At 52.6% G+C, this 56,888-nt stretch carries 60 protein-coding genes and 2 tRNA genes (2 of these 62 cut by a window edge); 34 read left to right on the top strand and 28 right to left on the bottom strand.

Annotation, left to right across the window (positions count from 1 at the left end; genetic code table 11):
• The 3 genes from PMI41_RS21965 to rpsF form a co-directional block, all read right to left on the bottom strand.
• Positions 1-946, bottom strand: partial view of a DUF2232 domain-containing protein gene (locus tag PMI41_RS21965; RefSeq protein WP_008128540.1) — the 5' portion only. It extends 26 nt beyond the left edge of the window; the window shows 946 of its 972 coding nt (coding positions 1-946); its start codon is at positions 944-946; the stop codon falls past the left edge of the window.
• A 155-nt stretch (positions 947-1,101) separates the two neighbouring features.
• Complete coding sequence (rpsR, locus tag PMI41_RS21960; protein ID WP_008128538.1) at positions 1,102-1,350, bottom strand: 30S ribosomal protein S18; 249 nt, start codon at positions 1,348-1,350, stop codon at positions 1,102-1,104.
• Positions 1,350-1,775, bottom strand: coding sequence for a 30S ribosomal protein S6 (gene rpsF / locus PMI41_RS21955; RefSeq protein WP_008128537.1), 426 nt, complete (start codon positions 1,773-1,775; stop codon positions 1,350-1,352). The genes rpsR and rpsF overlap by 1 nt, the downstream gene beginning before the upstream one ends.
• A 393-nt stretch (positions 1,776-2,168) precedes the next feature.
• Here rpsF and fabD point away from each other — a divergent pair, with 393 nt between their 5' ends.
• The 9 genes from fabD to PMI41_RS21910 all read left to right on the top strand — a co-directional run bounded on the left by fabD (position 2,169) and on the right by PMI41_RS21910 (position 12,010).
• Complete coding sequence (gene fabD, locus PMI41_RS21950; protein WP_008128535.1) at positions 2,169-3,113, top strand: ACP S-malonyltransferase; 945 nt, start codon at positions 2,169-2,171, stop codon at positions 3,111-3,113.
• 26 nt (positions 3,114-3,139) lie between these two features.
• On the top strand, positions 3,140-3,877 hold the full coding sequence (gene fabG / locus PMI41_RS21945) for a 3-oxoacyl-[acyl-carrier-protein] reductase (RefSeq protein WP_008128533.1): 738 nt from the start codon (positions 3,140-3,142) through the stop codon (positions 3,875-3,877).
• 289 nt (positions 3,878-4,166) lie between these two features.
• Positions 4,167-4,403: an acyl carrier protein gene (locus tag PMI41_RS21940; RefSeq protein ID WP_008128530.1), complete on the top strand. Its 237-nt coding sequence runs from the start codon at positions 4,167-4,169 to the stop codon at positions 4,401-4,403.
• A 108-nt stretch (positions 4,404-4,511) separates the two neighbouring features.
• Positions 4,512-5,774, top strand: coding sequence for a beta-ketoacyl-ACP synthase II (fabF, locus tag PMI41_RS21935; RefSeq protein ID WP_008128527.1), 1,263 nt, complete (start codon positions 4,512-4,514; stop codon positions 5,772-5,774).
• Positions 5,775-5,953: 179 nt separating this feature from the next.
• A complete protein-coding gene (mltG, locus tag PMI41_RS21930; protein ID WP_008128525.1) occupies positions 5,954-7,159 on the top strand; it encodes an endolytic transglycosylase MltG in 1,206 nt (401 codons plus the stop codon).
• A 31-nt stretch (positions 7,160-7,190) separates the two neighbouring features.
• The gene (locus PMI41_RS21925; RefSeq protein WP_008128523.1) at positions 7,191-8,078 is read left to right on the top strand and encodes a YicC/YloC family endoribonuclease; all 888 of its coding nucleotides are present in this window, start codon (positions 7,191-7,193) and stop codon (positions 8,076-8,078) included.
• 32 nt (positions 8,079-8,110) lie between these two features.
• Positions 8,111-8,725, top strand: a complete 615-nt coding sequence (gene gmk, locus PMI41_RS21920; RefSeq protein ID WP_081497185.1) for a guanylate kinase — start codon at positions 8,111-8,113, stop codon at positions 8,723-8,725.
• Positions 8,726-9,177: 452 nt separating this feature from the next.
• Positions 9,178-10,176 carry a hypothetical protein gene (locus PMI41_RS21915; protein ID WP_008128518.1) on the top strand — a complete coding sequence of 333 codons (999 nt, stop codon included), beginning with the start codon at positions 9,178-9,180 and terminating at the stop codon, positions 10,174-10,176.
• A 7-nt stretch (positions 10,177-10,183) separates the two neighbouring features.
• A complete protein-coding gene (locus PMI41_RS21910) occupies positions 10,184-12,010 on the top strand; it encodes an ABC transporter ATP-binding protein (protein WP_008128516.1) in 1,827 nt (608 codons plus the stop codon).
• Here PMI41_RS21910 and rsmA read toward each other — a convergent pair.
• The 6 genes from rsmA to lptF all read right to left on the bottom strand — a co-directional run bounded on the left by rsmA (position 12,007) and on the right by lptF (position 19,607).
• Entirely contained in the window at positions 12,007-12,828 is an 822-nt protein-coding gene (gene rsmA / locus PMI41_RS21905) for a 16S rRNA (adenine(1518)-N(6)/adenine(1519)-N(6))-dimethyltransferase RsmA (protein WP_008128514.1), read from the bottom strand. The genes PMI41_RS21910 and rsmA overlap by 4 nt on opposite strands.
• Complete coding sequence (gene pdxA / locus PMI41_RS21900) at positions 12,825-13,841, bottom strand: 4-hydroxythreonine-4-phosphate dehydrogenase PdxA (protein WP_008128512.1); 1,017 nt, start codon at positions 13,839-13,841, stop codon at positions 12,825-12,827. The genes rsmA and pdxA overlap by 4 nt, the downstream gene beginning before the upstream one ends.
• Before the next feature lie 46 nt (positions 13,842-13,887).
• Positions 13,888-14,817: a peptidylprolyl isomerase gene (locus PMI41_RS21895; protein ID WP_008128510.1), complete on the bottom strand. Its 930-nt coding sequence runs from the start codon at positions 14,815-14,817 to the stop codon at positions 13,888-13,890.
• A 137-nt stretch (positions 14,818-14,954) separates the two neighbouring features.
• Positions 14,955-17,315 (bottom strand): LPS-assembly protein LptD, encoded by a 2,361-nt coding sequence (locus PMI41_RS21890; protein ID WP_008128508.1) that lies wholly within the window; start codon positions 17,313-17,315, stop codon positions 14,955-14,957.
• 1 nt (position 17,316) lies between these two features.
• Positions 17,317-18,405, bottom strand: coding sequence for an LPS export ABC transporter permease LptG (lptG, locus tag PMI41_RS21885; protein WP_008128507.1), 1,089 nt, complete (start codon positions 18,403-18,405; stop codon positions 17,317-17,319).
• A complete protein-coding gene (gene lptF / locus PMI41_RS21880; protein WP_081497182.1) occupies positions 18,405-19,607 on the bottom strand; it encodes an LPS export ABC transporter permease LptF in 1,203 nt (400 codons plus the stop codon). Before lptF ends, lptG begins: the two co-directional genes overlap by 1 nt.
• A gap of 271 nt (positions 19,608-19,878) precedes the next feature.
• Between lptF and PMI41_RS21875 the strand changes: the two genes are divergently transcribed.
• The 5 genes from PMI41_RS21875 (at position 19,879) to PMI41_RS21855 (ending at position 23,892) form a co-directional block, all read left to right on the top strand.
• A complete protein-coding gene (locus tag PMI41_RS21875; protein WP_008128504.1) occupies positions 19,879-21,369 on the top strand; it encodes a leucyl aminopeptidase in 1,491 nt (496 codons plus the stop codon).
• Positions 21,370-21,588: 219 nt separating this feature from the next.
• Positions 21,589-22,038 carry a DNA polymerase III subunit chi gene (locus tag PMI41_RS21870; RefSeq protein WP_008128502.1) on the top strand — a complete coding sequence of 150 codons (450 nt, stop codon included), beginning with the start codon at positions 21,589-21,591 and terminating at the stop codon, positions 22,036-22,038.
• An 11-nt stretch (positions 22,039-22,049) separates the two neighbouring features.
• Positions 22,050-22,649 (top strand): hypothetical protein, encoded by a 600-nt coding sequence (locus PMI41_RS21865; protein ID WP_008128500.1) that lies wholly within the window; start codon positions 22,050-22,052, stop codon positions 22,647-22,649.
• A complete protein-coding gene (locus PMI41_RS21860; protein ID WP_040856354.1) occupies positions 22,642-23,190 on the top strand; it encodes a GNAT family N-acetyltransferase in 549 nt (182 codons plus the stop codon). Before PMI41_RS21865 ends, PMI41_RS21860 begins: the two co-directional genes overlap by 8 nt.
• A 39-nt stretch (positions 23,191-23,229) precedes the next feature.
• Positions 23,230-23,892: a GNAT family N-acetyltransferase gene (locus tag PMI41_RS21855; protein WP_008128498.1), complete on the top strand. Its 663-nt coding sequence runs from the start codon at positions 23,230-23,232 to the stop codon at positions 23,890-23,892.
• Between the two features lie 15 nt (positions 23,893-23,907).
• On the opposite strand, the gene PMI41_RS21850 is transcribed toward PMI41_RS21855, so the two are convergent.
• Positions 23,908-24,567: a metalloregulator ArsR/SmtB family transcription factor gene (locus tag PMI41_RS21850; RefSeq protein ID WP_008128497.1), complete on the bottom strand. Its 660-nt coding sequence runs from the start codon at positions 24,565-24,567 to the stop codon at positions 23,908-23,910.
• A 93-nt stretch (positions 24,568-24,660) separates the two neighbouring features.
• Between PMI41_RS21850 and PMI41_RS21845 the strand changes: the two genes are divergently transcribed.
• Positions 24,661-26,091, top strand: a complete 1,431-nt coding sequence (locus tag PMI41_RS21845) for an MFS transporter (protein ID WP_008128496.1) — start codon at positions 24,661-24,663, stop codon at positions 26,089-26,091.
• A gap of 110 nt (positions 26,092-26,201) precedes the next feature.
• On the opposite strand, the gene PMI41_RS21840 is transcribed toward PMI41_RS21845, so the two are convergent.
• Positions 26,202-26,663 (bottom strand): Lrp/AsnC family transcriptional regulator, encoded by a 462-nt coding sequence (locus PMI41_RS21840; protein ID WP_008128495.1) that lies wholly within the window; start codon positions 26,661-26,663, stop codon positions 26,202-26,204.
• Between the two features lie 116 nt (positions 26,664-26,779).
• Here PMI41_RS21840 and PMI41_RS21835 point away from each other — a divergent pair, with 116 nt between their 5' ends.
• Positions 26,780-27,331, top strand: a complete 552-nt coding sequence (locus PMI41_RS21835) for an alpha/beta hydrolase (RefSeq protein WP_008128494.1) — start codon at positions 26,780-26,782, stop codon at positions 27,329-27,331.
• Positions 27,332-27,349: 18 nt separating this feature from the next.
• Here PMI41_RS21835 and PMI41_RS21830 read toward each other — a convergent pair whose 3' ends face one another.
• Positions 27,350-29,251: an ABC-F family ATP-binding cassette domain-containing protein gene (locus PMI41_RS21830; RefSeq protein WP_008128491.1), complete on the bottom strand. Its 1,902-nt coding sequence runs from the start codon at positions 29,249-29,251 to the stop codon at positions 27,350-27,352.
• A gap of 215 nt (positions 29,252-29,466) precedes the next feature.
• Positions 29,467-29,979, bottom strand: coding sequence for a DinB family protein (locus PMI41_RS21825; RefSeq protein WP_008128490.1), 513 nt, complete (start codon positions 29,977-29,979; stop codon positions 29,467-29,469).
• A gap of 66 nt (positions 29,980-30,045) precedes the next feature.
• On the opposite strand from PMI41_RS21825, the gene PMI41_RS21820 reads away from it, so the two are divergent.
• From PMI41_RS21820 to ndk, 6 genes are all read left to right on the top strand, one after another.
• Positions 30,046-30,741 (top strand): glutathione S-transferase family protein, encoded by a 696-nt coding sequence (locus PMI41_RS21820; RefSeq protein ID WP_008128489.1) that lies wholly within the window; start codon positions 30,046-30,048, stop codon positions 30,739-30,741.
• 74 nt (positions 30,742-30,815) lie between these two features.
• Complete coding sequence (locus PMI41_RS21815; RefSeq protein ID WP_008128488.1) at positions 30,816-31,181, top strand: PAAR domain-containing protein; 366 nt, start codon at positions 30,816-30,818, stop codon at positions 31,179-31,181.
• A 5-nt stretch (positions 31,182-31,186) separates the two neighbouring features.
• Complete coding sequence (locus PMI41_RS21810) at positions 31,187-32,182, top strand: DUF4123 domain-containing protein (RefSeq protein WP_040856351.1); 996 nt, start codon at positions 31,187-31,189, stop codon at positions 32,180-32,182.
• A gap of 15 nt (positions 32,183-32,197) precedes the next feature.
• The gene (locus PMI41_RS21805) at positions 32,198-32,962 is read left to right on the top strand and encodes a hypothetical protein (RefSeq protein WP_008128486.1); all 765 of its coding nucleotides are present in this window, start codon (positions 32,198-32,200) and stop codon (positions 32,960-32,962) included.
• A gap of 6 nt (positions 32,963-32,968) precedes the next feature.
• Positions 32,969-33,814 (top strand): hypothetical protein, encoded by an 846-nt coding sequence (locus PMI41_RS21800; protein WP_008128485.1) that lies wholly within the window; start codon positions 32,969-32,971, stop codon positions 33,812-33,814.
• 115 nt (positions 33,815-33,929) lie between these two features.
• Positions 33,930-34,352 (top strand): nucleoside-diphosphate kinase, encoded by a 423-nt coding sequence (gene ndk, locus PMI41_RS21795; RefSeq protein ID WP_008128484.1) that lies wholly within the window; start codon positions 33,930-33,932, stop codon positions 34,350-34,352.
• 130 nt (positions 34,353-34,482) lie between these two features.
• Here ndk and PMI41_RS21790 read toward each other — a convergent pair whose 3' ends face one another.
• The 5 genes from PMI41_RS21790 to PMI41_RS21770 form a co-directional block, all read right to left on the bottom strand.
• The gene (locus tag PMI41_RS21790) at positions 34,483-34,953 is read right to left on the bottom strand and encodes a molybdenum cofactor biosynthesis protein MoaE (protein WP_008128483.1); all 471 of its coding nucleotides are present in this window, start codon (positions 34,951-34,953) and stop codon (positions 34,483-34,485) included.
• 1 nt (position 34,954) lies between these two features.
• The gene (gene moaD, locus PMI41_RS21785) at positions 34,955-35,209 is read right to left on the bottom strand and encodes a molybdopterin converting factor subunit 1 (protein ID WP_008128481.1); all 255 of its coding nucleotides are present in this window, start codon (positions 35,207-35,209) and stop codon (positions 34,955-34,957) included.
• A 3-nt stretch (positions 35,210-35,212) separates the two neighbouring features.
• On the bottom strand, positions 35,213-35,797 hold the full coding sequence (pgsA, locus tag PMI41_RS21780) for a CDP-diacylglycerol--glycerol-3-phosphate 3-phosphatidyltransferase (RefSeq protein WP_040856346.1): 585 nt from the start codon (positions 35,795-35,797) through the stop codon (positions 35,213-35,215).
• Between the two features lie 109 nt (positions 35,798-35,906).
• A complete protein-coding gene (gene uvrC, locus PMI41_RS21775; protein WP_086003545.1) occupies positions 35,907-37,925 on the bottom strand; it encodes an excinuclease ABC subunit UvrC in 2,019 nt (672 codons plus the stop codon).
• Positions 37,926-37,978: 53 nt separating this feature from the next.
• On the bottom strand, positions 37,979-38,761 hold the full coding sequence (locus tag PMI41_RS21770; protein ID WP_052025959.1) for an SDR family oxidoreductase: 783 nt from the start codon (positions 38,759-38,761) through the stop codon (positions 37,979-37,981).
• A 474-nt stretch (positions 38,762-39,235) separates the two neighbouring features.
• Here PMI41_RS21770 and PMI41_RS21765 point away from each other — a divergent pair, with 474 nt between their 5' ends.
• Positions 39,236-39,880, top strand: coding sequence for an outer membrane protein (locus PMI41_RS21765; protein WP_008128476.1), 645 nt, complete (start codon positions 39,236-39,238; stop codon positions 39,878-39,880).
• A gap of 94 nt (positions 39,881-39,974) precedes the next feature.
• Here the strand turns inward: PMI41_RS21765 and PMI41_RS21760 are convergent, their stop codons facing one another.
• From PMI41_RS21760 to PMI41_RS21745, 4 genes are all read right to left on the bottom strand, one after another.
• Complete coding sequence (locus PMI41_RS21760) at positions 39,975-40,571, bottom strand: glutathione S-transferase (RefSeq protein WP_008128474.1); 597 nt, start codon at positions 40,569-40,571, stop codon at positions 39,975-39,977.
• A gap of 334 nt (positions 40,572-40,905) precedes the next feature.
• Complete coding sequence (locus PMI41_RS21755) at positions 40,906-41,655, bottom strand: ribonuclease T2 (RefSeq protein WP_008128473.1); 750 nt, start codon at positions 41,653-41,655, stop codon at positions 40,906-40,908.
• Between the two features lie 14 nt (positions 41,656-41,669).
• Positions 41,670-42,116, bottom strand: coding sequence for a hypothetical protein (locus PMI41_RS21750; protein WP_008128471.1), 447 nt, complete (start codon positions 42,114-42,116; stop codon positions 41,670-41,672).
• A gap of 59 nt (positions 42,117-42,175) precedes the next feature.
• A complete protein-coding gene (locus tag PMI41_RS21745; protein ID WP_008128469.1) occupies positions 42,176-43,036 on the bottom strand; it encodes a 23S rRNA (adenine(2030)-N(6))-methyltransferase RlmJ in 861 nt (286 codons plus the stop codon).
• A gap of 200 nt (positions 43,037-43,236) precedes the next feature.
• Here PMI41_RS21745 and PMI41_RS21740 point away from each other — a divergent pair, with 200 nt between their 5' ends.
• The 4 genes from PMI41_RS21740 to PMI41_RS21725 all read left to right on the top strand — a co-directional run bounded on the left by PMI41_RS21740 (position 43,237) and on the right by PMI41_RS21725 (position 46,932).
• Positions 43,237-44,079 carry an EamA family transporter gene (locus PMI41_RS21740; RefSeq protein ID WP_008128468.1) on the top strand — a complete coding sequence of 281 codons (843 nt, stop codon included), beginning with the start codon at positions 43,237-43,239 and terminating at the stop codon, positions 44,077-44,079.
• Between the two features lie 64 nt (positions 44,080-44,143).
• Complete coding sequence (locus tag PMI41_RS21735; RefSeq protein WP_008128467.1) at positions 44,144-46,255, top strand: molybdopterin oxidoreductase family protein; 2,112 nt, start codon at positions 44,144-44,146, stop codon at positions 46,253-46,255.
• A 66-nt stretch (positions 46,256-46,321) separates the two neighbouring features.
• Positions 46,322-46,630 carry a type II toxin-antitoxin system RelE/ParE family toxin gene (locus tag PMI41_RS21730; RefSeq protein ID WP_008128466.1) on the top strand — a complete coding sequence of 103 codons (309 nt, stop codon included), beginning with the start codon at positions 46,322-46,324 and terminating at the stop codon, positions 46,628-46,630.
• Entirely contained in the window at positions 46,627-46,932 is a 306-nt protein-coding gene (locus PMI41_RS21725) for an addiction module antidote protein (RefSeq protein WP_008128465.1), read from the top strand. The genes PMI41_RS21730 and PMI41_RS21725 overlap by 4 nt, the downstream gene beginning before the upstream one ends.
• A 9-nt stretch (positions 46,933-46,941) precedes the next feature.
• Here the strand turns inward: PMI41_RS21725 and purN are convergent, their stop codons facing one another.
• Complete coding sequence (gene purN, locus PMI41_RS21720; protein ID WP_008128464.1) at positions 46,942-47,553, bottom strand: phosphoribosylglycinamide formyltransferase; 612 nt, start codon at positions 47,551-47,553, stop codon at positions 46,942-46,944.
• 11 nt (positions 47,554-47,564) lie between these two features.
• Entirely contained in the window at positions 47,565-48,641 is a 1,077-nt protein-coding gene (purM, locus tag PMI41_RS21715; RefSeq protein WP_008128463.1) for a phosphoribosylformylglycinamidine cyclo-ligase, read from the bottom strand.
• 152 nt (positions 48,642-48,793) lie between these two features.
• Here purM and PMI41_RS21710 point away from each other — a divergent pair, with 152 nt between their 5' ends.
• The 6 genes from PMI41_RS21710 to PMI41_RS21685 all read left to right on the top strand — a co-directional run bounded on the left by PMI41_RS21710 (position 48,794) and on the right by PMI41_RS21685 (position 52,174).
• Positions 48,794-49,990, top strand: a complete 1,197-nt coding sequence (locus PMI41_RS21710; protein WP_008128462.1) for an AI-2E family transporter — start codon at positions 48,794-48,796, stop codon at positions 49,988-49,990.
• A 34-nt stretch (positions 49,991-50,024) separates the two neighbouring features.
• Positions 50,025-50,717, top strand: coding sequence for a DnaA regulatory inactivator HdaA (gene hdaA, locus PMI41_RS21705; RefSeq protein ID WP_008128461.1), 693 nt, complete (start codon positions 50,025-50,027; stop codon positions 50,715-50,717).
• Between the two features lie 123 nt (positions 50,718-50,840).
• Positions 50,841-50,917, top strand: a tRNA-Pro gene (locus PMI41_RS21700).
• Between the two features lie 75 nt (positions 50,918-50,992).
• Complete coding sequence (locus PMI41_RS21695) at positions 50,993-51,298, top strand: ETC complex I subunit (protein WP_008128458.1); 306 nt, start codon at positions 50,993-50,995, stop codon at positions 51,296-51,298.
• Positions 51,299-51,309: 11 nt separating this feature from the next.
• Positions 51,310-51,386: transfer RNA gene (locus tag PMI41_RS21690), tRNA-Arg, on the top strand.
• Between the two features lie 395 nt (positions 51,387-51,781).
• On the top strand, positions 51,782-52,174 hold the full coding sequence (locus PMI41_RS21685; RefSeq protein ID WP_008128457.1) for a hypothetical protein: 393 nt from the start codon (positions 51,782-51,784) through the stop codon (positions 52,172-52,174).
• On the opposite strand, the gene PMI41_RS21680 is transcribed toward PMI41_RS21685, so the two are convergent.
• The 4 genes from PMI41_RS21680 to chrA form a co-directional block, all read right to left on the bottom strand.
• Positions 52,171-53,790 carry a heparinase II/III family protein gene (locus tag PMI41_RS21680; protein WP_008128455.1) on the bottom strand — a complete coding sequence of 540 codons (1,620 nt, stop codon included), beginning with the start codon at positions 53,788-53,790 and terminating at the stop codon, positions 52,171-52,173. The genes PMI41_RS21685 and PMI41_RS21680 overlap by 4 nt on opposite strands.
• 416 nt (positions 53,791-54,206) lie before the next feature.
• On the bottom strand, positions 54,207-54,458 hold the full coding sequence (locus PMI41_RS21675; RefSeq protein ID WP_008128454.1) for a hypothetical protein: 252 nt from the start codon (positions 54,456-54,458) through the stop codon (positions 54,207-54,209).
• A 167-nt stretch (positions 54,459-54,625) separates the two neighbouring features.
• Positions 54,626-54,862, bottom strand: coding sequence for a hypothetical protein (locus tag PMI41_RS21670; RefSeq protein ID WP_157179461.1), 237 nt, complete (start codon positions 54,860-54,862; stop codon positions 54,626-54,628).
• A gap of 41 nt (positions 54,863-54,903) precedes the next feature.
• Positions 54,904-56,097 carry a chromate efflux transporter gene (chrA, locus tag PMI41_RS21665; protein ID WP_008128452.1) on the bottom strand — a complete coding sequence of 398 codons (1,194 nt, stop codon included), beginning with the start codon at positions 56,095-56,097 and terminating at the stop codon, positions 54,904-54,906.
• A 202-nt stretch (positions 56,098-56,299) separates the two neighbouring features.
• Here chrA and PMI41_RS21660 point away from each other — a divergent pair, with 202 nt between their 5' ends.
• On the top strand, positions 56,300-56,888 hold the 5' portion of the coding sequence (locus PMI41_RS21660) for an MlaD family protein (protein ID WP_008128451.1). Its footprint extends 398 nt past the window's final position; the window shows 589 of its 987 coding nt (coding positions 1-589); the start codon lies at positions 56,300-56,302; its stop codon lies off the right edge, out of view.

Raw genomic sequence — 56,888 nt, 5'->3', positions numbered from 1 at the left:
TATTTCCTGCCTTCGAGACCGGGGCGCTACGCGATGTGTCGAACAAACCGGCCACAAGAAAGAAGAAAAGTGTGAATGTGAAAATGATGACCGCGAGGTAGGCCAGCCATAGAGCAACCGGCCGCCAGGGTGCACCGCGAGTCCTGGTATGGAGGATTGCAAAGCCTGAGAGCATGAAGCCCGCACCAAGCGCTCCGGCAATCGCAGTGGCAGCATAGCCAAGACCGCCCGGCAAAAAGCATGCCGCACATGCAATCGCAAAAACAAAAAGACCAGCCCGGGGCATGCGCAATGCACGCGGCCAGTCATCCTTCGGACGGCGCAATTTGCCCGAAGCTGCCGTCAGCCGCAGGGCCATGTACAGATTTGCAACGATCAGAATGACCCATACAGCGGGCTGTATTGCAGGGAGTGCGCGTACAACGAATTCAGCAAGTCCCTGCGCAACTTCTGCATTTGGCGCGAGTTGTGGGTTGGTAGCTGTGAGCTGCTGACCAAGGGATTTGATAAGTGCCGCGGCAAACTCATCGCCATAACCAATCAGCATGCCAATCGCGATGAAAGCGGCTGCTACAATCAGCGCCAGCCGCAAAAGTGTGTCGGCAAGGGGGTACCAGACATAGGCGTCGCTTGGGCCGCCAACTTCAGAGGCAGGGCGCGCAAGGCCTGTAAAATAGGCCGCAGCTGCCGCAGGAAGGGCGATGATCAGAACAAGAACGAGCGCAGCTGTTGGTGCGGCAATAACTGACACGATAACTGCCATTGATAATGCTGCGATAAAACCGCTAGCAGTACCCCAGCCGAGCGCTGCGACAAAAATGGGAAGGGGAGAGAACAGCAGCAATGCCATGGCGAGCGTCGACTGGGCGATAACACCAATCGAGAGCAGCGCGGCTGCAAGCCCCGCCAATACTCCAACGCCAAAATCTTTTGCTGTAGGTAACATTTCGCTCGCTGTCCTGCTTGCATAAGCAGTTAGAGGTGGTTTTTAAACCGTTGCCTCAACTTGGGTTTTGTTTCTCACCACATCCGCGCCCATCGCGGCAGGTGTATTTCAATTGGAGACGAAGGCGGCAATCAGATTGCCGCCTTCAATCAATATTACTTCACAACGTATGGCAGAAGGCCGAGGAAACGTGCACGCTTGATCGCCTGAGCGAGTTCGCGCTGCTTCTTCTGGCTAACAGCTGTAATACGCGAAGGAACGATCTTGCCACGCTCTGAAATGTAGCGCGACAGGAGCTTTACGTCCTTGTAGTCGATCTTCGGAGCATTCGCACCCGAGAACGGGCAGGTCTTGCGACGACGATGGAACGGACGGCGGGTCGGGATCTGATTGATATCAACCATTATTCTGCTCCTTCACCGGCTTCGTCACGTGGACGGCGTGGGCGACGCGGGCGGTCGTCATCACGGCCACCGAACTTGTTGTCGTCACGATCGCGGCGATCGTCACGGCGAGCGAGCATGGCCGACTGGCCTTCCTCGTGCTCTTCAACGCGGATCGTCATGAAACGCAGGACGTCTTCATTGATGCGCTGCTGGCGCTCAAGTTCTGCAACAGCTGCTGCAGGAGCAGTGATGTTCAGAAGCGAGTAATACGCCTTGCGGTTCTTGTTGATGCGATATGTGAGAGCGCGGAGCCCCCAGCTTTCGATACGCCCGACTGTGCCGCCATTGGTCTCGATGATACCCTTGTACTGTTCTACAAGCGCATCGACCTGCTGCTGCGAAATGTCCTGTCGAGCAAGGAACACATGTTCATAAAGAGCCATTTGTCTTTGCCTTTCTTCGTTAGTATTGCCCGGGCCAACGGATGAACCTCTGCGAATCTCTCAGGCCGTTGAACGGCGAAGAAAGGACGCGTATGGAGACGATCGAGAGAGGAGACACGGGAGGCTGAAGCTTTTCGCTCCGACGGATCGAAATCCGGCCCTCCGTTCAGCCCCCAGCTGACGCCGAGCAATGAACGGGCGCTCTATACGGGCAAAAGGCGCAAGAAGCAACCCGGCGGCGCGAGTTTCCTGATATTAGGGCATTTTTCTCGCTTTAGCTAAGTAGAAATGTGGCTTCCAGAGTTTCGGAACCGCATCAAAGCTTGACTTCGCGCTTGCTGATAGGCACACCGCGCGGCACTATTGAGCCAGGTTTCATTTGGAGGCATTTCCATGTCTATAGCATTCACCTTTCCCGGACAGGGAAGTCAGGCAGTCGGTATGGGCAAGGCGCTAGCCGATAATTTCGCGGAAGCGAAGGCTGTCTTCAATGAGGTGGATGAGGCTCTGGGCGAAAAGCTGTCTTCCATTATCTGGGAGGGCCCGGAGGAAACATTGACACTCACCGCCAATGCGCAGCCCGCATTGATGGCCGTGTCCATCGCGGTCATTCGCGTGCTGGAGTCCAAAGGCGTATCCCTTAAAGACAAGGTTTCTTTCGTCGCAGGTCATTCGCTCGGCGAATATTCCGCACTTTGTGCTGCCGGTACATTCTCGCTTGCCGATACAGCAAGGCTTTTGCGTATTCGCGGCAATGCGATGCAGAAGGCTGTTCCTGCAGGTCAGGGCGCTATGGCAGCGATCATCGGGCTTGAACATGCGGATGTCGCAGCGGTGTGCGCCGAGGCATCTGCCCACGGTCCTGTGCAGATTGCCAATGATAATGGCGGCGGCCAGCTGGTCATTTCCGGAGCGAAGGCTTCCGTAGAAGCGGCAGCAGCGCTGACCTCCGCCAAGGGTGCCAAGCGCGCAATCATGCTGCCGGTGTCTGCACCGTTTCACTCGGCTTTGATGGCACCTGCTGCCGATGCGATGCGCGATGCCCTTGCAACCGTTGCAAAGCACGATCCGATCGTTCCGCTGATTGCCAATGTACGGGCTGCGCCTGTGACATCTGCCGAAGAAATTGCCAACTTGCTTGTAGAGCAGGTGACCGGACAGGTTCGCTGGCGTGAAACGGTTGAATGGTTCGGTGCCAATGGTGTAACGACACTTTATGAAATTGGCGCAGGGAAGGTGCTCACCGGGCTTGCACGCCGTATCAATAAAGACATTTCCGGTGTAGCTGTTGGGACGCCGGAAGATATCGATGCGGCTTTAGTCGCTCTGAATGCTTGATAAACACTGGAATAAAGGAATGGGCAATGTTTGACCTTACTGGCCGCAAGGCTCTTATTACGGGCGCAACTGGTGGTATTGGTGAAGCTATTGCACGCGCACTGCACGCCCAAGGCGCAATCGTTGGTTTGCATGGCACGCGCGTTGAAAAGCTGGAGGCACTGGCTACCGAACTTGGCGATCGCGTGAAGATTTTCCCGGCAAATCTTTCCAGCCGCGATGAAGTCAAGGCATTGGGTGAAAAAGCGGAAGCTGATCTGGAAGGCGTTGAAATCCTCGTCAATAATGCCGGTATTACCAAGGATGGTCTGTTTGTCCGCATGAGCGACGCAGATTGGGATAATGTTCTGGAGGTCAATCTGACCGCCGTATTCCGCCTTACTCGTGAGTTGACACACCCGATGATGCGCCGCCGTTTTGGCCGCATTATCAACATTACATCCATTGTCGGTGTTACCGGAAATCCCGGCCAGACAAACTACGTTGCGTCAAAAGCCGGTTTGATCGGCTTCTCCAAGTCGCTTGCGCAGGAAATCGCCAGCCGCAATGTTACTGTGAACTGCGTTGCTCCAGGTTTCATCGAATCAGCCATGACGGACAAGCTCAACGAGAAGCAGAAGGAGGGCATCATGTCAGCCATTCCCATGCGCCGGATGGGCACAGGCGACGAGATCGCATCGTCAGTCGTCTATCTCGCCAGCAACGAAGCTGCCTATGTGACGGGCCAGACAATCCATGTAAATGGTGGCATGGCAATGATCTGACCAGCCAGACTGGGCACCGCTGCGTGGCCAGCTATTGGATGGAGTAACTGTCCCAATCACATTTATGAGATTGAGGCCAAGAATAAAGCGTGATAAGTCGCGCACCAGTTGTGGCATTGAAGCGATTTGCCAAATCGATTAGATGCCCAAGAAATTCCGCAAGGAATAAGCCGCAGGGGTTGGTGTTTTAGCTGTTAAACAGCACTGAATTACCATCTTATTGCTTGATTAGAGTCATCCGTGCCGCTAACCAAGGCATAGGGAAAAACAAACAGGTTGAGGTTTCCACATGAGTGATACTGCAGAACGCGTCAAGAAAATCGTTATTGAACATCTGGGCGTTGATGCCGAGAAAGTCACCGATGGTGCGAGCTTCATCGACGATCTGGGCGCAGACAGCCTTGATACTGTCGAGCTCGTGATGGCTTTTGAAGAAGAATTCGGCGTTGAAATTCCGGATGATGCTGCTGAAACGATTTTGACTGTCGGCGATGCCGTCAAGTTCATCGACAAAGCACAAGCCTGATTTTTGTTATGCCTGGCAGCGCATGAGTGACAGAAACGGCGTAAAGCCTTTCTCATTCATGCGTTCAAGGGATACAACCATGTCGCATATGATAATTAAGGATCGGCCATGAGGCGCGTTGTCATAACCGGCCTTGGGCTGGTTTCTCCTCTCGCATCCGGTGTTGAGCTCACTTGGTCACGGCTTTTGGCCGGCCAGAGCGGCGCCCGTCGCGTTACTGAATTCGATGTCGAAGATTTGCCCTGCAAGATCGCCTGCCGCATTCCGGTCGGTGACGGCACAGATGGCACATTCAATCCTGATGAATGGATGGAGCCAAAGGACCAGCGCAAGGTTGATCCATTTATTATTTATGCTGTTGCAGCTGCCGATCAGGCGCTGGCCGATGCCAAATGGGCACCGGAAAGCGACGAAGATCAAATCCGCACGGGCGTTCTTATCGGTTCGGGTATTGGCGGTCTGGAAGGCATTGTCGAGGCTGGTTATACGCTGCGCGACAAAGGTCCACGCCGTATTTCTCCCTTCTTCATTCCGGGTCGTCTGATCAATCTGGCGTCTGGCCAGGTTTCGATCAAGCACAAGCTACGCGGTCCAAACCATTCTGTGGTTACCGCTTGCTCGACAGGCGCACACGCCATTGGTGATGCGGCTCGTCTGATTGCTTTTGGTGATGCGGACCTGATGGTTGCAGGTGGTACTGAATCACCTGTCAGCCGAATCTCGCTTGCCGGTTTTGCCGCTTGCAAGGCGCTTTCCACTGAACGGAATGATGATCCTACTGCGGCTTCGCGGCCATATGACAGAGACCGTGATGGGTTTGTCATGGGCGAGGGCGCCGGTATTGTTGTGCTCGAGGAACTGGACCACGCGCTGGCTCGCGGTGCCAAGATTTACGCAGAAGTTATTGGCTATGGTCTTTCCGGTGATGCCTATCACATCACCGCGCCTTCCGAGAGCGGTGAGGGTGCACAGCGCTCCATGGAAATGGCTCTCAAGCGCGCAGGCATCACCCCTGCTGACGTCGACTACATCAATTCGCACGGCACATCGACAATGGCCGATACGATTGAGCTGGGTGCAGTAGAACGGGTCGTTGGCGACTCCGCATCGAAAATCTCGATGTCGTCCACAAAATCGTCAATTGGCCATTTGCTTGGCGCTGCCGGTTCAACCGAGGCAATCTTTTGTGCTTTGGCAATCCGCGACAACATTGCGCCACCAACGCTCAATCTGGACAATCCGTCCGTTGAAACGAAAATCGATCTCGTTCCGCACAAGGCGCGCGAACGCAAGATTGATATTGCTCTGTCGAACTCCTTCGGGTTTGGCGGGACTAACGCATCGCTTGTCTTGCGGCGTTATCAACAGTGATTGGAGATATGGCGAAAGCACCTGATGCCTTCGCCATATTACAGTCGATTTTAGCGCATAGTGCCTGAATCATCTTTGATTTGAGCTGGGCTATAGCGCCATTTGCAAAGTTGCCGCTTCTCTAGTGTTCACCGGGGGTGCGCGGCAAAATAACCGATAATATGTCCCGAGGTGCTTGCGTGAGTTCAGATCAGCAATCTGGAGAGACAAACAGTTCCGGTGCACCGGAGCGCAAGCCCATTGTTCCGCAATCGGCATCCGAAGCCTTGCGTCCGGAACCCGGCACGCCACCTCCCGCACCCAAGCGCCGCTCCCGCCGCGCACGCAGCCAGATCGTCGTTTTTGCAAACTTCATGCTGTCACTGGTGGTTTTGGTGGTGCTTGCTGCCGCGGCTGTCGTATATTTTGGCAAGGTGGAGTTTAACGAGGCTGGCCCGACAGACGTTACAACCAATTATGTTGTCAAGAGTGGTTCAGGCATCGTTGAAATTGCCGATGGCCTTGAGCGTCGCGGTATTATCTCGGATGCGCGCGTGTTCAAATATGGCGTGCAGGCTTACGGCTATCAGGGCGATATGAAGGCTGGTGAGTACGAGATAAAGGCGCAGGCATCCATGCGCGAAATCATGGAGCTGCTGCGGAGCGGCAAATCGGTTCTGCATTCCCTTACCGTACCCGAGGGCCTAACTGTCGAGCAGATATTCCAGCGCCTCAGCGAAGATGATGTCCTGACCGGCAATCTTCCGTCCGTTCAGCCAAGTGAGGGTTCGCTTTTCGCCAATACGATGCGCTTCTCGCGCGGTACAACCCGTGAAGAACTCGTAAAGAAAATGCAGGCGGACCAGAAGAAGCTGGTGGAAGATATCTGGGAGCGCCGCGATCCGGCGGTGCCTTTGAAAACGATTGAAGAATTTGTGACGCTTGCATCAATTGTTGAAAAAGAGACAGGCAAAGCCGACGAGCGTCCACGTGTTGCGTCCGTTTTCATCAATCGCCTCAACAAGCGTATGCGGCTGCAATCGGACCCGACGATCCTCTATGGCCTTTTCGGTGGTAAGGGCCGTCCCGCTGACCGTTCAATTCTCAAGTCCGACATTGAGAAGCCGACACCTTACAATACCTATACGATCAATGGTCTCCCGCCTGGTCCTATCGCCAATCCCGGTCGTGACGCTCTTGAAGCCGTAGCGCATCCATCACAGACGAAAGATCTGTATTTTGTCGCCGATGGTACTGGTGGACACGTTTTTGCTGCAACGCTTGAAGAGCATAATGAGAACGTGAAACGCTGGCGCGAAGTCGAAAAAAACAGGCTTGATGAAGCGGCCAAAGCAGCCACTGGCGATAAGAACGCCGTGCCTGTTGAAAATGGTGTCGCAAACTAATCGGCTACCAGCGCCGGCGTAAGGGGGGCATATGTCATTGCAGAGCATGACGGGATTTGCCCGTCACCTCCGAGTGTATTCCGGAGTCCAGATTTCGTGGGAAATCAAGTCCGTAAACGGAAAGGGGCTGGATGTACGGTTCCGGCTCCCATCGGGTTTTGAAGCAATTGATCAGAAGGCGCGTGCGCTTTTTGGCCAACATTTCAAGCGCGGTAATTTTCAGGCTGCTCTGACTGTCGACAAGACCGAAGGCGTGGCAAAGCCTGTTGTGAATCGACCATTGCTGGAGGAGCTGGCATCTATCGCCGGACGCTTGCGTGATGAATTCAATCTCGCTCCGTCGACGCCTGAGGGGTTGATGGCATTGCGGGGGGTGCTTGAGTTGCCGCAGGAAGCCGTGACCGCCGAAGAACAAGCGCAACTTGACGATTTTGCTCTGGCTGTCCTCGAAGAAACGCTGGTGCAGCTTGCAGAAAATCGCCGTGCAGAGGGAAGCGTACTCGGCGAAATACTGAAGTTGCAGGTTTCCACGGTTGAAATACTGGTCGAACAGGCAAAGCTCGATCCTAGCCGGTCCATTGGTGCCGTAAAAAGCAGGCTTTCCGCACAGGTCGCTTTGTTGTTGGATGCCGCACCAGTACTTGATGAATCACGCCTGCATATGGAAGCCGCCTTTCTCGCAACAAAGGCGGATATTCAGGAAGAGCTTGATCGCCTTGAGATGCATGTGGCGTCGGCGAGGGCCTTGTTAGCCGATGGAAATGGCGTCGGACGCAAGCTCGATTTTCTGACACAGGAATTTAACCGGGAAGCGAATACACTTTGCTCAAAGGCAAACGCGGCATCGATCACAACCATAGGGCTTGACCTGAAGGCGGTTGTGGATCAATTGCGCGAGCAGATACAGAATTTGGAGTAGATATGCTCAACGCTATCAAAAGACGCGGACTTATGCTGGTGCTCTCGTCACCATCCGGCGCCGGCAAATCAACCATTGCCCGCTTGCTGTTGAACGACAAAGAAAAGCTTGAACTGGCCTTGTCTGTCAGCGTCACGACGCGCACGCGCCGCCCCAGCGAGATTGAAGGCGTTCACTACCACTTTATATCGGTACGCGAGTTTGAGCGGCTGCGCGACAGCGACGAACTGATCGAATGGGCCGAGGTTCACGGCAATTTCTACGGTACGCCGCGTGAAGCAGCGGAGAACGCGCTTGCCGATGGACAGGACATGCTTTTCGACATCGACTGGCAGGGCGCATTGCAGTTGCAGGAGAAAATGAAGGGCGACGTCGTCAGCATTTTCATCCTGCCACCTTCCATGGCCGATCTGAAGCTGAGGCTGCATCGCCGTGCTGAAGATACTGAAGAGGTCATCGACATGCGGTTGCACAACGCCCGCAATGAGATTGAACGCTGGCGCTCCTATGACTACGTTATCGTCAACAAGGATCTGGATCGGGCCTATAATCAGGTTCAGTCGATTGTCACCGCCGAGCGATTGCGCCGAGATCGTTCACCGGGCCTTTTCGATTTCGTTAACGGGCTTCTGGAAGAGAAGCTGTAGTATAGCTCGAATTTAGAAGATTGGCATTTTGCGAATTCTTGGCGCTTGCGGTGTTATACCAAGGTATGGATTGTATTACCTGCCTAAGCTTTTAAGCTGAATTGCCTTGCATGATTATTACGCTATTTCAACATGTTACGTTTTTAAGCAGGGCAACGTATCCAGTTTTTGAGGGTAAGATGGATTATAACGAAGCTATTGACGAAATTTCTATAGAAAAATTGACAAACGGCCTTTCAATCACGCTTACTCGCCCCGAATGTACAGATTCCAGAGGTGGCGGTACCCATAGTGTGGGCAGTGACCGAGCTGGCTTCGGTGGCAGTAGAGGCGGTCTCGGCGGCCTCGGTGGAGGCAAAGGCGGTAAAGGTGGGCGGCCCTAAGTTTTTTATGCTTGGGTTTTGGGGGCGGATACACGCCCCCATTTATTTTAGACTATTGGAGAATTCATTTTGAATCAGTCAGGGCAATATAAGCTCGCGCCGCTATTCAGCTTAACCGGTATAGCGGCAATGGAATTTTGCGAAAATACGCTTTTTTCTCAGAGTAAGATAATTGGATTGGCCGATCTGCGTGACGCGAACACTGTTGCTGTACTGTCCGAAAGAGCCGGGACAATTTTTTCGGATGCTGTTAAAAAAATTAAAGATGTATTAGCTGATGACATGGTGGGAATTGCTGCTGTCGATATTCCACTTCTTTACCCTAATGACAAAACCGTTGATGCAATAGCTGGGGCACTACTTGCCGTATCCATAGCACAGCACGTCATGCCTAGTCTCCTGGATCGAGAAAACGGCACCCCGTTTTCAATATTCAACGCATCGCAGAAAAATAGCAGAACTTTGGATTCCGTAGGAATAAAGGGGGTATCCCCGACTGATATCTTGGATTTTCATTCGGATGGATCAATACACGACGGTTTGCTTTCAATTCCGAAATATTTGTTTCTTTATAATATTCTTATCAATTATCACAATAAAGGAAATTTCTATTGGGTTCCAACTCAAACGATAACAGGAATTAAAGAGTATATCGATAGTTTCGGTGAGCGTGATGACTATATTTTCGATCTCACGCCAACAGTTTATGAAAGTCAGCCTTCGCAAATAAAAGCAATTTTGGCGCATCGGGCTAGAACTTCGATTTTCCGAAGAGTTGGTGAGAACAGTATTGCGACTTTTATGAACGGTACGTTCCGTGGCAAACATGATGATATCGACGGTGCAGCAATAGAGATTTTGGCTCAGTTCCGAACTGATATTTCGCAAAACGACTGCCGTTATTATGTGCCACAGCAGGCTCGACGAATGATTTTCCTGCGCAATGATTGCGGCTTCCACGCTCGGGATGTTCTTGATAACCCGATTGAAGGCCTTGCCACAACAAGATCGTATCTTCGCAGCGCTTCTGTCGAAGGGCATCCTGTTGGTTATATTGAGGCAGGATAGAGTTGCGATGTTGCGTCAGCTCTTCGGAAAATTCGAAGGTTTAATTGATTTTCGTTCCCACGAATTGCATTTGGACAACAGTTCGAGCGCTCTTCGTATCTTGATTGTCTTGCTAGCACCATTTCGCTGGATCATAGGGCTTTCAGCAATCAGCGGAATGGCTATAACGTTAATTGAGCTTGCACGTGTTTATGCAATTTCTTATCTTGTTGACACGGTATCTGTGTCACCACAAAAGATTATTTCTCCCGACAATTTATTTTTATTTGGAATTATTATTGCTGCCTATGCAATTCTGGATCCGCTGGTATGGCTGACCAATTACATGCTGCGGGCTCAGTCGCTCAGCAGCCAATCAGAGGCATCAGCCCTTTGGCAAGCACATAAAGCAGCGTCCAAACATGATTTGGCATATTTCAACTCCTTACACGCTGGTCAGATCACTGCCAGAATAGGTCATGTTGCGGACGCGGCTCAATCATGTGCTGAACTGGTTGCTGGCAGGTTTCCAATGGGATTCATACGGTTTCTTGGTTCAATTAGCATTATGCTTTATCTGTCCCCGGTTTTCCTTTTCCCTGTAGCGATTTGGCTGGTATTGAACGCATTTTTTGCCGTTTACTTGGCACCAAAGGTAAATGTGCAAGTAGAAAAAATATCGCAAGGCGCTAGTGGAATTTATGGAGTAATAACGGAGTATTTTTCCAACATACGATCAATAAAATCATCATACGTATACGATACTGAAAATAATTTTATCTTGCAAAAGATAGATCAGCAAAACAATAATAACATAGAGATCAACAGGTTGACTACAATAACTGGATTGTACATTCGCTTGATTAATACAGGGTTGTTGTCTGCTGTTATTTTGTTGGGTATTTATGGTTTGAATTATGGGACCGTTTCAGTTGGTGAGTTTGTTGCCGCTGTGACGCTTGCGGGTGGTATGGCAGCAGACGCGGGATGGTTTGTTGCAATATGGGAGGGAATAACCCAAAGCTTAGGGGCAATCCGTGACGCGAGATCTACCATAATCAGTAATCCTCAGATCACGGATTATGGTACAAATTCCTTTAGGGGCTTTAATGAACCTCCTCAAATCAGCTTGAAAAATGTCAGTTTTGGCTATGAAGCTGGAAAGCAGATTCTCAACGATATTAGCTTGGAAATATTGCCCGGTGAGAGGATAGGCATTGTGGGGCTTTCCGGCTCAGGTAAGTCTACTCTGGTAGAGCTTCTTTTGAGACTATATGATGTGACAACCGGTACCATCTTGCTAAACGGCCAAAATATAAAACACATTCCCTTATCAACGCTGCGGGGCGTGTTTGCCTTTGTCTCTCAAAAAGAAAGCCTTTTTCACAGATCAATTAGAGATAACATTGCCTTTGGCACCGGCAACGCATCCATAAACGAGATCCATTGGGCAGCAGAGCGAGCTGGCGCTGCTTCATTTATTGAATCGCTGGGTGGGGGCGACGGACCGAGCGGTTATGACATTGTGATCGGTGAGCGGGGTACGAAGCTTTCAGGTGGCCAGCAACAAAGGATAATGTTGGCCAGGGCACTGCTACAGAAGCGCCACATTCTGGTGTTGGACGAGGCAACATCGGCGCTTGATTCGAAGACGGAGAGTTTTATTCAAGCTTCTATTAACGAGAACGCTGAAAATAAAACTGTGATCGCAATTGCTCATCGGATATCGACGGTGAAGAATTTCGATCGAATCGTTTTGCTAGATAAGGGTTTTATTGCGGCTGTTGGAGTCCATGAAGATTTGTTAAATTCAAATGATCTTTATCGGGAGTTGTGGGACAAGCAGCGACGCTAAAGCGCATTAGCGAGCATTACAAACTCGTCAATCGACAGCGTTTCAGCCCGCCGCGTCGGATCAATGCCTGCATTTGCCAATAAGGCCTCGCCGCCAAGCGATTTGACGCTTTGGCGCAGCATTTTGCGGCGTTGGCCGAATGCGGCCTGTGTAACTTTGCCCAAGATTGCAGCGTCGCACGCCAATGGTGCCTCCCGTGGCACCAGATGGACCACAGAAGAAGTAACCTTCGGTGGAGGAGTGAATGCCTGCGGCGGCACATCAAACGTTATTCTGGCGTCTGTACGCCAGCCTGCAAGCACGCCCAATCTCCCATAAGAGTCCGATCCGGGCCGGGCGACGATGCGCTCTGCCACTTCACGCTGAAACATCAGAGTGAGAGAAGAATAAAATGGCGGCCAAGGTTCGGCCAATAGCCAGCCAACCAGCAAGGGTGTTCCGACATTATAGGGAAGGTTTGCGATGATCTTGATTTTCTGATCGCCCGCCAACGCTGCGAAATCAGTTTCCATCGCGTCACCCGGAATAACGCGTAGCCGTCCCGGATAATGGTCCGAAATTTCCTGCAAGGCGGCGAGGCAGCGTTCATCCCGTTCAATTGCTATAACATTGGCGCCCTGTGCCAGTAGAGCCCGTGTTAGTCCGCCCGGTCCCGGCCCAACCTCAATTACTGTTTGTCCTTCAAGCTCGCCAGCTTGTCGGGCGATCTTTGCCGTCAGGTTAAGATCAAACAGAAAATTTTGGCCAAGCGACTTTCTCGCCATCAACTCATGACGTTCGATAACTTCGCGCAGGGGTGGGAGATCGTCGATACTCATACGGCAAGCGTTTCTTTTCTGTTTGATGCAAGTTGATCGGCAAGCCGGAGTGCTGCTATCAAACTGTCAGGTTTGGCTATTCCACTACCCGCAATATCAAATGCAGTGCCGTGATCGGGCGAAGTTCTTATAAAGGGCAGTCCCAGCGTTACATTTACGCTGTCGTCAAATCCCAGCGTCTTGGCCGGTATTAGTGCCTGATCGTGATACATGCAAATTGCAACATCGTAAGTGGCACGGGCCGCAGCGTGAAACATCGTATCGGCAGGCAAGGGCCCGCGCGCGTCAATACCCTCACTAAGAAGTATATCTACTGCGGGCCGGACGATAGTTTCATCCTCAGTGCCCATACTGCCATTTTCGCCCGCATGGGGGTTAAGCCCAGCTATGGCCAACCTTGGTTTAGCTATGCCGAATTGGCTCTTCAGCGCTTCCGCAGTGATGCGGGATATGGTCACAATCATCTGCGTGGTCAAAACGATCGGTACCTGAGAAATGCCAATGTGTATTGTAACCGGAATTGCTCTGAGGAGTGGCCCGGCGAGCATCATCACAGGGGTGACTTCACGACCTAAATGCACGGCAGTAAGATGCGCAAGAAACTCCGTATGACCGGGAAACTTGAAACCAGCGTCATAGAGGGGTTTCTTTGCAATAGGGCAGGTGACAACGGCGCGCGCCTCACCTGAAAGGCACAATGCAACGGCACGTTCGATTGCTTCGATCGTTCCTGCAGCATTTTCCGCCAGCGGCGTTCCGGGGTGGTCGGTTTGCAGGTTTTCGAGCGGCACTATCGGCAGCGCCTCTTCGAAGATCGCTGCAGCCTTTGCCGGAGTGGAAATTGCAATCGGGCAATGTTGTCCGACAAGCTTTGCGCGTGTCTCAATCAGCTCTGGATCGGCAAGCAGGAAAAAAGGGGAAAGGCCCAGTTCCTTGCGCTTTAACCAGCTGGCAATAGCAATTTCAGGACCGATACCCGATGGGTCGCCGCAGCTTACAGCGATGGCAGTCATGACAGGCCCCGTATTCAATCAAGTAGGCATGCCGTGGCGAGCCTAATTATTCGTTGGTGATTTTCGCTTTGGCGCGCAGTTCATCAAGATATTTCTTGTCGACAGCGGCCGCCGTTGCATCAGCCTTATCGCTATTTTGCTCTTGGGCAAATACCATGCGGGCTACGCGGTCGTCCGAGACCTGACGTGTCGCACAAACACCGAGATATTCTACGCCTTTATCCGTATCCAGTGTCGCCGTTGCGTGGCCGACGGATGTGGATTTAACTTGCGCAGCCCATTCAGGCGGCAGTTCCTGCTCGATAAATTTTCCAAGATCACGAACGGTCACATCAAGTGTGCCTTTCGCGATATCGCGCGTACCATCACATCCATTGAATTTGGCGCGCATTGCATTGGCTTCGCCGCGACGCTTGGCGATAATATCGCGCTTGTTGGCGGGTACGACAAAAATGACCTGCTGAAGCTGATACTCGGTGGAGACGGGTTTCTTGCCGCCATCCTTGAGCATGCGCTGAACCGCATCCTGCTCGGTGAATTTCGCACCGCCCTGCGAACGATTGCGTGTTGCCAATGCTCGGCCCCAGCTCATCTGGATGCGGATGTATTCTTTGAAATGCTGTGCGGTCACACCAGCCTTGTCCAGAACAGAATTAAGCTGGGGCAAGGTCATTTTATTGTTGGTGGCAAAGCGGGCGAAAGCTTCATTTACTTCGACATCGTTGACGAGAAGGTTGAGGCGGCGCAGTTCCTGGCGCTTCAATGCTTCTTCGGTCAGTTCCTCTTTGGCATCACCCTTTTTGCGCTGCAGCTTGATAAATGCCGCGCGACGGGAAATATCGTAATCGGTAATAGGGGCGCCATTCACAACAACTTTGATTTCGCTTGCGGCTGCAGGCAGTACAGTTCCTGCCGTGAAACTTGAGCCGATTACGGCAAACAAAGCCGCTGCAACAATATGGTTCCTCGCCATCATTCCCAACTATCCAATCATTGTCCGCTCATATTGAGCAGGCTGTAGCCTTAGTACTCTGGTGTTCGTATTTATCTTTACTGTCGCTTTACTAAGGCAAAAGCATGACTGACCGCAAGAGCGGCCGTCAGACGTAATGGTCAGATACCACCAATATCGACCGGCTCACCAACGCCCCACAGCGTTCTGAATGAAATATTGAACCCGAACGACGTTGTTTTATCGCGTTCGACGCCGTTTATAGCAACCGGCTGTTCTTGCTGATAATACATGCTGTATGTGAAGCATTCGTCGTCATAGGCAATAGCTGCCTTGCGCTTAACCAATGTTTCGGACACGAGGTCGTACGTACCAGACCCAAGAACGCGCCAGTTAGGTGTTACCTTGGCTGATCCGCCCACAGTAACTTCGTGGCGATCCTGTTCGAAACCATAGGTCTCCTGTTTGTCAATGAACGCGTATTTGACAAACGCTGTGCCGAACTTGCCTTCTGTCGTGCTGGCAACTTCGGCCCGGCGAACATCAAATGTCTCCTTGTCGAAACGTCCGCCTGTCGTCACGTTGAACCGGCCGTAATTGGCGCCGATCATGGCAACGTAGTCTGAGCGGTCATCTTCAAGACCGGATTCCGCACCAACATTGACGAAGTCGTCCGTGTCAAATGAGTTCAATCCAGCAATGTGGAAGGACTGGCCGGCAATACCGTTCAGCGACCAGCCATTGTTGAATGTACCGGAATATCTGACGCCGAGATTGACGCGTGTGCCGCCTTCAACCCGGTCGTAACCGGAGAATTTATCTCGTTCGAACAGGCTTGAAGCATCGAAAACAAAGCTCTGCGCATCTTCGTTCGGCATGTCGCCCGCATAGGGTTCATTATTGCGAACAAAAAGCTGAGCAGTTGGTTCAAGCACATGTGTTGAACTGGTCGCTGAGAACAGGATAGGCCACCGTGCTTCGAGGCCGGCAGTCGCCATGCCGCGGAATGCCTCAGAACGCACCACACCAACAGTGTCAGAATCCACATACATTCCATCGCCTCGCAGGGCGAGAAGAGGGGTAATGACGAGTCCATTCGGCGCGATGAAGGTACGTTTCCATTCCACCTCGGCAGTCAGACGGCCATCATTGCCTTCTATGCCGGAAATATAACCTGCGCGGTCTGTCAGGCTGAAGCCGTTGCTTCCGCTGCGTTTTTCACGATGAAGTGCCTGAAGATTAACGTCAAAATTCAACTCCCCGCCCCACACGGACTGTGTTGGAGTGTAAGCATAGTCCAGACTTGGCATGACCCAAGGCTGACGTCCCTCATATGAATTGGGACTGGAATTCTCAATCGCTTCCTGAACCAGGAAGTTGTAGAAACGAAGATCAAAATAATTACGGTCGTTGATGCCCGTCAGATAAATCTGATTGGTTATGTTGTAATTATCGTAGTCATCAATGCCATAGCGATACGCAAACGACTTGTCCGTCTGCGCCATCACGTTCCAGCCTACAGTCCAGCGTGGATTGATATTGATTGCGCCTTTCGACGCGATCAAGCCTCGTCCCGTGTTCTGCCGGTCAACGTTTTGATCATCTGGAATGTTGGTATAATGGAAAGCATTTGGGTCTTGCTGGCTGATACCGGCGACCTTGATCGAGTATTCGCCATTTGTCAGGCGATGGCGCCATTCAGCTTCACCCAGAAAACCTTGCTTGCTGTAGTAAGTGCCAGTCAGCGTCAGGTCATAATTTGGTGCGAGTGCCCAAAAATAGGGGACACTGACGCCCGAACCGAGATCATCTTCTGACTTATAGCTGGGAATGAGAAAGCCGCTTTTGCGCTTGACCGTTGGATCAGCAATTTCAAAAGCCGGAAGGAAAGCCAGCGGCATACCGAACATCTCAAAGCGGCCGCGTTCAAAACGAATGGTCTTCTTCTTGCCGTTCCACACGATCTTTTGTGCGCGGACCTGCCAGAGCGGCGCTTTGTCCGGCTGTGCACGGCAAGGCTCGCAGGCAGTATAAATGCCGTTGTTAAAGGTTGTGATTTCGCCACCGATGCGCTCTGCGCTTTCGGCTGCAAATCTCGTATTGTCAGCGGATTCAACGCGCAAGGCATTAACGAAGCCTTCGCGGAAATCGTCGGTGACATCAAGATTTTCGGCATAAATGCGATTGCCGTCTTTTTCGACGATCTCGACCTTACCCATAGCCTTCAGGCGGCCCGTCTTCTGATCGTAGGTGACCTGACGCGCTACAAGACGGTTTCCATCATAGTCAATCTGCACGCCACCAACTGCCGAAATGGTCTTGGCGTTGATATCGTAAACGAGCTCATCTGATTCCAGCAGCAATTGTGCATTTGGATTCGTCTGAACATTACCAATAAGTGCATCATTCGTTTGGGCATAGGCTGGGAGCGAAATCCCGCCCGCAAGGCATAGCACTGCCGTCCCGCACAACAGACGTGCGAGCCACGACGGTAACACCGAGCGCGTTACATTCAATCCCACTCTAACCATCCTCCTTGTGCAACAGAAAGGAGACCCCAAAAAATGTTGCAATCAACACGGGTGTCCATGCGGCAATGAAAGGCGGAACGAATCCCGCATTACCAAATGCCTTGACCACAACAGTGACGACATAAAGCACGAAGCCCGCGAGGACGCCACCCAGAATCATCGTTCCGGATTGTCCAAAGCGAACAAATTTCAACGAAACTGTCGCGGCGATCAAAGTCATCGCCATCAACAATGCCGGTAAAGCCAGCAAAGACTGGAAATGCATGTCAAAACTGTTGGCCGAATAGCCGAAAGAACGGGCTGCGGCAATTTTGTTACGCAGCTCGAAAAAAGGAATTGTTTCTGGCTTGGCGAGGCTTTCTTCAACAAATTCAGGGCGAAGATGCGTCGGAATGCGTACTGAAGGTTGCGGAACAGGTGTTTCACCAAGGACGAATTTCGTCACATTGTTGAGTTCCCAATAGCCGTCTTTCAGGTCAGCAGTGCGTGCATCAAGACGTTCCTGAATGTCCTGATTCTTGTCCAGCCGGATAAAAGTTGCATCAACCAATCGTAAACCACGATTGACGATAGATTTTGCACCGATGATGGTTTCGCCATCTTCGGTCTTCTGCCGGAGCCATGGCACACGGTCCGTGCCCACATCATTTGCCTTGCCGGAACGCCAGTTTGCAGTGATCTGCTCGCTCTTCTCATAGCCGTGTGCGGCGAGGGGATTGACCAGCAGAATGGCGATGAGGCCGAAAAGCAGCGCTCCCGCGCATGCCGGCAGCAGGAACTGCCATGCCGAAACACCCACAGAGCGTGCAACCACAAGCTCATATTTGCGGTTAAGCGAGATCAGTGTTGCCATCGCAGAGAACAGGGCGATGAACGGGAATACCTGCTGCATGATGAAAGGGATACGCATCGCCGATATGCCGAAGGCGGCGAGCGGCGAATAATCCGGCAGTGACGATAATTTACCGGACAATTCGGTAAAATCCAGAATCAGCGCCAATGCGAAACTGCCCAGCAGAAAATATGCCGTGATCGTCACGTAGCGCAGAAAGAAATATCGTCCGAGCGTCCAGCCTATCATTAGCGATGGCCTCCACGCCTGCGTTTGAACAGCCGGTTACTTGCGCCTGCGAAGGCTTCCTGCCGTGCTGCCAGATTCGATTTCAACCATCTTGTCCAGCTGTCAGGCAGACCAACTTGTCGGTTTGTCACCAGAGCATAGGTCGCTGCCAGAGCGGCAAAGAGTGGTATGGCTATAAGGAGAGGCAACAAATCCGCATTTTTGCTGGTATTTTGCCCTGTGGAATAGGCAAGCCAGAATACGATCAGGCTGAGTGTTATCGCGGTAAACGACGCCGAAATGCGTGCTTCACGATGGGAGCGCGAGTCGGCTGCTGCCGCCAGTGCGATCAGCGCGAAAACGAAAGCATAGCTCCATTCGGTGAAACGCTTGTAAATCTCGGATGTGAACCGCAACGGATTACTCTGATATTGCTTGTCATTCGGATCCGGATTCAGCAACTCATCCAGAGGGCGGTCTTTCGCAAAAATGGTCGGTTCTTTCTCGTCTGCTGCCAGAAATGCTGCCAGATCAAGTGCATATGTATTGAACTTGATGATGGAAACATTACCGGTCTTGACGTCGCGGCGATCAATTTCACCATCTTTCATCACCAGCAGGCTCTGGTTTCCCGTTTCGACGACCAGACCTTCCTTTGCGTAGTAGATCAGATCAGTCGTTGGATCGCGTGAATCCGATACAAATAACCCTTTGATGGAGCCGTTGGAGTCACGTGCTTCAATCTGGATATAGAGATTGTCTGCCAGTTCCTGAAAAGCGCCCTGTTGCACCACAAGATTGACGACGTCTGCATTGGCGTCGGCAATCATCTGGCGCATGTTAAGGCTTGAGTAGGGGGCAATGAAATTGGCAATGACAAAGGAGGAGATAGAAACCACCGCTGCAAAAACCAGAACAGGGCGAATCACGGCAGAACGTGGTGCACCGGCGGCATTGATAACCACCAGCTCCGAGTCCTGATTCATGGTCGAAAGTGTTTGTGTAACGGCAATCACGAGCGCGAAGGGCATGACCAGTGGGAAGGCCGATGGCAGCAGGTTGGAGCTGAACTTGAGAATATAGAAAAAGCTCTGCCCGCTTGTCGTCAGGAAGTTGATACGTCCCAATACCTGGACAATCCACGTCACGCCGACCGCCGAAAGCAGGACAGCAAAGAACATGACGACGATCCGTCGCAAGATATATATCTCAATCAGGCGCATGTCATGTTTCGCAAGAAGAGTTCCGCCACCTTGTTTAACTACCGGACCGGAAAGTCCGGCTGTTCAGTTTATTCCATGAACCCCATGGAATTTTGGGACGAACCCGTTACGTCTTCTATATATAGACTTTAGTTTCAATCTAGTCAGGCTTGGCTAAAAATAGGCGAAGAAAGCTGGTTAACAAGGTATTAGTCCACATACTTCGTCGAGTCCCTTATTTCATCACCTTTGACGAATAAGAAAATCACGTTTTGTTCAATCCGGAGATATCATGTCCAAACGCCCATCCATCAGTTTTGCAAAGCACGCGCCAGTTGAAGGTAACACCGCCGTTCTGCTCGTAAATGCTGAAGGCAAGATCGCCGCAGCCGCCGAATCCATCATTGGTGCCGCTACGTTGTCGCGTATCATCAATGTCTCGGATTTCAAGGGAAAACTGGCTTCTGGTATTTCCACAATCGCTCCTGCCGATGTTCAACTTGATCGTCTGGTGCTGATAGGAGCGGGTGATCCGGACAAACTTAAGGCCGATGATTGGCTGAAACTGGGCGGCGCAGCACTTTCAAAAGTTGCCGGTGTGAAAAATATATCGGTCATTCTGGCGCTTCCCGATATGGAAGTTACAGCTGAAAGCGCTGCAGAATTTGCACTCGGCATGCTGCTGCGGTCCTATAGTTTCAACAAATACAAGACCAAGAAGAACAAGGACGGCGAGAAAGACTACCACTCCGCACGGATAACAATCCATGTTGCGGACCCTCAGGCAGCGAAAAAAGCCTTCGCACAGACCGAGGCCGTTGCGGAGGGCGTCATTCTGGCCCGAGATCTGGTCAACGAACCTGCAAATATTCTTGGCCCCATTGAATTTGCCGAACGTATTGAAGAACTAAAAAAGCTTGATGTGAAAGTCGAAATCCTTTCAGAAAAGGATATGAAGAAGCTCGGCATGGGCTCACTTCTCGGCGTTGCACAAGGTTCTTCGCGTCCGGCTCGTCTGGCGGTCATGCAGTGGAATGGCGGCAAGGGCAAAGATCAGCCCGTTGCATTTGTCGGAAAGGGTGTCACCTTCGACAGCGGCGGTCTCTCCATCAAGACTGCTGGTGGCATGGAGGAAATGAAGGGTGACATGGGCGGCGCTGCAGCAGTAACCGGGCTGATGCACACTCTCGCCACCCGCAAAGCGAAGGTAAATGTCGTTGGCATTGTCGGTATCGTCGAAAACATGATCAATGGCGAGGCGCAGCGTCCCGGCGACATTGTGACGTCAATGTCGGGTCAGACCATCGAAGTGCTCAATACCGATGCGGAAGGACGCCTCGTTCTTGCGGATGCACTTTATTATTGCAATGACCGCTTCAACCCCAAATTTGTTATCAACCTTGCCACGCTGACTGGTGCGATCATGATCGCGCTTGGCCTTCACTATGCAGGTCTTTTCTCCAATGACGATGCACTGGCCGACCAGCTTTTGGAAGCCGGGCAGGGTACGGGTGAAAAACTTTGGCGCATGCCGCTTGGACCGGAATATGACAAGCTTCTGGATACAAAAAATGCCGATATGAAGAATATTGGTGGACGCTATGGCGGAGCAATCATTGCAGCACAATTTCTGAAACGGTTTGTCGGCGATACGCCCTGGGCTCATCTTGATATTGCTGCGACGGCGATGGGAGCGCCTGCCAACGAGTATAGTCAATCATGGGCCTCCGGTTTCGGCGTGCGGCTTCTTGACAGGCTGGTCCGGGATAATTTCGAAAGCTGACGCCTGTCGCTGATTGAATTTTGCGATAGGATTGGCATCAGTGTTATGCGTGGTTCGACAAGCTCACCATGATGAATGGGGTGGCTGGCATGACGGTCATGGAGTTGCGGCAATGTCATCTGCATTCTCCAGCATCCCTCATGGTGAGCTTGTCGAACCACGCATGACGTTGCTGCCGTCACATTGACTGTCGACGCTCCAACTTGAATGGCCGCATGAATGACTGAAATTCTCTTCTATCATCTGACTGAATCCACGCTCGAAAATGCATTGCCGGGTCTGGTCGAGCGTTCTTTGGACCGGAAGTGGAAGGTTGTCATTCAGACCGGCTCGGAAGAGCGCCGCGACAGTCTGGATAATCACCTTTGGACGTGGTCCGATTCGTCATTTCTTGCTCACGGCACTGATCAAGAGGCCAATCCGGAAGAACAGCCGGTTATTCTGACAACCAGCGATACGAACCCCAATGCTGCAACAGTGCGCTTTCTTGTGGACGGCGCGATTCCAAGTGATGCTGAAAATTACGAGCGGCTCATTCTCATGTTTGACGGCCATGACCAGCAGCAGCTTGAGCAGGCGCGCGCGCAATGGAAACTGTTGAAGGATCAAGGCCACGCACTGACCTATTGGCAGCAGAACGATGAAGGGCGCTGGGAGAAAAAGGCTTGAGGGGGGCGTTAATGCGTTTTGTTTTTCTGTTTTTGCTTATTGTCGGTGTTGTTTTTGGTATTGGCGGGCCATGGGTCGCGCTGAATTTTTCGGGTGAGGAAATCGGAAGCTGGCGCGTTTATGACCGGCCCGGACCTTACAAGCCGGTTTCGATTGTCCTCAAAGCGGAGGACGCGCCAATACGTGCCTTTGTCGATATGCAGACAATCCGCAATTTTATTCCGACGACAAGCCGGACAGCGCTGACTGCTGTCGTAACGCACAATGGCAAGGATGTCCTTGTTGAAACGCTGAATTACACGGGATCGAAAGCCACGAACAAAGGTTCGCCGCAAGGGCAGCAAGTCTATCGCGACGATATTGGCGATATCGATCCGACTGAAGATGGGGAATATCTCTTCACCATCGGGCCCGGCGATTTTGATGGTTTGGAAGTGGCGCATGTCGATCTGGTACTGCGCAAAAATGCGGTAATGGTTGACTGGCGTATCCTGCCGGCAGGTCTTGCCCTGATCGTGATCGGCATTGCGGGACTTTTGTTTTTGCGCCGCCGCAGCAAAGCATCAGCCCCCGTCGCTCCTCCTGCACCCAAATGGGGTCGCAATGGCTGAACCTGCCACGAAATTCCCGACGATGATAACACCGAGACTGCGATTGCGGCAGTTTGAGTCAAAGGACGACAAAGGTCTCCATGCCTGTCTCGGCAATCATGATCTCGTGCGGTACTGGGATTTTGCTCCGTGCAAAAACATTCAGGAGACGCGGGGCTGGGTTCGCGCTCTCGCAAAAACCATACAGCCTTATTCAGCCATCGCCTGGGCTGTCGCAGATATTCAGAATGATGAATGTATCGGGATGATCAATTATCATCATCGCGAAGCTCATAGCCGCAGGCTTGAGATTGGCTATATACTTCAGGCTGACTACCATGGCAGGGGCTTGATGACCGAAGCCGTGCAGCAAATGATGACGCACTGCGTCGATCAGCTGAAGACCCGGCGTATTGCCGCGATAATCCATCCCGATAATGATCCCTCGATCCGTCTGGCAACCAGACTAGGCTTCAAGCTGGAGGGTGGACCATTACGCGATTATTGGCGGGTAGGGGATCGGTTTATGAGTCCCATGCTCTATAGTTTTATTGCAGTTTGACAAAAACTGCGGCGATGCATCGAACCGGTAAAGATCATTATGGCCATTGCTGAGACTGACTTGAAAGCCGACCCTGCAATTGTCAAAAACTGGGTGAAAGGCTGGGCGCTCACCCGCCAAGTGCCGCCGCCTGTTTTCGAGAATGGAGCCTATCGCGTGGAAGTCGGCCTTCCGGATCAGACGCGACGTTATGTTTTTTCTGAATACTCCGATAATGTGCGTCAGCATGCAGAGGCGATTACCGAGCCTTTGGTTTTCCTGAAAATCTGCGCCCCGCCAAAGCTTGTCCGGCCGAAACTGCCTTCGCGCTGGCAAATCCAGTCGCCCGGTTTCATGATGTTGCTGGATGGCAGAATGCGAGGAGACATTGCGGAGTTGCCTGCCGGATATTCGTATCAGCATCAGGTTCATGAGCACATGACATTGCTTAACATTGTGGATAGCGCCGGCGAAATGGCAGCTACCGGGAGAATAGCTTTCCCGGGCGGGCTGGCCGTGTATGACCGGATAAGCACGCATGAAAGTCATCGCCGCAAGGGGCTTGGCCGGTTGATCATGAAGCAGCTGGAGCTGATTTCACACGGCAAGAACGTTTACAATGCTGCGCTGGTCGCTACTCCGGATGGCAGGGCGCTTTACGAGACGCTCGGCTGGCAATTGCATTCGCTCTACACGACCGCCGTTATTCCCAAGCCGGAATGATAAACGTCAGGAAAACTACAGTTTCATCGCGAGCTGGTCATTTTGTTTTGTTCTTGGGGTAATTGTATAGGCGCAACGGCGTGCGCCTTTGAGAATGTGCTCAAAGCGCTTGACTTCAACATCGGGCCCAAGTGCTGCCTGAAACACGTCAAGTTCAGAGCGGCAGAGCTTTTGGCATGCTTTGGCGGCAACGCAAATGGGACAATGGTTCTCAACGAGAACAAGATTGCCTTCGGCATCCCGGGTGCTGGCGGCCATATAACCTTCCGCTGATCGAATGGCCGCAAGCTGTTCGACCTTGGCTTCAAGACTTTCAATTGGCTCTAGTGCCAGCTGGTACTGATTAAGAGTGGCCTGCTCGCGGTGCGAAATCAGCTGATCGAGACCAGCCTCGCCAAAAACCGCAGAAATCGATGCAATAAGATCTCTGGTCAGTCCGGCATGATTATCGGGAAACTGCCCGTTTCCCGCCTCCGTCAAATGCCAGAAACGCTTCGGTCTGCCAACGCTTTCGCGGCTGTCTTCGTAATCCACGAGACCGGTTTCATGTAACCTGCCCAGCATCTGCCGAACCGCAACAGCCGTAATATCGAGACGCTGCGCCAATGCCGCAGCGGTCTGGGCTCCTGTCACTTTCAGCGAATAAAGCATACGGTTGGTCGTGCGATCCTGCATGCCGGCAATATAGGGATAAAAATTAAAAAAGCTATTGCTTGTTTTATAAACAGGAATATAAAAACAAAAAACTTATTAAATTGAGGAAATGCCATGAGTGACCATGCTCCAACCGGCGATGCACGCTGGGCCGAACTGTTGACTGCGAAATATTCGGCAGCCACGACAACCCTATGTCTGGGTGTTGCCCTCTTTGCATTCAATGGATTTCTGGTTTCAACGTCACTCCCCACCGCCGTTGGTGAGATTGGTGGCATTGAGCTGATATCCTGGGCATTCACGCTTTATCTGGTGTTTTCCATTGTTGGCGGTGCCAGCGGTGCTTTGCTGAAGGCTCGCTTTGGCTCGCGTACCGCACTTGTTGGCTCGGCTTTGGTCTTCCTTGCCGGTACGCTTATTGCAGCCTTTGCCTCGTCCATGACTGAAGTCCTGATAGGCCGGGCGTTGCAGGGTATCGGCGAAGGTATTATCGCCGCAACCTGTTATGCGCTGATCCCTGAATTGTTTCCGTCCCGGCTTGTGGCAAAAGTATTTGGTGCTGAAGCGGTTGTGTGGGCTGTCGCTGCATTCGGCGGTCCGCTCGTGTCCGGCATGCTCACCGAACACCTTTCATGGCGTGCTGCATTTCTAGTCAACGTTCCTCTCGGCCTGATCTTCATTGCGCTGACATTTCGCATTGTGCCGCGTTTTTCCGGCGAAGTTCAGCGTTTAAGCGTTCCGTTTCTGCGCCTGTCTGCCATCGGAGCAGGTATCATGCTCGTTGCACTGGCCAGCATCATGCAAACTGTATCGATGGAAGTGTTGTTCGTTGCGGGCGCGGCAATTGTTCTGGCGTCAGTCGTTGCAATCGATCGTCGCAGTGAAACGCCTCTGTTTCCATCCGATGCCTTTGCCCTTAATTCAACTGTTGGCATTGGCCTTTGGGTTGTCCTGCTAATGCCCATCGCACAGGCCGTGACATCAGTTTATCTGGTGATGACCTTGCAGAACCTATGGGGTTACGGCCCGACAAAGGCAGGTGCTTTCAGCGCAACTTTCGCTATCGCTTGGAGCCTCTTTGCAATTCTGGTCGCCAATATTCAGGACCCGCGCCGCCGTGCATGGATGATCCGCCTTGGACCCACGCTGCTTGTCAGTGGTCTGGCGATCATCGTTTTCGGCTTTTCCCTCGATAAGCCGCTGGTTGTCATGCTCGGTCAGATATTGATTGGCACAGGTTTCGGCATAAGCTGGGGCTTCCTCAGCCAGACAGTCATGGAAGCTGCCAAAAGTGGCGAACGGGACCGCGCCTCAGCCTTGCTGCCAACGTTGCAATCTGCTGGTTATGCCATCGGGGCTGCTGTATCCGGTCTTGCCGCCAATGCGGTCGGTTATCCGTTGGCAACAACGCCGGATGCATTGCGGGAAGCCTCGATCATGATTTTCGCGGTATCGACGATCATCGGATTGGGTGCGTTGATTGCGGGCTACGCGCTACCACTGCGTAAGAAGACAATGCTTGCTATCGATTTGCCCAAGCTTTGACAGACTTTCAAGGGTTTAGCTCATGCGGAGCCCTTGGAAAATCCAGGAGAGGGGGTTATCCCGACCTGCAAGCCTCCTCTCTTGGACCAATTTGAACGCTGTGGACCAAGCTAATCAGAAATCCGCTTGAGAATATCCCGACCGATGGGTTTTACGGGTCCGCTGCGCAGTACAAGCGATGTCGTGACAGCGCCATAACGCGCAATGGAATCGACGATGGTTTCAAGCTCTCCCGGTGTGGGCACAAGTGCCTTCAAAAGGAAGCAGTCTTCGCCGGTGAGCCTCAGTATCTCAATGATATGCGGCATCGCGGCAAACGCCTTGAGGCACGGCGCAATATTCTCATGTGTTGTGCGCAAACGAATAATTGCCATCATGCCAAGCCCGAGTTTTGCTGCGTCCACCTTTGCACAATAGCCCGTTATGATACCGCGCTCTTCCAGCCGCTGTAGGCGTTCGGATGTAGCTGGCTGCGATAAGCCGATACGGCGCCCCAGCTCGGAAACAGATATCCGCCCGTCCTCCTGCATGATCTCGATAATTGCCAAGTCGGTCGGGTCCAGCTGTTTCAAGATTAAAAACCTTTAGTTCATCGGTTTAGGCATGCTTTCTCCGATGGATCATCATGTCAATCAGCTCCTTCGCACGCCAGAATATTCAACTTCATTATTGAATTCAGGAGTTATGAATGGACGATATAATTATGCTCCCCGGTAGTGGTGGATCAGGCCCAAAACACTGGCAGACGCTTTGGCAGGAAAAGAACGAGGGGATTAACCGATTTACACCGAACTCCTGGGATCAGGTGGAACTTGCTGACTGGATCAGAGCGCTTGATCGCGCTGTCGAGGCGACTGCCCGACCACCGGTACTCGTGGCGCATAGTCTTTCATGTCTGCTGGTTTCATACTGGGCGGCAAGAACAAATCACACCGTTGCCGGGGCCTTTCTGGTTGCAGTACCCGATCCGCAGTCAGCCGCCTATCAGGCCGAAGATGCCTCATTGGCAGGTTTTACTAATCCGCCAATTGCTCCGTTGCCTTTCCCCGCATTGATCCTTGCAAGCGACAATGATCCGTTTGGCAGCATGGAATACGCCAACATGCGCAGTCAGCAGTGGCATGCGCCAATGATCAATGTCGGGTCGGTCGGTCATATCAATAGCGCCAGCAATCTTGGAGCTTGGCCGCAAGGTTGGGCATTGCTGACTGCTTTCAGAGCAGGGATCGCCCATCATTGAAGGAAATCTGATCTGGCGTTATTGCGCCAGATCAGCCATCGCCTCTTCATATTCGCCCGAAAGTGCCAGCCACTCTTCTTCGGCACGCTCTAGAGAGGACTTGGCATAGCCAATCTCCTTGCCGATCTGCGTGGCTTTTGCCGGCTCGCGGGAATAGATGATCGGATCTGCCAGTTGGATTTGCAGAGAGTCGATCTTCTTTTGGAAACGTTGGACCTGTGCTTCTGCTTCCTGAATCTTTTTCTGCAGCGGCTTCAGAGCTTCGCGCTTTTGCGCTGCCAGCTTGCGTTGCTCGGCTTTGCTCAGCTTCTGGCCTTCTTCAACCACGATCTTGTTGCCTGAGCGCTCGGCTTTGGCATCGGCCAGAACCAGTGAACGGTAAGCATCAAGATCGCCGTCATAGGGTGCAACACCGCCATCGCGCACCAGCCACAGCCGGTCCATCGTGGCTTCGATCAGATGACGATCATGGGCAATCAGGATGACGGCGCCATCAAAATCATTCAATGCGAGCATCAATGCTTCGCGGCTATCGATATCGAGATGGTTGGTCGGCTCATCGAGGATCAGCAGGTTTGGACCCTCAAATGTTGCAAGGCCCATCAGTAATCGGGCTTTTTCACCACCGGAAAGATCCTTTGCAGCAGTGTTCATCTTGACCGTTGCAAGACCCATGCGTGAAACGCGGGAGCGCACCTTGGCTTCTGGCGCATCGGGCATTAATTTGCGCACATGCTCGATGGCATTGTCTTCCGGAACAAGATCATCAAGCTGATGCTGGGCAAAGAATGAGATTTTTAGATTTGGCGCGACGGTGATCTTGCCCTTTTGCAAGGGTAGGCGACCACTGATCAGCTTGGCCAGTGTAGACTTACCATTGCCGTTCGATCCAAGCAGCGCGATACGGTCGTCCGCATCAATGCGCAGATTGAGATGCTTGAGAATGGGCTTGCCGGGCGTATAGCCGACTTCCCCGCTTTCAATCGCAATGATCGGGGAGGCCACGACCTTTTCCGGCTCAGGAAAATGAAACGGCATCACATGATCTTCAATGTGAGCGGAAATAGGCTTCAGCTTCTGCAAGGCCTTCAAACGTGACTGCGCCTGCTTTGCCTTGGATGCCTTGGCGCGGAACCGCTCCACAAACGATTCCATGTGTTTGCGGTGCGCTTCCTGTTTGACGCGGGCCTTTTGCTGCAGTTCCAGCGCTTCGGAGCGGAGGCGTTCGAATTGATCGTAATTACCCTGCCAAAGCGTCAGCTTCGTCTGATCCAGATGGATGATGGAATTGACGGCGGAATTCAGAAGATCGCGATCATGGCTGATCAGGATAACCGTGTGCGGGTAACGACGCACATAATCTTCCAGCCATAGCGTTCCTTCCAGATCGAGATAGTTGGTCGGCTCGTCGAGCAGCAGCAGATCAGGCTCGGCAAACAGCACCGCCGCCAGCGCTACGCGCATGCGCCAGCCACCGGAGAAGGACGAAGCCGGACGTTTTTGCGCTTCCGCATCGAAACCAAGTCCGGAAAGGATCGCACCGGCGCGTGCCTCTGCCGAGTGAGCGTCGATATCGGCCAGCCGGATATGAATGTCGGCAATGCGATGCGGGTCAGTCGCTGTTTCTGCCTCTGCGAGCAGGGAGGTACGTTCCTTGTCTGCGGCCAGCACGATCTCGATCAGCGAATCTTCAGTTCCCGGCGCCTCCTGCGCAACCTGACCGATGCGGATGTTCTTCGGCAGGAAGAAATCCCCGGTTTCCGAATGAAGTTCACCGGTAATGACTTTGAACAGGGTAGATTTGCCCGCACCATTGCGGCCAACCAGCCCGGCTTTTGTGCCCGCTGGCAGGTTAAGACTGGCGTGATCAATCAGCAAACGGCCGGCCATCCGCACGGATATATCGTCGAGAATAAGCATGGCCGCGCTTTTGCACTGGAAATCGCTTTTCCGCAAGGTATTCGTGCTGCATTGATGTGCGTGGTTCGACGCGGCTCACCATGAGGGAGGTCGGCTCACTGCAGAGAAGCCAGTATTTGCAATGTATCTACAACGCTAATGATTAGCGTGCGGCCCGCTCATCTTTCTCATGGTAAGCTTGTCGAACCACGCACGGCCATATTGCATCCATGTACTCAAGAATATGGCCTGCCTTCTTCAGTTCTTTGAAATTGGATAAGATCAAACGAAGGTGCTGTTTTCCCAAGCGTTGTCAGAATGCCATGCGCCTGACCGCGATGATGGGTCTGATGGTTGAACAAATGCGCCAGCGCGGGTGCAAGCCTCTGGCTGATGGTGCGCATGTCACTGACAGTCGTATAGGTGAAACGGCCAGCTATTGCCGCGCTGTCCAGTCCACGCACCCACGTTAGAATTCGGGCGTCTTCTTTTTCCCGCGCTGCTTTCAATGCGTCAAATGTATCGTGCAATATGGCGTCAAGTGTCTTGGGCGCATCACCTTCGCCAGTGAAGCGAAACATCCAGATGCGATCAGTCACCAGCAGGTGGTTCAGTGTGCGGTGCAGTGAGCCGAAAAACGCGCCCGTATCACGGCGGTATTCTTCATCGTCAAGCTCTGCCGCTGCCAGATAAAGCCGTTCATTTACCCAGCGATTATAGGCCGCCAGCATTTGAAAGTGCTGTTCCATCCCGTTGACTTTCCAAAGGCAAGAGTCAGTAATGCTGACATATTATAGTGAGCGAGGTAATTTGCCATGGGAATTGTTCTGCACGAGCTTGTCGGAGCCGATGAAAGTCGCCCATTCAGCCCGCATTGCTGGAAGGCGGTAATGTCGCTCGCTCACAAAGGCATGCCATTCGACCGGAACATGGTATCATTTACCGATATTCCAAAACTGGAAAACGGCTATTCAGCCAAGCTTCCAATGGTTCGGGATGGTGAGAATGTAATCGCGGACTCATTTCAGATCGCGCTTTATCTGGAAGAGCAGTATCCGGACCTGCCATCATTGTTTAAAGGCGAGGGAGGACGCGCCATGGCCCGCTTTGTCGAGGGCTACTCGCAGATGCTGCTGCATCCGTTCCTCAATCTCGTCGTGCTCATCCCCGTCTATGATCTGCTCGACGCGCCCAACAAAGCCTACTACATCAAGAGCCGCGAGCAGATATTCGGGCGAAAGTTGGAAGATGTGGCGGCTGATCGCGATGAAAAGCGCGATACGTTCACCAAAAACCTCGCACCCATACGCAAGATGCTTCTCTCACAGCCCTTCATTGGCGGGGAAACGCCACTGTTCAGCGATTATATTGTCTTTGGCGCATTCCAATGGGTACGGGTTCTTACCCCTTACAAGCTTTTTGATGATGGAGATCCGGTCGCCGATTGGTTTGAACGCTGTCTCGATCTGCACGGCGGAATTGCGCGCAAGGTACAACCTGCATTGGTTTAGTGAACCACCACTGGTTGATCTTATCCGCTATTAATGACAAGAACCGGAGGCATCAAGTTTTCAAAGGACTTCCAATGCCTCCAGCTCACCGACGCGATGACATCGGCTCCGGGCATGCCTGCCACTTCCCGCCGTCAGCTGCCAACAGTGGCAGTCCTGATGTCTATGTGAATGGAAAGCCCTTGATGAGGGTTGGCGACAGCTATGTTCCGCATGCTTGCGAGGTTGGCCACGCTGGACCGCATGGGAGGGCACTGGCTGAAGGTTCGGCAACGGTTTTCGTCAATGGAAAGCCCGCAGGGCGCATCGGTGACGCAATCGATTGCGGCGGCGCTGCCCAGACGGGTTCATCAAACGTCTATATTGGCGACAAGGGTGGCAAGCCCACTTCGTGTCAGGCCAGCATGTCGGGAGCTTCGGCCCCTTCGATGCGGGGGTAGACAGCTTGGCCGCAGGCAACATTGAAGCAGGCAGTGTAAAGCCTGAAGCCCGCAAACGTTTGATGGACAGCATTGCTGCACAGTTTGCGCGTGGCAATTGCGTTTACGCCGTTCTGGAAGGCGCGTTGTTTGATGATTTGCCAGCGCAGCTGGGCGCAGCAGGCATCGCGCATCGTTCGCTTTACCGTGGCGGTGATCGCAGTCTTGTTGTCGGGGGACCGTGGCTGGTCGATCTGAGCCACTTTCATCCGACCGACGATGACCTCTATGAGGCGCTTGGTGATGACTCCATCAAGCTAAAGGATGAGATTGTTGCACGCCCAGCCGATCCGCGCATTCAGACCGAAGCTTTATGGCAGATTGTTACGGATTCGCGTGCAGCGGTTTTCTGGATTGGCAACCCTTCATTGACGGAAGGTACGCTTCATACTCATCTGCGCACGATCAACGAGATACTGGTTCCCGGCACGGCGACTCAGGTACAGGAGCGGGTTACGTTTCGGCATGCGGATGCCAATGTCATGGCGCAGGTTTTACCTGCACTTGATGAAGAGCAATTCGTTCGCTTACTTGGTCCCGCAAACTCGATCCTGTTTACGCCCCACGAAGATTGGGGAGGTGGGCTGAAGCGCGCCGATCGGCCCGATACAACAATCGCGGCGCCTGCAGGGCCGTTGGCATTCTCTGCTGAACAGATTGAATTTATGAAAGAGACCCGTCTCAAGAAATTTGATGGCGAACTTGCCCTTGCTCTGCAGCAGAAATATCCGGACCACCAGATTGGTGATGATGATGCACTATTGGACTGGGTGAGCGTTCATCGCAGGCAGGCGCAATCACTCGGCATCGAGAATGAGCAGCATTTCATGGACTATCTGGACATAGTAATTGCACGAGGCGATGTCAGAGGCGACGAACAGTTTCAGGCAACGATGAATCGCCGAGGCTGGTTGATGGAAGAAAAATGTCGGCATTTGCGCAGCATATATCTGCCCGCATAAATCGAGGAATTACTTTTGGCGGAACTTAGTACATCAAAATCCGCGGGGGCACCGGTCGGTTCTTGCCCCGCCGATTGCAAGGAAGCCATGCGCATGGTGCAGGACGAGGTCAATAAAGTCTCGCGTCTGCCAGGTCCCATTGAACGAAACGCAGCTATCACCAGTGCCTATGACAAACTGGCCCGGGATATGCCGGAAAATGACTGGGTACGGCTTGCGTCCTATGTTTCTGTGCAAGGTGGGTGTGCCATGCAGGTTACACAGGGGCGTAATCTGCCCTATGTCCCGGGATGGGCAGAGGGCGCTGTCCCAAGAACGCTCAGCCGCGTGTTGGTGAATCCCGAAAAATCCCTTGATGCACTCGGCGATGCGAACCTTACAATTTTCTCCAGCATTTATCCTGCCAACCGGATGGTGGCGAATTGTGGCTACAAGAAATTTAAAGAATGCGTCGCCAGCGGCGAAATAACTGTGAACGACAAGATTGTTAAAGCGTTGGACAAAATGGAGAAGGGTGACAAAAGAGGTGCCGCGAACCTGATTGCCGAGCATGAGCAGCGCGAAATTGTCCAGCCCGTCTACGATAGATGGAAAGATACATTTGCTGACATGAAAAACGCAGAAGGGTGGATTCCCGGCGACCAGACCAGCATCCCTGTTGCGAAGACCTGTACCAGAGATAATCTTGTCCCGCTCAGCGGAGACATCAGTAACCCGCAAGACCGGGTAAACTACTACGGAAAACTTATCGATGAGATGTACCGCATTGAAGGAAAATAGAAAGGCATGACCAAATGGAGAGGTCTTTTTCTTCTGTCATTGCTGATTGGACTAATCGCAATCCTGCTTGTCTATCATATGAATCGTGAGGTACCGGTCGTGGCCCGCCCAACAGTAACACTCGAAACACATCTGGCGGACAGTGCCAAAGATTTCTTTGCCCGTAATAATATCGATCCAGAGCCCAGGACAAAAACGGATTCCGGTGAGCTTTATGAAGATTGGGGCATCCTTGCATTTACCGCCTTTGCCGGCAGGCCTGAAGACCCGGAAGGATATATACTCAAGTACAAGGCCGGAGACTGCACCGCGACATTGCCTGCTGGCCGATATGTTCAGGTCGATCATGAAGCCGGTTTTTTCACAACAATCTCCTCGACGCTTCCCCTTGATCCAGTTTCATTCGAGGATGTCATGGTATTGTCGCGTCAGATTGGCGATGGTTTTGATAAGGCCGGGTGGAAGCGAACCCAGTATAAACCTGACATCAAACAGGAGACATTCGGCGAATCCAGTCTTGGCAGCAAGTTTGAGTATTTTGGGAAATGGATGCTGTGCAACGACCCAAATTTACGCGTCTCCATTCAGATAAAATACTACAATACGTTGCCGTCGGGTCCATCAATCCCTCCAGTTCCCGGCAGTCCTTTACCCAAGGATTATCCGGATCGTTACGTCATTGAAGTCATGTTCGATTCCCCCGGCTCGGATATCGAAGATGAAGCTACTGAGCTTCGCGATGCCCGTCGTGTTGCTGTCGGTGGCGACAAGGACAAGCCATCAACGCTCAAGTCGTGGATCGATGATCCGGCTTGGCGTCCAGAAGGTTGGCAAGGCAAAATCATCAAATGATGATGGTATCCTGAATTGATGAGACAGAGAGAAGTTAAAGGTCTCTTGGCAAACGCGTCTCCTGCCGCTATAGACCCGCCATCCAATCTCCCCAAAATGACAAGGTTTCATTTCCATGGCAATTGAACGCACTTTCTCGATGATCAAGCCCGACGCCACCCGCCGCAACCTCACTGGCGCTATCACCGCCAAGCTTGAGGAAGCTGGTCTTCGCGTTATCGCTTCCAAGCGCGTCTGGATGAGCCGCCGTGAAGCTGAAGGCTTCTACGCCGTGCACAAGGAACGTCCTTTCTTCGGTGAACTGGTAGAATTCATGTCTTCTGCGCCGACCATCGTTCAGGTTCTTGAAGGTGAAAACGCTATCCTGCGCAACCGCGAAGTGATGGGAGCCACCAATCCAGCCAATGCTGACGAAGGCACGATCCGCAAGACTTTCGCTCTTTCGATCGGTGAAAACTCGGTACACGGTTCCGATGCACCTGAAACAGCTGCAGAAGAAATCGCTTACTGGTTCTCCGGTACAGAAATCGTCGGTTGATCTTCAGCCATTGATGAATGAAAAGCCGGGTTCGCCCGGCTTTTTTATTGGCCTCATGCCACAAGCGAAAGCACGATCAACACAAATAGGGCGACAAATCCGATAATCAGCGATCCAACTGCAAGCCTGTTCACAGGCTGTGCCAGCGTTTGAATGCTTCCTGATCTTTCGACTTTGCTTCCACCCAGCCGCGCTCCTCACCGGTTATAAGGTGCTCTTTTTTCCAGAAGGGAGCCGTATTTTTCAGATAGTCCATCAGGAAAGACGCTGCGTTGAACGCTGCTTCACGATGAATCGATGCGGCCAGCACAAGCACGATATTTTCGCCGGGTTTGATCAACCCAAATCGGTGGATGATCGTAAGGCCGGTCAATGTCCAGCGTTCCAGCACATCCGTTGCAACGCGGGCGATTTCCGCCTCAGCCATGCCGGGGTAATGTTCGATTTCCAGCGCAGCCAGTGTTCCAGCCTCATCGCGGCAAAGGCCGCTGAATGTGACAACAGCGCCGATATTCCGGCAGTTTGCGGTGATGTGCTCCATCTCTGCAGCAATATTGAAATCGCTCTGCTGAACTACGATCCGTGGTGCCACCGCGCCCATATCATCCCCCGGTCATCGGTGGAAACAGGGCAATCTCGGTTGCGCCTGCGATTGAGGCGTCGTGTTCCACGTGCTCCTGATTAATGGCGACGCGGATCACGTTCTCATATTCAAGCGCTGCTTCGTATTCTTCGCCGCGTGTCTTCAAGTATGCCAGAAGATCACTGACTGTGACAATCGCCGGATCGAGTTCAATGATTTCCTCGCCTTTGCCGATCCGCTCGCGCACCCATGCAAAATAGACGAGTCTTGTCATTGATCAGTCCACCACATGTTTCAAACCAGCGCGGAAATAGTCCCAGCCGGTGTAAAGGGTTATCAAGGCTGCACTCCACAAAAGCACAATACCGAGAATCGTGATGATCGGTATGATCTTGTCTCCGGCTGGTCCTGCCAGAAGAAATGCCACGGCGACCATCTGGATTGTGGTTTTCCATTTTGCCAGACGGCTCACCGGTACGCTGACCTTCAGCTCTGCCAGATATTCGCGAAGGCCGGAAACCAGAATTTCACGGCAAAGAATGATTATCGCCGCCCAAAGTGTCCAACCGGCAATTGTGCCGTCAGCTGCAAGAAGCAGCAGGCAAGCAGAAACCAGCAGCTTGTCCGCAATAGGATCAAGCATGCGCCCGATGGTCGAAGTCTGCTTCCAGATACGTGCCAGATAGCCGTCGAAAAAATCAGTAATGCTCGCAATGATGAAGATAGCCAATGCGCCCCAGCGGGCGGCGTCGGTCGACTGCAGTCGCCCTTCGAGGAAGAAACACAACACAACCAGCGGCACGGCAATAATGCGGGCATAGGTCAGGATATTCGGTAGTGAGTAGGCGTTGTTTTTGGGCATATTTCCAACCATTCAAATCAATACCGATCAAAGGGACTTAAGCACCTTACGTCAAGCTCATCCTTGCGAAGTCAGGCGCAATTATGTCTGAAAGAAATCAGCCCCGTCTCTATGTACGGAAATGATCGCGAATTGTAATAGCCATGGCTTCAGATATACCGTCGACCTTCATCAAATCTTCGACAGCAGCCCGAGAAACCGCCTTCGCCGTGCCAAACTGGTGCAGCAGCGCGCGTTTGCGCGACGGCCCGATACCTGCGATCTCATCCAACGGGTTCTTCACCATCTCCTTCTTACGCTTCGCCCTGTGTGTACCGATAGCGAATCGGTGCGCTTCATCGCGTAGTCGTTGAAGGAAATATAAAACAGGATCGCGCGGGGGCAGGGTGAACGCGGGTTTGCCTTCCATAAAGAAGCGCTCACGCCCCGCATCGCGGTCTACGCCCTTTGCAACGCCAATGGCGGTGACTTTGTCTGCAATGCCCATCTCATTGAGAATGCCGCGCACTGCACTCATCTGACCCTGACCGCCGTCGATCAGGATAATATCGGGCCAGGCTGGAAATGCGTCGGAATCATCATCGAAATCGTCGATTTCCACTTCTTCCGCGGGCATATCCTTGTTTTCCGGCGTGCCATGTTCCTTGACCAAACGACTGAAACGCCGTTCGATCACCTCACGCATCATGCCGAAATCGTCGCCCGGAGTAATCTCCGTCGAACGGATGTTGAATTTCCGGTATTGATTTTTGACGAAGCCCTCCGGTCCCGCTACGATCATGCCGCCGATGGCATTGGTGCCCATGATATGGGAGTTATCGTAAACCTCGATACGCCGCGGGGTCTTGTCCAGTCCAAACGTCTCTGCCACACCCTTGAGCAGCCTCGATTGCGATGAGGTTTCCGCCAATTGCCGTCCCAGCGCTTCACGTGCATTGCTCAATGCATGTTCGACAAGGTCTTTTTTCTCACCGCGTTGCGGGACAAGAATGTTCACTTTGCGCTCGGACTTTGCAGTTAGCGCAACGCCCAGCAGTTCCTGGTCCTCGACGGTCTCGGAAAGCAGGATCATCGAAGGGCAGGGCTTGTCATCATAGAACTGCGACAGGAACGCCCCCAGCACCTCCGCTCCCGAAAGTGAGGAGTCGGCCTTGGGATAGTAGGCGCGATTGCCCCAGTTTTGCCCGGTCCGGAAAAAGAACACCTGAATGCAGGTGACGCCACCATCCTGATATATGGCAAAAACATCGGCCTCTTCAACGCCCTGCGGGTTGATTCCGGAATGCGATTGCACATGAGACAGCGCCGACAGTCTGTCGCGATAAATGGCGGCCCGCTCGAAATCGAGATCAGCAGAAGCATCGCGCATTGCGTTGGAAAGATGAGTCTTTACTGCCTGACTCTTGCCGGAAAGAAACGCCTTTGTTTCCACAACCAGCTCATCATAATCGCGCTCGTCTATTTCCCCGGTACAAGGGCCGGAGCAGCGTTTGATCTGATAGAGCAGGCATGGACGCGAGCGATTTTCATAGAACGAGTCGGTGCAGGTTCGTAGCAGGAAAGCTCTCTGCAAGGCCGTGATAGTCCTGCCGACCGCACCAGCTGAGGCGAACGGGCCGAAATAATCGCCTTTGCTTGATCGTGCACCACGATGCTTGAAAATGCCCGGTGCAATGCGTCGCGCGCCCGACTTCGGCGCGGTCAACAATATATAGGGAAACGATTTGTCGTCCCGCATCAACACATTAAAACGCGGCCGCAAGCGCTTGATCAGATTCGCTTCCAGGAGCAGAGCTTCGGTTTCAGTGCGGGTGACTACGAATTCCATTTTCATGGTTTCGCGGATCATCCGTGCAATACGGTTATTGTGACCCTGACCACGTGCATAGTTCGAAACACGTTTCTTCAGACTATGCGCCTTGCCGACATAGAGCACATCGCCAGCTTCGTTGAACATGCGATAGACGCCCGGCTTGTTGGGCAGGCGTTTGACGAGTTCAGCGATGACATCCGCGCCGCTATTGCCATCGCTGACAATTGTCGAATCCCATTCGATGGCGCTTATCAGCGCTGCAACGTCACGGATAGGTTCGCTGGTATCGACAACCTCATCGATTTCGTCGGCCATGTCGAAATCGGGATCGATCCGCTCCGGGCTTTCAGGTTGTTTCGACGGTCCGTTCATTCTGCAATTCCTGTTGCATCGGCGGTTTCCCATGCCAGATGCTGTCCGCCATCAAGAGCTATCATCTGCCCTGTAATAGAGCGTGTTTCCCAAAGATAACGGATTGTACGGCCAAATTCCGAAAGGTCCGGACCACGTTCGAGCAGAAGACTACTGACCTGCTGATTGAAATCCTGCTGGTTCTGGCGGTCACTTGGCATTGTTGGCCCCGGGCCGATGGCATTGACGCGAATGCGCGGAGCCAGTGCCTGGGCAAGCGTTTGTGTAGCGGTCCAAAGCGCACTCTTCGACAATGTATATGACAGGAATTTCGGCGTCAGCTTCCATACGCGCTGGTCAATCAGATTGATAATAAGGCCTTCCTTGCCATCAGGCAGGAGCGAAGCAACGGCATTGGCCAAAAGCACCGGCGCTTTGACATGGACTGCAAAATGATTGTTCCAAATCTTGTCATCGGTCAGATTGCCGATACCATCATCCTGAAAAACCGAAGCATTGTTGATGAGCAACTGCACCGGTCCCAACTGCCCCTGCGCCTGAGAAACAAGCTGCCTGACTGCATCGCTGTCTGTGAGATCCGCTTCAACAACGCAGCCCTTGCCACCCTTGTTCTCAATTGATTTGAGCAGCGCCTCGCTGTCAGCGCGCGAATGGTTGGTGTGGATTGCAACCGCAAAGCCATGCGCCGCCAGATCTTCAACAATCGCCTTGCCGATGCGCTTTGCACCACCAGTTACAAGGGCAATCGGTCGATCAAGCGTCACAGTTCTCTCCTTCATGGGGTGATTCAACGCTAAATATAGGCATGAGGTCGATAAAGCGCGAGGGGCTAACGTCAGCAATGAACAGTTCTAGTTAAACGTTGCAATGCCTCAAAGATTGGGTGAGATGGTCACGTAGATCGTTGGTTTATCGGGGTTCCAGCCAAGAGCAATGTAAATGTTAAGAACTCGTTAAGTATACTATATTGCAATGCAATATTGTATGACTTTGAAGAGAATTTTACTCAAATAGTTCGCGATATCTATTTTGTAGGCTTATTTATAAATAACTGAATTCATTCACTAATTCTAATTGTTGCTCAAAAACCACATCGCATTTTGGCCATTTTCTCGACAGTTTGTTTTCACAGTCCGGCACGAGTCCCGCCACATTGAAGAGCGAATGTCATTCTCGTCAAGCGGACGTAATTCTTGGTTTCCCCCCGACCAGAAGCCCGCTGCGTGTAAATAGAGTTTAAAAAGGAGATTGCGATGCGCACTCTTAAAACAATGATCCTCGCTTCGGCGGCTGTGCTTACGCTCTCCGCCCCGGTTCTTGCTGCCGATGCTATTGTAGAACAGGCTCCAGCTCCGGAAGCTGTACCGTTTGAACAGCCAGTTGGTGGCTGGGATGGTGCTTATATCGGTGCTTATGGCGGTTACGGCTGGAATAAGAACAAGACATCTGAAGGCAAGCTTGATGCCGATGGTATCAAGGGCGGCGCTTACGGCGGTTACAACCTTCAGAATGGTCAGTTCGTATACGGTGTTGAAGGCGACGTTGGTTACTCCGGTGCCAAGGAACGCAGCTTCGGATACCGTGCGAAACAAGGCGTAGAAGGTTCAGTACGTGCCCGTGCCGGTGTTGCTCTTGATCCGGTTCTGATCTACGGCACAGGCGGTGTTGCGATTACTGAAGGAAAGCTCAGCGGTCCTGATGGTAGCGACTCCAAGACCCACGTCGGCTGGACAGCCGGTGTTGGCGCGGAAGCCAAGATTACTGAAAACATCGTTGGTCGTGCTGAATATCGCTATACCGATTTCGGTAAGAAGAATTACGATCTCGGTGGTCTCGACGATGTGTCGAACAAGATCACAACGAACGAAATTCGTCTCGGCGTTGGCTACAAGTTCTAAGCCAGTCTGATTTGAGAAAAAGCCGGACAGGAAACTGTCCGGCTTTTTTGTATTCAACTGGGTGTCAGCCGATAAGCTGACAGAGCAGTTCAGCTCATTTTGGGAGCAATGCCGCCAGTTCCGGGTGCAATTCTTCAAACCGCTTTTGCCAGCGTTTCAGCTTGGAACGTCCTTTTTCCCATTTGCCCGCAAACCGCATGTCCGCGTAAGCCAAAGCCGCGGCCAGTGCGATGTGCCCGCCATGGATCTTTTTGCCCAAGCGGGGCGGGGCTGCATTCAATACATCCAGAACACGCACAGCTTTCGTCCACTGACGTTCCAGCCATGGCTCGTGGACTTTCTCTTCCGGATGGAAGCGGCGCTCATAGACATGCGCGAGCAGAACGTCACAAAGCCCGTCGGCAATGGATTCAAGCTGTTCAGCCTCAAGGCGCTTTTCAGCGTTGCGCGGGAAAAGCTTGTTGCCGGAAATTCGGTTGAGATATTGCGTAATGACGCGGCTGTCGAAGATCGCCCTGCCATCATCAAGAACAAGTGTCGGAATTTTCCCTAGGGGATTAGCGTTAACCAGTTCCGGTGGCTGGACATTGCTATCCACCAAGACGGATTCAAGTGGAATGCCCGCATACAACGCCGCCATCCGAACCTTCGTGCTGTATGGGGAGGAGGGGGAGTAAAGAACTTTGGTCACGATGAACTCCGGTATTTCGATTCGATGCCAGACGGTAAACTTGAGCCACGATTATGAAAAGCGTTGATGGTGTTACGATTGTTCTGTCTCTGTTCGATATGCCCATTAGCATATGCTTGCAGCATTGTTGGTGCGTGGTTCGACGGGGCTCACCATGAGGAAGTTTGTTAATTGCAGGGATTCTATCTCCCTCTGCCATATGGTTGCTGCGGTAGCCACTGTAAATGCAATCAACCCACCTTTCTCATGGTGAGCCCCGTCGAACCACGCACTAACAATACTGCAAGCGTGTTTTATCCTGAAAGACAGCTTGTCAAAGCGCGAACTACGCAAGCTACAATGCTCCGGGCATTTCCACTGATCTTTTGCGGCATGATGATCGATCAACCTCGGGGCAGGTACGGAAATCAAGATCTTTCGTCAGGCAGATGCGCACTTCGCGCAAATAGTCCCGGTCGCAAGTCACCGCAATGCCATCTTTCTGCAAGCCAGGATTGGCGGCGGTGAAAGCCTGCTCCAGCACTTGCGGGTTCACCGCTCCGCGCTGGCTCGGTTGGCGATAGGCGGAAGGGATGATGACCCGCGCTGCCGCCTTGCGCATCACCGAAAAATATTCCCGCTGCGTCAGACCGCTGCAGGAGCCATGCTTGCGCCACTGATAGGTGACCAGCCCCGTGGAAGGCATGATGTCGGCAAGTTGCTTGGCTTGAGCAAAGGGCACATCGCGCGGTTGAGAGGTATCACAGTCTTGCGGATATCCCTGCTCATATTGCGGCCAAAGGCCATGGACGAGAAAGCCATAGGGCCTGCCGGCATCGCATTGCTGGCGATTGGCCCGGGAGCCTTCAGCTGCGCAATAGCTGGGCGACCAGGATAATGAGAGCACATAGAAATCAAAACCCGACCCTGTGGGAAGATTATCGCCCGACAATTCGCGTTGCGGATTTTCGGCAGTAATCCTTTCGGGCAGTTTGATGGTGCCTGTTTCGGGAGGCAGCCCATCATTCTCACGCAGATAAGTGAGAATGCTGATGCCTATAAGCGCCGCAAACAACAGGTAGCGGGCAAGTTTACCGATGGGCATCAGCTGGATTTCAACTAGCGGAGTGTGCGGCAGCTTCCGCTATAGACATGCCAGCGATCAAAGCCCGCAAGGCAAAACTCTACATTGTTGCCGATGCCGACGAAGCCTTGGCCGTGCTCGACGAGATACCAGACGGGCTGTTGGCTGCCATCTGAAAGATGCGCTGTGGCGCGGCAATAATGACGTTCAACCGCATCCATTTCCGGATCGCGGCTTGGCTCGTAACGTGTTTGCTGCACATCGCTGAAATTATCGATACCAACCTGCGGCAGGTTTGGGACGTGCCTTACCTGATAGGAAAATTTATTGACGATGCGGTTCAGTACACGTGCCTGTCCACAGGTCTCGTCATAGCTCTGGGCCGGACCCTCGACGTAATCCGCAGCCATGACAGGAGCTGCAGAGGAAAGGGCAACACCAACGGCGAAGCTTGCGGCAATGAATGACGAAAGGCGTGACATGGATCTATTCTCCGGGACATCTTTTATGCGTTGCAATTTCAACCACCCATTGCGTCAGGTCAAGCGTCAACTTGCTCGCCCCTGACCCAATCGACCCTGAAGCGTGCATTCGGCTGATCACTGAGGATTTTCGACAACGCTGGGAGGATCGTGCGAAGCTCTGCCTCAAGCGTAAATGGCGGATTGACGATAATCATCCCGGTTCCATCGAGTCTTGGCTCGGGTGACGGAGTTCGAATCATCAACTCTGTCTGTAAAATTTTGGGAATGCCGGTGTCTGCAAGCATATTGGTGAAGCGTTTTACCTGTTGCAGGTCTTTAACCGGATACCACAGCGCAAATGTTCCACCCGAAAAGCGTTTATGCGCCCGCACGAGACCATCGACCATTCGGTCGAACTCGCCGCCGATTTCAAATGGTGGATCGATCAGCACCAGCCCGCGCTTTTCCTTTGGTGGCAGATGAGCACCGAGAGCAAGCCAACCGTCCAGCGGGGTGACGCGCGTCTGAAAATCACCTTCAAAAACCTCCGCCAGCAGCTTTGCATCGTGCGGGTGCAACTCCAGAGCTGAAAGTCTGTCCTGTTTACGCAGAAGGTGGCGGATAATGAGAGGGCTGCCAGGGTAATGGCGCATCTGGCCATCGGCATTTTCAGTACGGACAATATCGAGATAGGGAGCCAGAAGTTCCGCCACAGGCGCGTCAAATTTTGTGTCAATCACGCGTCCGATGCCAGTAACCCACTCACCGGTCTTGCCGGCTTCGGTCCCCATCAGATCGTATCGGCCAATACCCGCATGTGTGTCCATCACGCGAAACGCCTGTTCCTTGCGTTGCAGATAGAGGACAATACGCGTCAGGATGATGTGTTTGACCACATCGGCGAAATTGCCGGCATGATAGGCGTGACGATAGTTCATGCGCCGCTTGTTTCATGATGTTCGTCTACTCGCAAGCCGGTTGGTGTCATCCTTGCCGCTTTTAACAACTGCTTCCCGGGCCGGAACCGCAGGAACGTTGATGTTAAAGATAAGATTATACAACTTGCTGGCGTTCATGATTCTGTCATAGAGCAGGGCGGCATGTTCCATCAGGTGGCATGCGCCAGGTAAATATAGAAATGTCCGGAACCGTAGTCCTCGTCGTATTGTTTGCAGCGCTCATGCATGCAAGCTGGAACGCTGTCGTCAAATCCGAGGGCGACAAGTTTCTCAACACAGTTGTGGTTGTCACTTCAGCTGGATTGATTGCTGCTGTCTGTCTGCCATTCCTGCCTGCACCGGCGCGCGAAAGCTGGCCTTTTCTGGCTGCATCAGGCGTTGCGCAGGTTATTTATCTCGCCCTTGTCGCGGCTGCCTATCGCAGCGGAGACATGAGCCAAGCCTATCCCATTATGCGCGGCACAGCGCCTTTGATCGTCGCTATCGCCAGCGGTCCCTTGATCGGAGAGGTGCTTTCCTTGCAGAAATGGGCAGGTATTGCCCTTATCTGCAGCGGCGTCCTTGCGCTTGCGTTGGAGTCACGCCGCCGCGCCGGGGCAAATCGGGCCGCGACAATGTTTGCGCTGATCAATGCGCTGGTCATTGCGTCTTACACCTTGATTGATGGACTTGGCGTACGCCATTCGGGCGCACCGGCTGCCTATACGATGTGGGTTTTTGTTTTGAATGCCATACCACTGCTCTTATGGACGCTTGTCATGCGCCGCGGCGAGTTATGGCCGCATTTTGTCAAACGAACCCGTCTGGCAACGATCGGCGGTGTCGGTACTCTCGGTTCCTATGGCCTCGCTCTATGGGCGATGACCATGGCACCTGTTGCTGCCGTGGCTGCACTGCGGGAAACTTCAATCCTGTTCGCAGTCGCCATTTCAGCTTTTATCCTGAAAGAAAGCGTCGGACCGAAACGACTTGCCGCAGTTGCACTTATAGCTGCTGGTGCTGCGGTAATGCGTTTGGCCTAGAATCCTTGTCACCAAGACAAAAAGCTGCATTTCTGTCGTAAAGTTTTTGCGCTATGCCTAGCTGATGAACAAACCTGTCCTTCTCCGCACCGGGCATTCGGCTTGCCCTCATGATTGTCCTTCGACGTGTGCGCTCGATATCGAGATACTCGATTCCGGCATGATAGGGCGTGTGAGAGGTGCCAAGGACAACAGCTATACCGCCGGGGTGATCTGCGCCAAAGTCGCGCGCTATGCGGAGCGCATCCATCATCCTGATCGCTTGCTAAAGCCCTTAGTTCGAAGTGGCGCAAAGGGCGAGGGCATCTGGAAGGAAGCGAGCTGGGAAGCAGCGCTTGATCTGATCGCGGAGCGTTTCCTCAAGGCTGAGGCCGAATTTGGCTCTGAAAGTATCTGGCCTTACATCTATGCTGGAACGATGGGTCTGGTGCAGCGGGATAGCGTGCACAGGCTTCGTCATGCCAAGAAATATACCAATACATTCGATAGCATCTGCACCAATCTGGCGACGACCGGCTTTTATGCTGGCACGGGCAAGCTTGCCGGTGTCGATCCACGCGAAATGGCGAAATCCGATTGCGTTGTAATCTGGGGCACCAATGCCGCCGCGACGCAGGTCAACGTCATGACTCACGCCGTGCGGGCCCGTAAGGATCGCGGTGCGAAGATAGTCGCTATTGATATTTATGAAACTGCGACCGTCCGTCAGGCCGATCTCGGCCTCGTTCTGAAGCCCGGTACTGATGGTGCTCTGGCTTGCGCGGTCATGCATGTCTTGTTCCGCGATGGGTTGGCTGATTGGGACTATCTGACTGCCTATACGGATGATCCCAAAGGCTTGGAGCAGCATCTGCAAAGTCGTAGCCCTGAATGGGCCGCAGCTATCACCGGCCTTTCGGTGGCGGAGATTGAGGAGTTTGCAAAGCTCGTCGGAACAACAAAGAAGACCTTTTTCCGCCTCGGATTTGGCTTTACCCGTCAACGCAACGGCTCGGTAAACATGCACGCGGCATTATCAATTCCCGCGGTCACAGGCGCTTGGAAGTATGAAGGCGGCGGAGCATTCTATTCCAATTCCGGCATATACAGCATGGACAAGCGCGAGATTGAAGGACGAGCCTTTGCTGACCCGTCTATCCGCCACATCGACCAGAGCCGTATCGGCGCTGCGCTCACAGGCGATCCAAGCGCGCTTTATGGTGGTCCGCCTGTAAAGGCGATGCTTGTGCAGAATACCAATCCAGCCAATGTCGCACCGGAACAGCGCCTCGTGCGGCAGGGTATGTTGCGCGATGATTTCTTCATGGCAGTGCACGAACAATTCATGACCGATACGGCAAAGCTTGCCGATGTCGTGCTGCCCGCCACTATGTTTATGGAGCATGATGATATTTATCGCGGCGGCGGTCAGCAACATATTGTGCTGGGCCCGAAGCTGATTGACGGACCCGGTGAAACACGTCCGAATGTTTTTGTGATCAATGAATTGGCCAACCGGCTGGGTGTCGGCGATCTGCCCGGTTTCAATCTCGACGAGAAGACCCTCATCGACAACATGATGCATTCCAGCAATTTGCCGGGCTTTGACATGCTCAAGCAGTTGCGCTGGCTTGATATGCAGCCCGATTTTGAAACAGCTCATTATCAGAAGGGTTTCAGCTGGCCCGACGGAAAGTTCCGGTTCAAGCCCGATTGGCTCGGTACTCTGTCGCCCAACCGGCCACCACAATCCATGGGGCCGCAAGGGCCGTTTGAAACATTACCGGAATGGCCAGATTATTTCCGTTCCATCGAACTAGCTGACGACAAGCATCCGTTCCGTCTGGCAACATCGCCGGCGCATAACTTCCTGAATTCCACCTTTGCTGAAACCCCGACATCGGGTCAGAAAGAGCGCAGGCCGGAACTGCTGATCCATCCGGAAGACGCAGAAATGCTTGGCATCGAAGAAGGGGCACGCGTTGAGGTCGGCAATGATCGCGGTGAAGTTGTTGTGCATGCCCGCGTACAGCCTTTGACCAAGCGGGGAGTGGTAATATCAGAGGGCATTTTCGCCAATTCATCCTTCGAACGCGGCGAGGGCATCAATGTGCTGACCGGCGCTGACGCACCTGCACCCTATGGCGGCGCAGCTTTCCACGACAACAAGGTCTGGGTGAGATTGGCTTTGAACTGAGTTTGAACGATACGGTGTTTTAGGTTTTAGAATCTTTGTATTTTTATAATATTGGCTGCATATTTTATGGCGATAACCATTCAGGAAACTGATAGTTTCTACAATTGGGTCAACGATTTACGTGACCTGCGTGCTAGGATTAAAATATATGAGCGCATTGATCGCTTGGCTGGAGGAAATCCGGGTGACTCCAAATCAGTTGGAGAAGGGATCATCGAGCTGCGGATCAATTATGGTCCTGGATATAGAGTTTATTTTTTACAGCGGGGCCATGTTTTGATTATTTTGCTGTGCGGCGGTGACAAAAACACGCAAGATCGTGATATTAAGAAAGCAAAAGTCTTGGCAAATAGTCTTAAAGGCAAAAGCGAATGACTAAATTACGTAACTACGACACTGTACGGCATCTCGACTCCGAAGAAATGATTTTTGAGTACTATTTAGCTGTTTCCGAAGAAGGTACATCAGCGGAGGTCGATCGTGCCCTAACTGTAATCGCTCGAGCAAAAGTAATTAGTGATCTCGCAACGAAAACAGGCCGCACCTATCGGGAGATTTACGAACTTATGAATGGTGACGGTGAACCAAATCTTTCGACGGTTCTGGCCATTTTTAAAACCCTTGGTGTTTCACACCCACCAGCACGTCGTTCAAAAAACAATCAAGACGCCGCTTAACGTTGTTTCTTAATCGCTGAAAACAGTCCGGCCCTCTTTCATGATAGCCTTGCCAGTCGCGACCAGAGCTAGTGCGCGCGCATAGGTTTCATGTTCCACACTTAGTACCCGCTGAGCCAGTATATCTGGCGTATCCCCCGTTTTCACGGGAACAGCGGTCTGGGCAATGATCGGGCCATCATCCATACCGGCGGTTACGAAATGCACGGTGCAGCCGTGTACACGTACCCCGGCTTCCAGCGCCTGCTCATGAGTATGCAGACCCTTGAACAGTGGTAGCAGCGAAGGATGGATGTTGAGCATCTTCCCTTCCCACTCCGCAACAAATTCCGGTGAGATGATCCGCATGTAGCCTGCAAGGCAAACCAGATCGGCCTTCGCTTCAGCCAGCGCTGCGGAAACCGCTGCTTCGTGCTCCCGCTTTGAAGCATAGTCGCGATGGGGAATGGCAATCGCCGTGATACCTTCGGCGCGTGCTGTCTCCAACCCGCCGGCGTCCGCCTTGTTGGCAATGACGGCGACGATTTCGGCAGGGTAGTCGTGCTGTTTCGCCGCTTCTACAAGCGCGCTCATATTGGAGCCGCGCCCGGAAATCAGCACTGCAACGCGTTTTTTGCTCACAGCGCCCTGGCTCACAATGCCAAAGTGCCCTGATAGACGACGCCGCTGTCAGCACGTGCAACCATTGTACCGAGGCGGACAGCTTCTTCGCCCTGAGTTTGCAACGCAGCCAGAACAGCATCAGCATTTTCAGGCGCTACAACGACAATCATGCCGATGCCGCAATTGAATGTCCGCAGCATTTCATCGCGCTCGACACCACCAGTCTTCGCCAGCCATGAGAATACGTCAGGAACGTTGATTGCAGAAAGGTCGATGCTCGCGGTCAGGTTTTTCGGCAGTACACGGGGAATATTATCGGGAAACCCACCACCGGTAATATGTGCGAGCGCCTTGATCGCATTGGTTTCGCGGATGGCTGCAAGCAAGGATTTCACATAGATGCGTGTTGGCGTCAGCAGGGCTTGACCCAGCGTTGTATCTGTCTTGAATGGCGCGTCAGCATCCCAGCCAAGGCCGGAAAGCTCGACGATACGCCGTACGAGCGAGAAACCATTGGAGTGAACACCGGAGGAGGCCAGACCGAGGATGACATCGCCTTCGACGATATCGCCGGTCGGCAGAAGCTGGTTGCGCTCGGCCGCACCAACGGCAAAGCCGGCAAGATCGTAATCGCCATCGCGGTACATGCCTGGCATTTCTGCCGTTTCGCCGCCAATCAGCGCACAACCTGCCTGCAGACAGCCTTCAGCAATGCCGCCGACAATTGCAGCGCCCTGATCGGGATCAAGCTTGCCGGTCGCGAAATAGTCGAGGAAGAACAGCGGCTCAGCGCCCTGTACCACCAGATCATTGACGCACATGGCGACAAGATCGATTCCAACCGTGTCATGAACGCCCGCATCAATGGCAATCTTCAGCTTTGTGCCTACGCCATCATTGGCCGCGACCAGTACGGGATCTTTGAAACCCGCTGCTTTCAGGTCGAAAAGACCACCAAACCCGCCGATTTCGCCATCAGCGCCCGGGCGGCGTGTGGAGCGTACCAGCGGCTTGATCTTCTCGACAAGCAGATTGCCTGCATCAATATCGACACCCGCCTGCGCATAGGTGAGGCCATTCTTGCCGGGCTGTTTTTCGGTGCTCATGGTCAACTCCAGATTATTGCCCGCGAAATGACACGACTCCGGCCAAGCTGCAAGGTCTGAGTGTCGCCAGCACTGATAAAATTGCTCTGGAACCTTGACCGCGGCGGTAACGACTGCCTATCTCCCAGACTGAACAATGAGAATGGCAGGTTATGAGCAAAACTCCGGGCAAGGCTGTAGCGACAAAGAAACCTCCTGTTCCGGTCGAGATTCCGGATCAGGATATCCATGTCGAGGTGCAGCTTAATACGCTCACCAGCAATTTCCGGCGTCAGGCCGTATTCTGGACGGCGGCAATGGTCGTATTTGCGCTGTTCCTGTTCATCTTCTCATCAATATTGCTGCCGTTCGTGGCCGGTATGGTGCTTGCCTATTTCCTTGATCCCGTTGCCGACAGGCTTCAGCGTCTTGGGCTGTCGCGTTTGCTCGCGACCATTGTCATCCTTGTGCTCTTCGTTGTGACCTTCACAGTCCTGCTCATAATTCTTGTGCCTGTGCTTGCGTCGCAGATGAGTGATTTCATCGCCAGATTGCCGAGCTACGTCTCGCGCTTGCAGGAGCTCATCGCCAGCAGGGATTCGCAGTGGCTGAAGGATTTCATCGGCGTTGATGCTTCTGTCATTCGCAACAGTCTGGATTCGCTGTTGCAGCAGGGTGCAGGCTTTCTCACCACCTTGCTGCAGTCGATCTGGAGTTCGGGAAAAACGCTGATCGACGTGGTCGCTCTGTTCGTTGTGACGCCAGTCGTTGCGTTCTATATGCTGCTCGATTGGGACCGTATGGTTTCAAAAATTGACCAACTGGTGCCGCGCGATCACCTTTATACGGTGCGGGGCATCGCCACTGATATGAACAAGGCGATTGCCGGTTTTGTGCGCGGGCAGGGCACTGTCTGTCTGCTTCTCGGCATGATCTATGCCGTTGGCCTGACAGTTGTGGGTCTCAATTTCGGTCTGTTGATCGGCTTGTTTGCCGGTCTCATCAGCTTCATTCCCTATGTCGGCTCGCTGGTGGGGCTTGTCCTTGCGCTCTGTGTGGCGCTGGTGCAGTTCTGGCCCGAATGGGGCGGCATCGTCGGCGTGGCTATCGCATTCGGTATTGGCCAGTTTATTGAAGGCAATATCCTGCAACCAAAGCTTGTAGGTCAGTCTGTCGGCCTGCATCCGGTCTGGCTGATGTTCGCTCTGTTTGCTTTCGGTTCGCTCATGGGCTTCACCGGCATGCTCATTGCCGTACCTACCGCCGCTGCAATTGGCGTGCTGGTGCGTTTTGTCATTAATCGTTATCAGCAATCCCCGCTCTACACAGGCGATTTTCGCAAAACTGACGAGACCAAACAAATCAGGTGACAGTATCGCGGCCTAGGCTGTATTTGTTCGCGCCATGAATGACACGACAAAGCCCCGCCAACTGCCGCTGGACCTTGGCCACGAGCCTGGTTACTCGCGTGACGATCTGATTGTCTCCGGCACCAACATGGCTGCCGTGGACATTGTTGATCGTTGGCCCAACTGGATTTCGCCTGTTGTGATACTCGCAGGACCCATCGGCTCGGGCAAAACTCATCTTGCCGCCGTCTGGAAGGCAGAGTCGAACGCAACCATAGTTGACCCTCGAAACATTGCCGCGGCTGCGGGACAGTCCGGCCCTTTTCTGATTGATGATATTGGAACAGGCCCGATTGACGAAGCAGGGCTGTTTCATCTGATCAACAATGTGCGCCAAAGCGGCAGCAGTCTCCTGATGACCTCGCGCAACTGGCCAGTCAATTGGCCTGTAACCTTGCCGGATCTAGCGTCGCGCCTGAAGGCGGCAACAACCGTGGAGATTGGCGAGCCGGACGATATGCTGCTTTCCGGCGTGCTCTACAAGCTTTTCGCAGATCGCCAGATTGCCGTGGAGCCAAATGTCATTGGTTTCCTTGTCAGCCACATCGAGCGTTCGCTTTCTACGGCAAACCGGGTGGTGGAACGACTCGATCGTGCGGCACTGGAAAAGAAGTCGAGGATCACCCGCGCTTTGGCGGCAAGTGTCGTAACGGCGCTGGACGAGGGACAGGTGGCTTTCGACCTTTAATCGCTGCAAAAACAGCGCCAAACCTGCGACCTTCTCGCGCGCTGCTGTTTTTTATTGGATTTGTTCAATTTATAGCTTGCTTCTCGTCTCGGGAAACTCTAGTCAGGCAACCGTTGAAGAACACGGAGCGTAGCGCAGCCTGGTAGCGCATCTGGTTTGGGACCAGAGGGTCGGGAGTTCGAATCTCTCCGCTCCGACCACTTCACCCTCGATTGCTGCTGGAACTGAAGCAAAGCCTGTAATATATCGGAATTGCAGACAAAAGGATTTCTTCAATGGCCGCACGCATTTATCGCCCAGCAAAAACAGCAATGCAGTCAGGCAAGGCCAAGACCGAAGCCTGGATGCTTGAGTTTGAGCCCGAGCAGCCCCGCAAGGTTGAGCCGCTGATGGGTTATACGTCTTCGCGCGATATGAAGAGCCAGATTCGCCTTTCGTTCGATACAAAAGAAGATGCGATCGCTTACGCCCAGAAAAACGGCATTGCCTATTCCGTTCAGGAGCCGAAGGAAACGCGCCGCCGCGTTGTATCCTATTCGGAGAACTTCAAGTTCGACCGTAAACAGCCTTGGACGCATTGATTATACAGATTGGTCCCGTAGCTCAGCTGGATAGAGCACCGGCCTTCTAAGCCGACGGTCACTGGTTCGAATCCAGTCGGGATCGCCACCTCTTCAAAACACTGTCAGATTTCGGGATATCAGTTCCGGCCGTTCATACTGCCACTCTTGCAGTTCCAGTATCCGGAAGCGCAGGATCGTGTAGATGGGTCAAGGCTGACTTTGCGAGGTGTCCATGAGTTGTATGAGCCGCAACCAGCGGCGAACAATGCTCCAGAAATGACGATAATTGTACAGAGCTTTCTCATTTCCCCTCCTCAAGCGACACTGCGCCAGATAACAATACATTGGGCTTTGATAGAGTCCAGTCTCTGCGGTGGTGGATCGAAACGAAAGGCAATTGCCAGTCTTTCTAATGCCCGTTCAAAGGTTTAACCCGGATATGGGAATTAATTAATTAAGACTGCTATGGCTTTGTTTTGATCGAACGAGCGGGAGTGAAGTTTGAAAACCACTTTTATTATTGATGGCCAGAATGTCAGCGATATCCCGTCATTTTACTCGGAGATTAATCGGGTGTTTATGGCAGATGAGGATTGGAAGCTGGGCCCAAGTCTGGATGCCCTGAACGATATGTTCCATGGCGGCGTCGGCGCAATCAAAGGAGATGAACCAGTTACATTGATCTGGAAGGACATGGAAAAGAACAGGGGTGACCTCGGGCTGGAGGTTACCCGAAAGTTCTATCAGGAAAAGCTGAAACACCCTGGAATATATGATGTACCCGGGATCAAGCAGTCCCTTATTGAGTTGGAAAACGGCACTGGTCCAACTTACTTTGATATCGTGCTGCAAATCATCGCCGACCACGCCAATATTGAACTGCTTGCCCGTTAGCTTTCGCTGACAGTGATGCGGGTGAAGATTTTTACGTGACTGGAAACTCCCGTAAAATACACCATCTGCGTGGGCTCGACCTGCATGAATTTCTCGGAATATTTAGTTTCGCCAAGTTCGACGATGTAAGCGCTGTCGGCAACCGACTCAATTCGGCATTGAACCCCATCGTGCTCTATTAAAACAACCTTACCATCTATCGTCATTTTGCACCGGGGATGAACGACGAATTGCTGTCTCCATCGCACGGTGGTATCGGCGATAACCTGATCTTCAATGGAGATCGCCTCGCCATGAACGCAAACTATTCGGCGTATTGAGGCATTGTCGGCCAGGTTGCTGCGCATGAGCACACCATTTTGCCCTTCAATAGCTGTCATGGAGCCTGTTGCGTGAGGATCTGCCGGATTTGGCCATGCGTTTCGGTCGCAATCATTCGTGAAAATACCGCTATGCGAACGAAATGAGCGGATACTTCTGAATATCGGATCGCGACTATCGTAATTATAGTGACCAGGATCAACGATAAGATCGCGGTTTTTGTAGCTGACGGTAATGCTCGTATCGTCAAAATGTCGATGGCTGAATGTCGAGCCTCCGCATTTTGCAGTCACATAAAGGTCAGCGCCCTTTGAGATGAAAAAGCCCGCTCCAGGAAAGGTCTTTGTACCTGTCTTGGATGCCAATAGCTGATTGTCTACCCAGTGCGTGGGGCGTATCCCCGAGTCGCCAATCATGGCCAAGGATCCGTCAGTTCGAACGAAATAAGGCGACACTGATTCCGCTTTGGCGACGATCTGTTCGAGCGCCGGATCAGCATAAAGACTGTGACTCCTCATGAAGTCCAATATGCTCGCGAACAGATAAACATTCAGCAGGTGATAAGCCGAGCTATTCTCAGTGCAGGCTCCATCGCTATCGAAGGTCAGGCGGGCCATCATCGATATTCTGGCAAGCGCTCTCAATATCCAGATGCGGGAGCGTTCTGTCGTCAGAAAGCCTGGCGAAAGGGCAATCTGCAATAGCGCTTTGTCTGCCATCGTTCCATGGTTGTTCTGGACGTAATGGCTGTCATCAAACAGCCACTCTGCATTTTGATTCAACGACTGCGATATTGCCGAAACCAAGGCTGCCGGAAGGGCAATTGCTCCCTCGTCGTGTTTCTTCAAAAGGTGAACGAGCACACAGCTGCGATTGGTGATTGCATGTTCATCCTTCCACGCAACGACAGACGCCACAGGATTATTCAGCCAGTCGAGATAATCTGAAAGCAGAAAAATGGCTTGTGCCAGATAAGGTCCGTGCGTTGTGTTGGCGTAAGCCACCACAAGATCCTGGATAAAGGGCAGGGAGTGTAGCCATAATTGCCATGAATTATTGGCTGATTCAAAATTTATGGACCAGTCGAGACCCTTCGAAAAATCCACCAGTCCGCCTTGCGGCAGTCTGAAGATTTTCTCCAAGGCACTGTCAGCATTTGCAATGATGTCGGGCGATGCAAAAGGCAGCGAGACTGTCTTCAAAGCCATAGGCTCAAAGGCGGCGTCCAGTTGTTCGTAGTCAAGGATGCGAGGTTTCTTTCTCGCAGACCGGATGCCGTCAAGCCACTGAAACAATTGCACCTTCCCCGCATCAAGCTTTATAAAAATTGTACTCGGGAGAATAAAGCTGGCTGCTTCGGTTCTTCTGCCGCATCCTGTTTTGTATTTGGGAGTTTGCGCCAAACATATACCTAGGCTTCACTAAGCGGTGGCCAATAATGCGGATGATGACAGCAGCATTTTCGAAGTTTGAAATCTAAAAAAGATCACCGAGCAGGAACTTTTGTAATTTTCAAAAGTTAAATGTGGCATGGGGAATCAAGATTTTTTTGGGCTGCCAGAGCCAATCGTGTGTGAAGAATGCCAATCGTCCATTTCGGAAGTTCTTATAGAAACAGATCCGAAATCTCCGGTTCATTGTCCGGAATGCGGCTCATTCATTTGCTTGTGGGATGAAATTCTGAAAATGGGATATCAGTAAAATGAATGCTTTAAAGGTGTTCCTGTTTTTTGGTTTCGGCATCATGACCGGTTTTAAGGTCGTGGCGGGAAATCACTTCTCTCAAATGATGCGATAGCCGACGATAATGATCTGCTGTCTGCAGCGAAATATCTTCCTTTTGCCCGTCACGATCTGACCGAAAGACTTTTTCATCACCGTTTTCCAATCGGACAATGCGTTCTTCATGCTCCTGAACGGCCTGTCTTAGTCTTTCGACAAACTCGCTGTGCATTACTCCCATATTATGGCTCCGAAATAAATCCTTTATCCAGCATAGTCGATTCTGTGCTTGGCATGTTTTTTATGCCGCTTGCCCTGACATATTTTCAGAGGCGGCAATTATATTGCATGAATCTTCAACGACTATGAGATTAATCGGTTCCGGCCTTTGTCCTGTACAGGCAATTACTATCCCGGAATATAAAACCCGGTTTTCACGTACTTGACCGCCAAGTGCATCCCGACACCGACTGCCAGACAAATCAACGAAACAACAAGCCAACCGCGGTAAGGTTTGCCAGCGTTGCTTTTTCGAGATGCAACAACACCAAAAATGAACGCAAGACCGTATAAATAATAAAACCCGCCAACGATGGCGAAGAGCACAATTACCATATGCCAGAGGTCGATGATGTTCTGCATCATTTCGTTCAAAGCCCCGTTATTCTGTCCTGATTGGGGGGGCATCAATAGAAAATTGCACCCGCCGTCGCCAGTACCAATACAACAGTCCAGGGTGGGGCCTTCAAGATCACTAGTGCAACGAAACCGGCAAGGGCAAGTGCCACATCGGACAGGCCTGAAATGCCGCTGGTCCATACCGGGTCATAGAAGGCAGCCAGCAGAATGCCGACGACAGCAGCATTGGCACCTTTCATCGCTGCTTGCCCTAAAGTCTGACGCCGTATCATCTCCCAGAAGGGCATCGCGCCATATACAAGCAGCAGGCCGGGCAGGAAGATTGCAACAAGCCCGATGGCCGCACCGGCCAGACCATTCGGGTAAGGAAGGGCTACAGCGCCGAGATAAGCGGCAAAGGTGAAGAGTGGGCCGGGCATGGCCTGTGCTGCGCCATAGCCCGCAAGAAATACTTCATGGTCAACCCAGCCGGGGCCGACAAGCGTTGCCTCAAGCAGGGGCAAAACCACATGACCGCCGCCAAATACAAGGGCACCAGCTTGATAGAACGCACCGAAGAGTGACAGTGCAGCGATGTTCAGCTTGCTCATAAATGGCATTGCCGCAAAGATCGCCACGAAAAGCACCAATGCCACGATTGCCGGGCCGCGCCTCACGCCCCAGTGCATGTGCGCCGCTTGTGCCATACTGCCCTTTCGGCAAAACAAGATGCCAAGCAGGGCAGCGGCAGCAATAAGGCTGATCTGCGCTGCAGCATTCTCAAAGAATATTGCAATTGCCGCTGCAGCGATGGCAATGGCGATACGCTGGAGGTCCGGTGTTAATGTCCTTGCCATGCCCCAGATCGCTTGGGCGACAATCGCCACCGCCACCAGTTTGAGCCCATTGATGATTCCTTCACCCCATGTGCCGGAGAAAATCGCTGCGCCATAGGCGAGGGCGACCATCAGCACCGCTGAGGGCAGTGTAAACCCGATCCATGCAGCAATGCCGCCGGACAAGCCACCTCGCTGCACGCCTATGACAAAACCGGCCTGGCTGGAGGCGGGGCCGGGTAGGAACTGGCACAGGGCAATGATGTCGGCATATGCGTCATCACTAAACCATTTGCGTCGCGTCACGAACTCGTCCCGAAAATATCCAAGATGGGCAATCGGTCCGCCAAACGAAGTCAGGCCAAGCCGCAGGAACACGGCAAAGATTTCCCGCAGGCGGCTTATCTGTGGACGCTCTGAGTTCATTGAAAGGTCCCGGCGGCGTTGGATAGTCACGGTTTTTGCTTAGTACATCGCAGCAAAATCCGGAACCTATTTCTGTCAGAGGAATTCAACTCTTCCAGCGATTTATAAGGGCCCTTGGCTACTGACACGCCCTTCGCCATTGATTTGCCGCGACTTAAAGCGGTAATGCTGAACTGAAAATTATGGAGTCGCCTGATAATCAATGGAAACCAAAGCCAATTATTTCCTCGTGGCAGTCTTTACGCTCATTGTGGCGCTGCTGGCGGGCGGTTTCTTTTATTGGATCGGCCGTTATGGCGATCGGCGCGATACCGCTACGCTTGAGATCAGGGTTCCGGGCTCTGTTACCGGCCTCAACGTCAAAAGCCCGGTCTTCTTCAATGGTCTCAAAGTCGGTGATGTAACAAGACTCTTTATTGATGGGAGCAATCCTGAAGCAGTCATTGTTCAGACCGAAATCGTGTCAACAACACCGATCACCCGTTCTACAGTGGCAACTCTGGCCTTTGAAATACTTGCTGGTGCCGCGCGTATCGAGCTGACCGGTGGCAAGTCTTATGAGCCGAAACTGCTCGAAGAGGCTGCGAAGGAAGATACTGTTGCACGGGTAGATGTTGATCCGACCTCGCTGAAAACTCTGGTGCAAACGGCGCAGGATTGGATCGAGCGCGTAGACAAGGCAACGGACGTTACGGAAAAATACATTGAGGAGACACGCGGTCCTCTCCTTGAAAGCGTTCGTAATGCCAAGGCATTTTCCGAGGAACTGGCCAGCAGCACCGAAACGATAG

The organism is Phyllobacterium sp. YR531 (genome assembly GCF_000282595.1).
Lineage (GTDB): Bacteria > Pseudomonadota > Alphaproteobacteria > Rhizobiales > Rhizobiaceae > Phyllobacterium.
Note: the sequence above shows the minus strand (reverse complement) of the source record. Positions and strands in the feature narration are given on the sequence as shown.

Coding starts and splice junctions, on each gene's coding strand:
- rpsR (WP_008128538.1), bottom strand. CDS start 1,350: ATGGTTGATATCAATCAGATCCCGACCCGCCGTCCGTTCCATCGTCGT.
- rpsF (WP_008128537.1), bottom strand. CDS start 1,775: ATGGCTCTTTATGAACATGTGTTCCTTGCTCGACAGGACATTTCGCAG.
- fabD (WP_008128535.1), top strand. CDS start 2,169: ATGTCTATAGCATTCACCTTTCCCGGACAGGGAAGTCAGGCAGTCGGT.
- fabG (WP_008128533.1), top strand. CDS start 3,140: ATGTTTGACCTTACTGGCCGCAAGGCTCTTATTACGGGCGCAACTGGT.
- PMI41_RS21940 (WP_008128530.1), top strand. CDS start 4,167: ATGAGTGATACTGCAGAACGCGTCAAGAAAATCGTTATTGAACATCTG.
- fabF (WP_008128527.1), top strand. CDS start 4,512: ATGAGGCGCGTTGTCATAACCGGCCTTGGGCTGGTTTCTCCTCTCGCA.
- PMI41_RS21925 (WP_008128523.1), top strand. CDS start 7,191: ATGTCATTGCAGAGCATGACGGGATTTGCCCGTCACCTCCGAGTGTAT.
- gmk (WP_081497185.1), top strand. CDS start 8,111: ATGCTGGTGCTCTCGTCACCATCCGGCGCCGGCAAATCAACCATTGCC.
- PMI41_RS21910 (WP_008128516.1), top strand. CDS start 10,184: ATGTTGCGTCAGCTCTTCGGAAAATTCGAAGGTTTAATTGATTTTCGT.
- rsmA (WP_008128514.1), bottom strand. CDS start 12,828: ATGAGTATCGACGATCTCCCACCCCTGCGCGAAGTTATCGAACGTCAT.
- pdxA (WP_008128512.1), bottom strand. CDS start 13,841: ATGACTGCCATCGCTGTAAGCTGCGGCGACCCATCGGGTATCGGTCCT.
- PMI41_RS21895 (WP_008128510.1), bottom strand. CDS start 14,817: ATGATGGCGAGGAACCATATTGTTGCAGCGGCTTTGTTTGCCGTAATC.
- lptG (WP_008128507.1), bottom strand. CDS start 18,405: ATGATAGGCTGGACGCTCGGACGATATTTCTTTCTGCGCTACGTGACG.
- lptF (WP_081497182.1), bottom strand. CDS start 19,607: ATGCGCCTGATTGAGATATATATCTTGCGACGGATCGTCGTCATGTTC.
- PMI41_RS21875 (WP_008128504.1), top strand. CDS start 19,879: ATGTCCAAACGCCCATCCATCAGTTTTGCAAAGCACGCGCCAGTTGAA.
- PMI41_RS21870 (WP_008128502.1), top strand. CDS start 21,589: ATGACTGAAATTCTCTTCTATCATCTGACTGAATCCACGCTCGAAAAT.
- PMI41_RS21865 (WP_008128500.1), top strand. CDS start 22,050: ATGCGTTTTGTTTTTCTGTTTTTGCTTATTGTCGGTGTTGTTTTTGGT.
- PMI41_RS21860 (WP_040856354.1), top strand. CDS start 22,642: ATGGCTGAACCTGCCACGAAATTCCCGACGATGATAACACCGAGACTG.
- PMI41_RS21855 (WP_008128498.1), top strand. CDS start 23,230: ATGGCCATTGCTGAGACTGACTTGAAAGCCGACCCTGCAATTGTCAAA.
- PMI41_RS21850 (WP_008128497.1), bottom strand. CDS start 24,567: ATGCAGGATCGCACGACCAACCGTATGCTTTATTCGCTGAAAGTGACA.
- PMI41_RS21845 (WP_008128496.1), top strand. CDS start 24,661: ATGAGTGACCATGCTCCAACCGGCGATGCACGCTGGGCCGAACTGTTG.
- PMI41_RS21835 (WP_008128494.1), top strand. CDS start 26,780: ATGGACGATATAATTATGCTCCCCGGTAGTGGTGGATCAGGCCCAAAA.
- PMI41_RS21830 (WP_008128491.1), bottom strand. CDS start 29,251: ATGCTTATTCTCGACGATATATCCGTGCGGATGGCCGGCCGTTTGCTG.
- PMI41_RS21825 (WP_008128490.1), bottom strand. CDS start 29,979: ATGGAACAGCACTTTCAAATGCTGGCGGCCTATAATCGCTGGGTAAAT.
- PMI41_RS21820 (WP_008128489.1), top strand. CDS start 30,046: ATGGGAATTGTTCTGCACGAGCTTGTCGGAGCCGATGAAAGTCGCCCA.
- PMI41_RS21815 (WP_008128488.1), top strand. CDS start 30,816: ATGCCTCCAGCTCACCGACGCGATGACATCGGCTCCGGGCATGCCTGC.
- PMI41_RS21800 (WP_008128485.1), top strand. CDS start 32,969: ATGACCAAATGGAGAGGTCTTTTTCTTCTGTCATTGCTGATTGGACTA.
- ndk (WP_008128484.1), top strand. CDS start 33,930: ATGGCAATTGAACGCACTTTCTCGATGATCAAGCCCGACGCCACCCGC.
- PMI41_RS21790 (WP_008128483.1), bottom strand. CDS start 34,953: ATGGGCGCGGTGGCACCACGGATCGTAGTTCAGCAGAGCGATTTCAAT.
- moaD (WP_008128481.1), bottom strand. CDS start 35,209: ATGACAAGACTCGTCTATTTTGCATGGGTGCGCGAGCGGATCGGCAAA.
- pgsA (WP_040856346.1), bottom strand. CDS start 35,797: ATGCCCAAAAACAACGCCTACTCACTACCGAATATCCTGACCTATGCC.
- uvrC (WP_086003545.1), bottom strand. CDS start 37,925: ATGGCCGACGAAATCGATGAGGTTGTCGATACCAGCGAACCTATCCGT.
- PMI41_RS21770 (WP_052025959.1), bottom strand. CDS start 38,761: ATGAAGGAGAGAACTGTGACGCTTGATCGACCGATTGCCCTTGTAACT.
- PMI41_RS21765 (WP_008128476.1), top strand. CDS start 39,236: ATGCGCACTCTTAAAACAATGATCCTCGCTTCGGCGGCTGTGCTTACG.
- PMI41_RS21755 (WP_008128473.1), bottom strand. CDS start 41,655: ATGCCCATCGGTAAACTTGCCCGCTACCTGTTGTTTGCGGCGCTTATA.
- PMI41_RS21750 (WP_008128471.1), bottom strand. CDS start 42,116: ATGTCACGCCTTTCGTCATTCATTGCCGCAAGCTTCGCCGTTGGTGTT.
- PMI41_RS21745 (WP_008128469.1), bottom strand. CDS start 43,036: ATGAACTATCGTCACGCCTATCATGCCGGCAATTTCGCCGATGTGGTC.
- PMI41_RS21740 (WP_008128468.1), top strand. CDS start 43,237: ATGTCCGGAACCGTAGTCCTCGTCGTATTGTTTGCAGCGCTCATGCAT.
- PMI41_RS21735 (WP_008128467.1), top strand. CDS start 44,144: ATGAACAAACCTGTCCTTCTCCGCACCGGGCATTCGGCTTGCCCTCAT.
- PMI41_RS21730 (WP_008128466.1), top strand. CDS start 46,322: ATGGCGATAACCATTCAGGAAACTGATAGTTTCTACAATTGGGTCAAC.
- PMI41_RS21725 (WP_008128465.1), top strand. CDS start 46,627: ATGACTAAATTACGTAACTACGACACTGTACGGCATCTCGACTCCGAA.
- purM (WP_008128463.1), bottom strand. CDS start 48,641: ATGAGCACCGAAAAACAGCCCGGCAAGAATGGCCTCACCTATGCGCAG.
- PMI41_RS21710 (WP_008128462.1), top strand. CDS start 48,794: ATGAGCAAAACTCCGGGCAAGGCTGTAGCGACAAAGAAACCTCCTGTT.
- hdaA (WP_008128461.1), top strand. CDS start 50,025: ATGAATGACACGACAAAGCCCCGCCAACTGCCGCTGGACCTTGGCCAC.
- PMI41_RS21695 (WP_008128458.1), top strand. CDS start 50,993: ATGGCCGCACGCATTTATCGCCCAGCAAAAACAGCAATGCAGTCAGGC.
- PMI41_RS21675 (WP_008128454.1), bottom strand. CDS start 54,458: ATGGGAGTAATGCACAGCGAGTTTGTCGAAAGACTAAGACAGGCCGTT.
- PMI41_RS21670 (WP_157179461.1), bottom strand. CDS start 54,862: ATGATGCAGAACATCATCGACCTCTGGCATATGGTAATTGTGCTCTTC.
- chrA (WP_008128452.1), bottom strand. CDS start 56,097: ATGAACTCAGAGCGTCCACAGATAAGCCGCCTGCGGGAAATCTTTGCC.